Raw genomic sequence first — 57,671 nt, forward strand, 5'->3', positions numbered from 1 at the left:
GGGAGCGTTGCGCTCATATGTCGGATGCCTTCACTCTCGGATCGATCGCGGCATAGAGCAGATCGACCACGAAGTTCACGATCACCACCATCGCCGCGAGCAGCATCACGCAGTTGCGCACGACGATGAGGTCGCGGTTCGAGATCGACTGGAAGATGAGCCGACCGAGCCCCGGCAGGTAGAACACGCTCTCGACCACGATCGTGCCGGCGAGCAGTTCCGCGAACTGCAGGCCCATGATCGTGACGACGGGGATCATCGCGTTGCGCAGAACGTGGCCCCAGAGCGCGCCGCGCTGCGACACGCCCTTGGCGCGGGCGGTTCGCACGAAATCCTCGCGCAGCACCTCGAGCACGGCCGAGCGGGTGATGCGCGCGAGGATCGCGGACTGCACGACGGCAAGCGACAGGGCCGGCAGCATGAGCGACTTGATTCCGTCCCAGATGCCTTCGCTCCAGCCGTTGAAGCCGCCCGCGGAGAACCACCCCAGGTGGACGGAAAACAGCAGGATCAGCAGGATCGCGAACCAGAAGTTGGGGATGGCGATGCCGATCTGGCTGGCGGCCATGATGCTCACGTCGCCGGCCTTGTTGTGCTTGGCCGCGGCGTAGATACCCGCCACCAGCGCGATCGCGGTGGTGATCGTCATCGCCATGAGCGCGAGCGGTACGGTGAGCGCGAGGCGTTCGGCCACGAGCTCGCCCACGGGCGTGCTGTAGGCATAGCTGAGGCCGAGGTCGCCGGTGAGCAGGCCGGAGATCCAGTCCCAGTAGCGCTCCATGGCGGGCCGGTCGATGCCGAGCTTCTTCGTGAGCGCCTCCACGGCCTCCGGCGACGCGTCCGGGCCCATCAGGATCTGCGCGGCGTTGCCGGGGAGGATCTCGAGGACCAGGAAGACGACGACGGACGTGCCGATCAGCGTGGCGATCAGCGTGACGAGGCGCTTGAACAGGAAGAGGCTCATGCGAAGAGCCCCGAGCTTATCCGCAAACCGGGACGTCGCCTGCGCGCGCGGGGTGCCTCAGTTGCAGTTGCCTTGCTGCGGCCCGGAGCCGTCGTCCACGCAACGCTCGACGCGGCGGGGCGTCTGCCGCTCGCGCGTGATGAAGGTGCGCAGTTGCTCCAGCGAGATGGGCCCGGTCAGCGTCAAGGGGCCGATGCGCACGAGATTGTCCTGCAGCGGTTGCCGGTTCGCCTGCGTCGCGGCGGCGCCGACGGCGGTGACGGCGGCGATGACCGTGGCGCCTGTCGGCGGGGAAGGGGCAGGGGTCGCGACGGCGGGCGGCTCTGGGAGCGGGGCGGGCGCGACGGGCACATCCGGGCTCGGGATGATGGATCCGCTGCCGGGCGCGGGTGCGGGTGCGGGTGCAGGTGCAGGTGCAGGTGCGGGTGCGGGTGCGGGTGCGGGTGCGGGTGCGGGTGCGGGTGCGGGTGCGGGTGCGGGTGCGGGTGCGGGTGCGGGTGCAGGCGCGGGTGCGGGTGCGGGTGGCGGTGGCGGTGGCGGTGGCGGTGGCGCCGGGGGAGTTGGCGCCGGGAGGATCGTCCCGGTCGAGCTGCTCGTCGTCACCCCGAGCTGGTAGTTGACCGCGTCCGTGCCGCCGATGCCGATGCCCGAGATTGCGACCGGCTTGTTGGTTCCCGCCGAGGCATCGTTGAACTGCCCGGTGGCCGTCGACACCCGCACATCATCTCCGGCGATCGCCCCCGCCAGTGTGGCCCGCGACGTGTCGAGCGTGGCGGCGGTCGTGCCATCGGAGACTTTGTCCAGGGTGACGATGCCGCTCACGGCAGTCACGATCGCGCGGCCGATGTCCGCCTGGGTCGCGGCGGTCGTGCCCGGCAGCGCATAGTTGGGCGAATCGAGACCCGCGATGGCGATGCCGCCGACGGCCACCGGCTTCGCCACGCCAGCCTGTCGATCGTCGAAAGCCGCGTTCGAGTAGGTCAGGACGATGGAATCGCCGGCGATGCGGTTGTCGGTCAACGTGGCCGTCGCCTGCGTCGTTCCGTCGTACGTCTTGTTCTGCCCCGTTGCCGTGACAACGAGCGTGCGCTGTGTGATGTCCGCCGCCGTGACCGCAGTGGAGTTCGCGATGTAATTGGACGAATCGCTGCCTGCGATCGCGATACCGGACACCGTCACGGGCTTCGAAGTGCCGACGTTCTTGTCGCCGAATGACGCAGAGGCGTACGAACTGGAAAGCGAGTCGCTCGAGACGCGGTTGTCCGTCAGCGTGACGGTGGCCGCCGTGGTGCCGTCGTAGACGCGGCCCTGGCCCGATGCAGCAACGACAAGCGACCGCGCCGTGATGTCCGCCGTCGTCGTCGCGGTGGTCGCGGCGAGGCTGTAGTTGCCCGCGTCGGTCCCGGTCACGCCGATGCCCGTCACGTTGACGGTCTTGCCGGTGCCCACGTGCTTGTCGGCGAATGCAGCCGTGCCGCTCAAGGTCAGCACATCCCCGACGACGCGGTTGTCGCCCAGCGTGAAGGTGGCAGCCGTGGTGCCGTCATAGACGCGGCCTTGCCCCGTCGCCGTGGCGACGAGCGAACGCGCGGTGATATCCGCCGTCGTGCTCGCCGTGGTGTTGAACGTGTAGTTGCTCGCGTCGCTGCCGGCGAGCCAGATGCCCGTGACGGAAACGGCCTTGCCAACGCCAACATTCTTGTCGCCGAAGGAAGCGGCGGTGTACGAAGTGGAAAGCGAATCGCCCGAGACGCGGTCGTCGGTCAGCGTGACGGTGGCCGACGTGGTGCCGTCGTAGACGCGACCCTGACCTGTCGCAGCGATCACCAAGGAACGTGCAGTGATATCGGCCGTCGTCGTCGCGGTGGTCGCCGCCAGGCTGTAGTTGCCCGCGTCGGTCCCCGTCACGCCAATGCCCGTCACGTTGACGGTCTTGCCGGTGCCCACGTGCTTGTCGGCGAATGCAGCCGTGCCGCTCAAGGTCAGCACATCCCCGACGACGCGGTTGTCGCCCAGCGTGAAGGTGGCAGCCGTGGTGCCGTCATAGACGCGGCCTTGCCCCGTCGCCGTGGCGACGAGCGAACGCGCGGTGATATCCGCCGTCGTGCTCGCCGTGGTGTTGAACGTGTAGTTGCTCGCGTCGCTGCCGGCGAGCCAGATGCCCGTGACGGAAACGGCCTTGCCAACGCCAACATTCTTGTCGCCGAAGGAAGCGGCGATGTACGAAGTGGAGAGCGAGTCGCCTGAGACACGATTGTCGGAGAGCGTGACGGTGGCCGCCGTGGTGCCGTCGTAGATGCGGCCCTGACCCGTTGCAGCAACGACAAGCGACCGCGCCGTGATGTCCGCCGTCGTCGTCGCGGTGGTCGCCGCCAGGCTGTAGTTGCCCGCGTCGGTCCCCGTCACGCCAATCCCCGTCACGTTGACGGTCTTGCCGGTGCCCACGTGCTTGTCGGCGAACGCAGCCGTGCCGCTCAAGGTCAGGACGTCCCCGACGACGCGGTTGTCGCCCAGGGTGACGGTGGCACTGGTCGTGCCGTCATACACGCGGCCTTGCCCCGTCGCCGTAGCAGCGAGCGAACGCGCGGTGATATCCGCCGTCGTGCTCGCCGTCGTGTTGAACGTGTAGTTGCCCGCGTCGTTGCCGGCGAGCCCGATGCCCGTGACGGAAACAGCCTTGCCGACGCCGACGTTCTTGTCGCCGAAGGAAGCGGCGATGTACGAAGTGGAAAGCGAATCGCCCGAGACGCGGTCGTCGGTCAGCGTGACGGTGGCCGACGTGGTGCCGTCGTAGACGCGACCTTGACCTGTCGCTGCGATAGACAAGGAACGAGCCGTGATATCGGCCGTCGTCGTCGCGGTGGTCGCCCCCAGGCTGTAGTTGCCTGCGTCGGCCCCGGTCACCCCGATGCCCGTCACGTTGACGGTCTTGCCGGTGCCCACGTGCTTGTCGACGAACGCAGCCGTGCCGCTCATGGTCAGGACGTCCCCGGAGATGCGGTTGTCGCCCAGCGTGACGGTGGCAGCCGTGGTGCCGTCATAGACGCGGCCTTGCCCCGTCGCCGTGCCGACGAGCGAACGTGCCGTGATGTCGGCTGTCGTGCTCGCGGTCGTGTTGAACGTGTAGTTGCCCGCGTCGCTGCCGGCGAGCCCGATGCCCGTGACGGAAACAGCCTTGCCGACGCCGACGTTCTTGTCGCCGAACGAAGCGGCGGTGTACGAGGTGGACAGCGAATCGCCGGAGACGCGGTCGTCGGTCAGCGTGACGGTGGCCGACGTGGTGCCGTCGTAGACGCGACCTTGACCTGTCGCAGCGATCACCAAGGAGCGTGCATTGATATCGGCCGTCGTCGTCGCCGTGGTTGCGGCGAGGCTGTAGTTCCCCGCGTCGGTCCCCGTCACGCCAATGCCCGTCACGTTGACGGTCTTGCCGGTGCCCACGTGCTTGTCGACAAACGCAGCCGTCCCGCTCAAGCTCAGCACATCCCCGGCGACGCGGTTGTCGCCCAGCGTGACGGTGGCACTGGTCGTGCCGTCATACACGCGGCCTTGCCCCGTCGCCGTGGCGACGAGCGAACGCGCGGTGATATCCGCCGTCGTGCTCGCCGTCGTGTTGAACGTGTAGTTGCCCGCGTCGCTGCCGGCGAGTCCGATTCCGGTGACGGAGACGGCCTTACCAATGCCTACATTCTTGTCGCCGAAGGAAGCGGCGGTGTACGAAGTGGAAAGCGAATCGCCCGAGACGCGGTCGTCGGTCAGCGTGACGGTGGCCGACGTGGTGCCGTCGTAGACGCGGCCCTGACCTGTCGCAGCGATCACCAAGGAACGTGCACTGATATCGGCCGTCGTCGTCGCGGTGGTCGCCGCCAGGCTGTAGTTGCCCGCGTCGGTCCCGGTCACGCCGATGCCCGTCACGTTGACGGTCTTGCCGGTGCCCACGTGCTTGTCGACGAACGCAGCCGTGCCGCTCAAGGTCAGGACGTCCCCGGAGATGCGGTTGTCGCCCAGCGTGACGGTGGCACTGGTCGTGCCGTCATACACGCGGCCTTGCCCCGTCGCCGTAGCAACGAGCGGACGCGCGGTGATATCCGCCGTCGTGCTCGCCGTCGTGTTGAACGTATAGTTGCCCGCGTCGCTGCCGGCGAGTCCGATGCCCGTGACGGAGACCGCCTTGCCAACGCCAACATTTTTGTCGCCGAAGGACGCGGCGGTATACGAAGTGGAGAGCGAGTCGCCTGAGACACGATTGTCGGAAAGGGTGACGGTGGCCGAGGTGGTGCCATCGTAGACGCGACCTTGACCTGTCGCCGCGATCGACAAGGAACGAGCCGTGATATCGGCCGTCGTCGTCGCCGTGGTCGCCGCCAGGCTGTAATTCCCCGCGTCGGTCCCCGTCACGCCGATCCCCGTCACGTTGACGGTCTTGCTCGTACCCACGTGCTTGTCGACAAACGCTGCCGTCCCGCTCAAGCTCAGCACATCCCCGGCGACGCGGTTGTCGCCCAGCGTGACGGTGGCACTGGTCGTGCCGTCATACACGCGGCCTTGCCCCGTCGCCGTAGCAACGAGCGGACGCGCGGTGATATCCGCCGTCGTGCTCGCCGTCGGGTTGACCGTGTAGTTCCCCGCATCCGTCCCGCTGATCGCGATGCCGGTCACGGACACCGCCTTGCCGGTGCCCACGATCTTGTCCGCGAACGTGGCGGATCCCGTGACCGTCACAACGTCCCCCGCGACGCGGTTGTCGCCGAAGGTCACCGTGGCGGACGTCGTCCCGTCGTAGACCCGGCCCTGCCCCGTGGCGGTGGCGAGCAGGCCGCGCGCCGTGATGTTCGCCGCCGTCGACGCCGTCGCATTGAACGTGTAGTTGCCGGCGTCGGCGCCGGACAGGCCGATGCCCGTCACGGAGATGGGCTTCGCCGTTCCCACGCTCTTGTCCGCGAACGAGGCGGCGGTGTAGGAAGCCGTGAGGACGTCGCCCGAGACGCGGTTGTCGCCCAAGGTCACCGTGGCCGCGACCGTGCCGTCGTAGACGCGGTCGTCCCCCGTCGCCGACACCGTGAGCGGCCGGGTGGAAATCGCTGCGCTGGTCGTGGCGGTCGTGTTGAAGGTGTAATTGGCGGCGGCCGCGCCGGTGACGCCGATGCCGGTGACGCCGACCGACTTGCCCGTTCCCACATGCTTGTCGCCGAAACTGGCCGACGTGTAGCTGGTGGCGAGCGCGTCGCCCGAGACGCGGTTGTCCGACAGGGTGACCGTGGCGCCGGTCGTGCCGTCGTACATCCGGTCCTGGCCCGTCGCCGATACCGTGAGCGGACGCTGCGTGATCGCGAGCGCGCCGTTGGTGAGCACGAGCGTGTAGTTCTCGTTGTTGGTCGCCGTGGGGGTGATCGCGACCGGGCCGGCGGCAACCGCCGTGGTCGAGGTCGCGGTGCTCGAATAGGCCACGCCCAGGCCCGAGGCCGTGTCGCCATCGATCAGCCCCGAGACGCTGCCGTCGAAGACCGGGTTCGCATCGCCGTACACGCGCGACTTGTCGTTGGCGACGACCGTGAGCGTCGGCGCCACGCGGTACAGGAACATGCTGCCGCTGCCGCCCGGCACATGGCTCGCGTCGGAGTTGTAGCGCTTGGCGTAGCCGCTCGTTCCCTCCGTGGTGGACGCGGGGTCCCCGCTGTAGGCGAGATAGCGGCCGCTCGACGCGACGATGCCGCCCGCGCCGACGCTGTTGACGATCTGCCCGCCGCTTGCCGTGCCGGCTGCGTTGGATGAACCGGCCTTGAGCACGATGGCGTCGCCGGCCGCGCCCGAACTCACCGCGTTCGACAGCGTGAGATTCGACGCGGCGCCGGTGGTCTCGAGCGCCACCGTCCCGGTGGCCGTGACGCCGCTCACCGCCCCCACGGTGCCGACGATCAGCGCGCCCGCCTGCCGGAAGTCGATCGCGCCCGTGTTCGCCGCGAGCGTCGTGACCGCGTTGGCCGCGTCGCGCAAGGTGTAGTTGCCGCCCGACAAGGCCAGGCCGCCGACGGTGACCGCGCCGGATTGCGTGACCCCGCCCCCGGCGGTGAGCGTCGCATTGCCCGTCGTCGCGAGCGATGCGATGTCGAATCCGCCGGTGGCGGTGTACTGGATCGCTCCGGCCGCCGCGGCCGTGTCGCCCGCGTTGCGCGCCTGCAGGTCGATGGCGGCCGCATCGTTGCCGACGTTCGTGAGGGTGATGCCGGCGACGCCCGCGGACAGGGTCTTGACCTTGAGCGTGCCCGCCGTGATCGCGGCCCCCTGCGTGACCGCGCCGGTGGCCGTGAGGTCGAGCGTGCCCGTTCCGACCGTCGAGGCCGTCGGCCCGAGGCTCACCGCGCCCGATCGCAGGTACGCGTTCGCATTGCCGGTGGTGGACACCGCGAGGTTCGTCGCGGCGACGTCGAGGCCCTCCGCGCCGCTCGTGCCGATGGCCCCGTTCGCGTTCAGCACCAGGGTGTTCGCGGTGATCGTGTTCACGCCGCTGTCCGTCATCGAACCCGCGTTCAGCGTCAGCGTCTTGCCCGCGAAGTTCGCGGCGCCGCCCACGGTGAGCACGCCGCTCGAGCCGCTGTCGCCGATGACGACGGGGCCGGTGGCGCCCGTGGCGATGGCGGCGATCGCGGTCGCGGAAACATCGAATCCCGACGCGCCCGCGAGCGACATCGCGCGCGAGGCCGACTTCGGCTTCAGCGTGAGCGTGGAACTCGTGGCGAGCGCGTTGTTCCCGGCATTCGCGGCGATGGCGATGCTGTCCGCCACGATGGAGATCGCGCCGCTGCCGGCGCTCACGTCGATGTTCGCGTTCTGCGTGTAGGCGCCGGTGCCGGTGTCGATGCTCACGGCGCTGTTGGTGGCGCTCAGGTTGCCCGCCACCGTCACGCCGTTGTTGCCGTTCGCGAGCGCGAAGCCGCCGGGCGCCGTGATCGCATCGAGCTGCGCGACATTGTTGGTTTGGGTGCCGAGATTCAGTGCCCCGGCGCTCAGGGTCGCCGCGAGGCTGCCGGCCGTGACGGCGCCCGTCTGCGTGATGCCGCTGCCGGCCGCGAGGGTCAGGGTTCCGGCGGCTCCCGTACCCGTGTTCACGCCCTGGAGGTCGAACCCGTTCGCATCGCGGTACGAGATCGCGGCCGTCGTGTTTCCGGCGCCGACCGATGCGGCCGTGCCATCGCGCGCCTGAAGTTCGACGCCGGTTGCGTCGTTCGATGCGTGCGTGAGCGTGATCGTGGCGCCCGCGGCGTTGGCGGTCGTGACGCTCAGGCTCGCCGCCTTGATGGCCGCGGACTGCGTCACGGCGCCGCCCGCCACGAGCGTGACATTGCCTCCCGCGCCGGTGCCGGTGTTGATGCCCGAGGTCGCGAGCGCGCCGGACGAGGTGTAGGCGATGGACGATGCGGCCTGGTTGGCCGCGCCCGGCGCGGCGGCGGTGCCGGCGCGCGCCTGCAGATTCACGGTCACCACTTCGTTGCCTGCGTGGTCGAGCGCGAGCGTGGTGCCGGACGCGTTGGCCGTCGTCGCGGTGAGCGTATTCGCCTTCAGCGCGCCGGTCTGCGTGACCGCGCCGCCGGACAGCAGCGTCACGTTGCCGGCGGCCCCGGCCCCGTTGTTGATGCCCGCCACAGCGAAGCCGTTGACGTCGGTGAAGCTGATCGCGGCGTTGGCATTGTTCGCGCCCACCGCCGCCGCGCTGCCGTCGCGCACCTGCAGCGCGACGCTGGCCACGTCGTTCGTCGACGTGCCCAGCGTGATCGCGGCGCCGCCGCCCACGGCGGTGGTGATCGACAGGGCATCGGCCTTGATCGTGGCGGACTGCGTGACGGCGCCGCCCGCGACGAGCGTGACGTTGCCGCCGGCGCCCGTGCCGCTGTTGATGCCGGAGATCGCGATGCCGGTCGCATCGGTGTACGAGATCGCGCCCACGGAATTCGGCGCGGGCGCGCCGGTGGCGGTGCGCGCCTGCAGGTTCACGGTGGCCGCCTCGTTGCCCGTATGGGTCAGCACGATGTCCGCGCCCGAGGCGTTGGCCGTGGTCGCCGTGAGGGTCGCGGCCTTGATCGCGCCGCTTTGCGTGAGGTTGCCGCCCGCCACGAGCGTGACGTTGCCGCCGTTGCCGATGCCGGAGTTGATGCTCGCGACTTCCACCGCGTTCGCGTCGGTGAAGCTGGTCGCGGCGTTCGCGTTGGCCGCGCCGACCGCCGCCACCGTTCCCGTGCGCACCTGAAGATCGACCGTGTCCGCATCGTTGGACGAGCCCATCGTGATCGCCGAGCCCGCGACGCTGGCGGTGGTCACGGACAAGGCCGTCGCCTTCACCGCCGCCGTCTGCGTGATCGCCCCGCCCGCGAGCAGGGTCACGGTGCCACCCGCGCCCGTGCCGGTGTTGATGCCCGCGACGGCGACACCGTTGGAATCGGTGTACGCGATCGCCGCGCCGGAATTCGCCGTTCCAACCGCGGCGGCGCTGCCCGTGCGCGCCTGCAGCACGATGCTCGTGGCGGCATTGGCGGCGTCGGTGAGCGTGATGGCCGCGCCGGCGGGGTTCGCGGTGGTCGCGGACAGCGTTGCGGCGGCAATGAAGCCGCTTTGCGTGATCGCGTCGCCGGCCACGAAGGTGGCATTGCCCGTGCTCTGGGCCGATGCGATCTCCAGCGCGCCCGTGGTCGTGAAGCTGAGCGCGCCCGCGGCATTGGCCGTGTCCCCGGCGTTGCGGGCCTGGAGATGCACGACGGGCGCGCTGTTGCCGGTGTTCGCGAGCGTGATGGCGGCGGTGCCGGCCGAGAGCGTCTTGACCTTCACGGTCCCCGCCGTGAGCGCGCCGCTTTGCGTCACGGCGCCGGTTGCGAGCAGGTCGAACGTGCCGCTGCCGACGCTCGACGTGCCCGCGCCGATGTTGACCGCGCCGCTGCGCAGGAAGGCGTCGGCATTGCCGCCGGTATTCACGCGCACGTTCGTGGCCGCGATGTCGATGCCGTCGCTCGCATCCGTGCCGATGCCTGCCGCCGAATTCAGGATGAGGCTCGTCGCCGTGATCGTGTTCACGCCGGTGTCCGCGATGGACCCCGCATTGAGCGTGACCGTCCGGCCGGTGAAAGTCGCCGCGCCGCCGATGGTGAGCGCACCCGTGCTGCCCGTGTCGCCGATGACGATGGGGCCGGTCGCGCCGGTAAGGATCGCCGCGATTTCCGCCTGCGACAGGTCGAAGGCCGAAGCGCCCGCGAGCGACATCGCGCGGCCGGCCGTCTTCGGCTTGAGCGTCGTCGTGCCGCTGGTGGTGAGCGCGTTGGCGCCTGTGTTCGTGCCGATGGCCAGCGTGTCCGCGACGATCGCGATGCCGCCCGAGCCGGCCGAAATGTCGACGTCGTTGTTCTGCGTGTAGCTGGCCGTGCCGACGTCGATGGAGACCGCCGAGTTCGTGGTGCCGATGTTGCCGGCGACCACGAGGGGATTGTTGTCGTTCGCGATGGTCACGCCGCCGGCCGCCGTGATGGCGTTGAGCTGCGCGACGTTGTTCGCCTGCGTGCCGAGGTTGAGTGCGCCCGCGGTCAGCGTCGCGTTCAGCGTGGAAGCGTTCACGACGCCCGTCTGCGTGACCGCGCCGCCGGCCACGAGCGTCACCGGACCGGCCGCGCCGGCGCCGTTGTGAATGCCGGAGACGATCACCGCATTCGCGTCGGTGTAGGCGATGGCGGCGGCGGAGTTGTTCGCGCCGACCGCGCCCGCCGTGCCGTCGCGGGCCTGCAGGTTGACGGTCGCGGCGTCGTTCGCCTGCGTGAGCGCGATGGCGGCGCCGAGCGCGTTGGCCGTGGTGGCCGTGAGCGTGGTGGCGCGCGCGGCACCGGTTTGCGTCAGCGCGCCGCCCGCGAGCAGCGTCACGGTGCCGGCGGTCCCCGTGGTCGATGCGTTGATGCCGGCGACCGCCACCGCATCGCTGTCGGTGTACTGGATCGCCGCGCCGGAGGCCACGGTGCCGGGCGTTGTGACCGAGCCCGACACCGTGCGCAGGTTGACTGCCGTGGCGTTGTTGCCGGCGTCGGCAAGCGTGATCGGCGCGCCCCCCGGGAGCGCGGTGGTGGCGGCGAGAGTCGCCGCGACGATCGGGCCGCTCTGCGTGATCGCCCCGCCCGCAACAAGCGTGACGTTGCCCGCCGCGCCCGCACCGTTGTTGACGCCCGAGACATCGAGGGCGCCGACATTGTTGAATGCCAATGCGGCGGTCGTGTTGTTCGTGCCGACGGCGGCCGGCGTGCCGTCTCGCGCCTGGAGATTCAGGGTCGCGACCGAGTTGGTGACCGTCGTGAGCGTGATGGCCGCGCCGGCCGCGTTCGCCGTCGTCGCGGTCAGCGTGCCGGCCTTGATCGCCCCGCTTTGCGTGATGGCGCCGCCGCCCACGAGCGTGACGTCGCCGCCCGCGCCCGTGCCCGAGTTGATGCCGGTGATCGCGAAGCCGCTCGCGTCCGCGAAGGAGATGGAGGCCGGCGCGTTCGCCGCGCCGACCGCCGCGACCGTTCCGGTGCGGGCCTGCAGGTTCACGGACGTCACGGCATTGGCCGTGTTCGCGAGGGTGATGGCCGCCCCTGCGTCGTTCGCCGTCGTGGCGGTCAGCGTGGCCGCCTCGATGGACCCGGTCTGGGTGATCGCATCGCCCGCGACGAGCGTCACGTTGCCAACGCTGCGGGCGGCGGCGACCGAGACCGCAGCGCTGCTCGTGTACGACACGACACCGGGCGCGTTGGCCGTGTCGCCCGCGTTGCGCGCGCGCAGGTCGATGCTGTCCACGGCATTGGCGGCGTTCGTGAGCGTGATGTTCGCCGTGCCCGCCGAAAGCGTCTTCACGGCGAGCGTTCCGGCCGTGATGCCCGCGGACTGCGCCACCGTGCCGGTCGCCGCGAGGCTCAGCGTGCCGCTGCCGACGCTGGAGGCGCCGCCGCCGAGCGTGACCGCGCCGGTGCGCAGGAAAGCATTCGCATTGCCGGCGGTCGTCACGCGCAGGTTCGTCACCGCGGCATCGATGCCATTGGCGGCATCGGTCCCGATGCCGCCCACCGTGGTGTTCAGCGCAAGGGTTCCGGCCGTGATCGTGTTCACGCCCGCATCCGCGATGGACGCGGCATTCAGCGTGATGTTCTTCGCCGTGAACGCCGCCGCGCCGCCGACGGTCAACACACCCGAGGCCGTGTCGCCGATCACGATGGGTCCCGTCGCGCCGGTCACGATGGCGGCGATCTCCGCGGCCGACAGGTCGAAGGGCGCCGCGCCGGCCAGCGACATCGCGAGCGCGGCTGTCTTCGGCTTCAGCGTGAGCGTGCCGCTGGTCGCCAGCGCATTCGCACCCGAGTTGGCCGCGATGGCGATGCCGTCCGCGACGATGGTGATCGGCGCCGTGCCCGCGTTCACGTCGATGTTCGCGTTCTGCGTGTACGTGCCCGTGCCGACGTCGATGGAGACCGCGCTATTGGTCGTGCCGATCGCGCCGGCCACGGTGACGCTGTTGTTGCCGTTGGCGAGCGTGAGGCCGCCGGGGGCGGTGGTCGCACCGATCTGCGCGACCTTGTTGGTCTGCGTGCCGAGGTCGAGCGCGCCGCCCGTGCCCAGCGTGGCCGAGAGCGTCGAGGCATTGACCGGCCCGCTCTGCGTGATCGACGCGTTGCCCGACCGCAGCGTCACCGCGCCGGCCGCGTCGGCGCCGTTGTTGATTCCGGTGATCTCGAAGCCGTTCGCGTCCCGGTAGTTGACGGCTGCATTGGCGTTGTTCGCGCCGACGGCGGCGACGCTGCCGTCGCGCACCTGGAAATTGACGAGCGTTGCGTCATTGGTGGTCACGTTGTTGAGCGTGATCGCGGAGCCCGCGGCGCTGGCGGTCGTCACCGACAGCGTATCGGCCTTGATAAGACCGGACTGCGTGATCGCGCCGCCCGCGAGCAGGGTGACGTTGCCGCCCGCGCCCGCGCCGGAGTTGATGGCGGCGACGGCGACGCCATTGGCGTCGGTGAAGGCGATGGCGGCGGACGAAACGTTGTTCGTACCCACGGCCGCCGAGGTCCCGTCCCGCGCCTGCAGGTTCAGGGTCGTCACCGCATTGCCGACGTCGGTGAGCGTGATGGACGCTCCCGCGTCGTTTGCCGTCGTCGTCGCGAGCGTGGCCGCCGCGATGGGGCCGCTCTGCGTGATCGCGCCTCCGGCGATGAAGGTGACGTTGCCGGTGCTGTTCGCCTGCGCGACGTCGAGCGCGCCCGTGTTCGTGAATTGCAGCGCGCCCGCCGCGTTGGCCGCGTCGGTTGCGTTGCGCGACTGGATCCTGAGCGTGCCGACGTCGTTGGAGGCGTTCGTGAGCGTGACGGCGAGATTGGTGCCGACCGTTTTCACGTTGAGCGTGCCCGCGGTGATCGGCGCGGTCTGCGTGACGGCCCCCGTGGCGCGCAGGTCGAGCGTGCCGCTGCCGACGCTCGACGTTCCGTTGATGGCGGTCGCGCCGGAGCGCACGAAGGCATTGGCGTTGCCGCTGGTGTTCACGCGCAGGCCGGCGGCGGCGACGTCGATCCCGTTGCTCGCATCGGTGCCGATCGCGCCGTTCGCATTGAGCGACACGCTCGAGGCCGTGATGGTGGCGACTGCCGCATCGGTGATGGAGCCCGCGTTGAGCGTGAGGTTGCGGCTCGTGAAGGTCGCGGCGCCGCCGATGGTGAGGGTGCCGCTGCTGCCGGCGTCGCCGACGACGATGGGGCCCGTGGCGCCCGCGAGGATGGCCGCGATCTCCGCGGCCGAGAGGTCGAAACCCGCCGCGCCCGCGAGCGACATCGCCTGCGACGCGGTCTTCGGCCGCAGGGTGAGCGTCCCGGTCGTGCCGAGAGCGTTGTTGCCCGAGTTCGCGGCGATGGCGATGGCATCGGCGGCGACGGTGATCGCGCCCGCGCCGGCCGTCACGTCGATATTCGCGTTCTGCACGTAACCCGCGCCGCCGAGCGTGATGGCGCCGCCGCCCGACGTGATTCCGGCCGCGACGGTGAGGGTGCCCGCGCCGCTGTTGTCGGCGTCCGCCGTCAGCGTCACCGTGCCTGCGCCGGACACGGCCAGGGCGCTGTTGATCGCGATGTTGTTGTTCGCCTCGAAGCGCACGCTGTTGCCCGCGGCCATCGTCAACGGGGCGGAGAGGGTGATGTTGTTCGTGGCCTGAAGGAAAAGTTCGCTGAAGCCGGTCACGTCGGCCACTTCGACCGTGTACGTCCCCGCGCCCGGCGGATCGGCGAAGGCGACGTCGGGCGTGTTCGCCGCGTTGTCCGTCGGCGCCGCCTGGGGCGCCGCCGAGATGACGATGTCCTGCGGATCGAGCAGCACCTTGCCGCCCGTGCCGTGCGGCGACGTCACGTCCACCTTGCCCTTGAAGTCGAGTGCCTGTTTGCCTGAGACCTCGACGACGCCGCCGTCGCCGCCGTCGGGGCCGCCGCGCGCACCGATGACGCCGGCAAAGCGCGTGTCGCCATCGGCCCACACGACCACCTTGCCGCCGTCGCCGCGCTCGGTGGCGTCGGCCTTCAGCGTGGCGCCCGCGGCGACGAAGGTGCGGTTCGCGTTGGGCGACGAGGCCGCCGCGCCCTGGTAGTCCCCGCCGACCAGGACCGTGCCGCCGCCGGCCGCGCCGGAGGCATCGAGTGTCGCGCCCCCGAGGACCGCGACCTTGTCGCCGAGGACTTCGATGCGGCCGCCCGCGCGGCCCGCCTGCACGCCGCGTGCGTCGATGGTTCCGCCGGCCTGCACCACGCCGCTCGTTCCGCCCGACAACACGATCAACCCGTCGCGCTCGACCGCCGTCTGCGCGCGGATCGTTCCGGTCTGGTTGACGACCGTGGCGAGCGCGTCGCCGAGCGCGCGCGCATGCAGCGCGATCCGTCCGCCGTCGGCCTCAAGCGTGCCGCTGTTGGCCACGTGCGCGCCGACCACCGCGGCATCGACCGAGAAGCGCACGAGGCCCGCGCCCGAGCTGTCGATGGAAACGCGCGAGCCGGCGGCGAGGCCGATCGCGCCGCCGTCCGCTTCGATGCGGCCCGAGTTCGCGACCTGCGGCGCGGCCAGCAGCACGTAGCCGCCCCTGGCCGCGCGGATCGAGCCTTCGTTCGTCACCACGCCGCTGCCGCCCTGGAGCACGAGCCGCCCCGAGAGGAAATCGGCGTTGCCGATGGCGAGCGTGCTCGCGGCAAGCGAGCCCACGTCCACCTGCGCGCCGCGGCCGAACAGCACGCCGGCCGGATTGACGAGGAACACCTGTCCGTTCGCGGACAGCGAGCCGTGGATGGCCGACGGATCGTTGCCGATCACGCGGTTGAGTACGGCGGAGCGCGCATCCGGCTGCACGAAGCGCACCGATTCGCCCGCGCCGATGGAGAAGCTGCGCCAGTCGAGGATCGCGCGCGGCGTGGTCTGCTGCAGTACGAGCGTGCCCGGCGCGGACGGGCTCGCGCCGACGCTGCCGGCCGCCACGTTCATGCCCTGGGGCAGCGCGTGCGCGCCGTGGCCCGCGAATGCCATCAGCATCGCGAGCAGGCGCGAGGCGCGCGCGCTGGCCGATGCGATAGACCACGCTCAGCTTGCGCGACAGCCGCACGACCTCCGTCCGCACGCGGCGCCACGCGCGGGGCGAGGCGTGAGGCGACGCGGCGGGTGTGGACGGCATGGTCGAAGTCACTTTTTCCTGGCGGCGGTCAGTACCGCGTCTGCGCGGTGAGCCAGAAAGCGCGCGAGCGATCGCCGGCTGCCGTGCGACCGGCGCTCGTCTGCCACGCGACGGAAGCGGCCGCGACGAAGCGCCCCGCGCCGCCGAGCAGCAGCGAGAAGCCCGCGCCCGCGAGCGTGCGCTGGTTGCCGCTCGCCTGCACGGGATCGCGGCTCGCGCGCACGCGGCCCGCGTCGTAGAACACGCCGACGCCCACGGGCAGCGGCGATGCGGCCGCGAGCTGATAGCGAAGCTCTGCCGAGCCGAGCACGCCGTGGTCGCCGACGCCTTCGCCGGAGGCGAACGCGCGCACGCCGACGGGGCCGCCGAGCGTCATCTTCTCGGCGGACGCGAGGTTGTCGAACGCGTACTGGGCCTGAAGCGAAGACACGATGCTCCAGCGCGGCGAAAGGAATTGCGTGCGCTGCAGTTCGCCATTGAATTTCGAGAAGCGGCCCTGCGTGCGCAAGCCGCCCGCGCCGGCGTCGATCAGCGACGAGGCACCGTCGAGGCCGAGGCGGCCCCAGGCCACGCTCGCCGCGTAGCTGGTGAGCGCGCCGCTGCCCGGCTGGCTCGCCGCGCCTTCGCGCAGTGCATTGCCCGCGATGCCCACGCGCACGAGGCCGATACGCCGGCTCGCGTCGGGACCGGCGGCGAGCCTGTCTTCGAGCTGCTTGTGCTCGAACGAGGCGAGCGCCCAGTGGCTGGCGGTGCGGCCGCGCACGAGGGGATGCAGCAAGGATGCGGCGGCGACGTTCGCCGTGCCGTGCGCGCCCAGCGCCTCGAAGGCGCCGCCGAGCGCGTATTCGCTGCGGGCCAGCGCCAGCGTCGCGCGCGTGCCGGCATCCGCGACGGGGACGGTGTACGCGAGCCGGTACAGCCGCGACTCGGTGATCTGCGCCACCTGCACGCGCGCACTCAGCGAGTCGCCCCGGCCGCTCACGTTGCTCGCATCGACGCCCGCGGTCGCACGCCAGCGTCCGGCCGAACGTACGCCGTGGTTGTCGATCGCCAGCGATGCCTCGTAGTCGCGCGGCTGCGCGCGTACCGTGACGACCAGATCGACTTCGCCGGTTCGGGCCCCGGGCTGAATCACGGCCGTGGCGTCGTGGCCGGAGAGGTCGCGCACGAGCAGCACGGGAAGGTCGAGCGCGTGGTCGGTGGCGTGCGAACCCGGCGGCAGGGCGCGACGCACGGCGGAGAAGACGCGGGGCGCGGGCGCCGTGCTTCCTTCCGACTTCACCTCGACCCGGCCGACACGGGCCTCGACGATCTCGATCGTGACCGTGCCGCCTTCGCGCGCGAGCGCCTGTTCGGGGATGAAAGCGTCGGTGAGGAGGTAGCCGCGGTCCTGGTAGTACTCCCGCACGTCGCGGGCCGCCTCCTGCAAACCCGAGAGGTCGGTGGCGTGACCGACGCGCCGGGCCACGACGGCTTGCAGCGCTTCAGCCGTGAAGACGGTGTTGCCCGTGAATCGGAAGGCGGCGGGGACGAGTTGCACCGAAGGTGGCGCCGCGACCGGGGCGGACGGCGGCGGCGCCAGACGGGGTCCGCCGGGTGCCGGCAGGGTCGGTGCGATTCGCGGGCGCTCCTGCAGGGTTCCTGCATCGGGCCGCGCAGGCCCGGTGACCTGTGCACTTGCCTGGGTCGCGCTGAAAGCAAGCGCCAACCACACGCCGCATGCACACCTCTCCATGATGTCCCCGATGTCGATGTTGTTACATTCTCACACAATTATGATGGCAGAGGATAATGCATTCATGGCCCTGCTGATCACCGACGAGTGCATCAACTGCGACGTCTGCGAGCCGGAATGCCCGAATGCGGCAATATTCCTCGGACCGGAGATCTACCAGATCGATCCGCACAAATGCACCGAATGCGTCGGCCACTTCGACGAGCCGCAGTGCGTGCAGGTTTGCCCGGTCGCGTGCATCCCGGTCAATCCGGCGTTCGTCGAGGACCGCGAGACCCTGTTCCAGAAGTACCTGCGCCTGAAGTCGCAGGCCTCAGGCTGAGCCTTTTTTATTTTTCTTCGTTTTCGGCTTGACCGTGCCGGGGACGGTGGCGGTGAAGTGTTCGGGCTTCTTCGCCTTCTTCTTTGCCGTGGGCTTGATCCTGACGCCGTCGTCCCCGCGAAGGCGGGGACCCAGGGCTTCCTTCCGGCCTTGTGGGAGCCCTGGATTCCCGCCTTCGCGCGAATGACGGGAATCCTCCTTCGCCCGGTCCGCCGCCATCGTGTCGGCCACCTTCGCATCCCGCTTCGCGGCGTCGCTCGCTTGTTGCGCCTGCTCGCGCGTGCGCGCGTCGGCGGCCTCGAGCGGCGTGCCGTCGGCGCACGGCTGCTGGCTGTAGGCGTTGCCGCAGCGCCAGACCGTCTGGGCGCCCGCGGTGCCGGCACCGAAGGTCATGACAAGGGCAAGACAGGCGAAGGTCGTTCTTCTCATGGGGGGCTCTGTCCTTCCGGTGCGGGCGGCTTCTCCGGCCGCGGCGGCTTGGGCCGCGGCGCCTTGTGGGTGTGGATGACGAGCGTCGCCTTTTCCATCTCGCCCGCCAGCAGGGCAGGGAACGCCTTGAGGGTGCGCGCCACGCAGTCCTCCATGTCCGCCCGCTGCTCCGGCGCGGGTTTCTTCAGGACCCAGTGGATCACCTCGGACTTCACGCCGGGGTGACCGATTCCCAGGCGCAGCCGCCAGTAGTCGCCCGTACCCAGCTGGGCATGGATGTCCCGCAGGCCGTTGTGGCCGGCGTGGCTGCCGCCGAACTTGAGCTTGGCCTGGCCGGGGACGACGTCGAGTTCGTCGTGGACCACCAGGATCTCTTCGGGCTTGATCTTGAAGAAGCGCGCCAGGCCCGCGACCGAGCGGCCCGAGAGGTTCATGAAGGTCTGCGGCTGCAGCAGCCAGAACACCTGGCCGTGCAGGTTGCAGCGCGCCACGAGTGCCTGATAGCCCTTGTCGTACGACAGCGTGGCCTTCAGCTCGCGCGCGAGCGCGTCGATCCACCAGAACCCCGCGTTGTGGCGCGTGGCTTCGTATTCGGGGCCGGGGTTGCCCAATCCGACGAAGAGTTTGATCATAAGAAAGGATTCATAACGAAAACGGCCCGCATGAGCGGGCCGTTGACCTGACACCGGACAACGCGTCGTCCGGGCGCAGCTTACTTCTTCTTGGCGTCCTTGGCGGGCGCGGCCTTCGCGTCCTTGGCCGGGGCCTTGCCGCCCTTGGCCGGTGCGGCCTTGGCGTCGGTGGCGGCCGCGGCGTCGGCCGGCTCCGCCACTTCCTCGGCCACCGGCGTCACCACCGACACGACCACCGGGTTCGGCTTGCCGTGCGTGACCACCTTCACGCCCTTGGGCAGCGCAATGTCGTTCAGGTGCAGCGTCGCGCCCTTCTTCAGGCCCGAGAGGTCGACGTCGATGAACTCGGGCAGGTCGGCCGGCAGGCACGAGATGTCGAGATCGTTCATCACCGGGTTGACCAGGCAGTTGTCGACCTTCACGGCCGGCGATTCCTCGGCGCCCTTGAAGTGCAGCGGCACCTTCATGTGCAGGCGCGTGTTGGCGTCGACGCGCTGGAAGTCGATGTGGACGACCTGCTGCTTGTACGGGTGGTACTGCACGTCGCGCAGCAGCACCTTGCCGGTGTTGCCGCCGACTTCCATCTCGAGGATGGAGGAGTGGAAGGCTTCCTTCTTCAGGGCGTGCCACAGCGCGTTGTGATCGAGCTCGATCAGCTGCGGCTGGCCGGCGCCCCCATAGACGATGCCCGGCGTCTTGCCGGAAACGCGGAGACGGCGGCTCGCACCCGTACCCTGCTTGGCGCGCTCGAAAGCGACGAATTTCATGACGTTCTCCAATTCGGGGGCCACCGCGACCAGTGCGCTCCCGGTTTCACAAATGCCCCGCGATGCGGGACGGCTAAAAAATCTAGAACAGGTTGGTCTGGTCGGAGAACAGACTCATCACCGATTCGCCCCGGGCGATGCGCTGGATCGTCTCGGCGATCAGCGGCGCCACGGTGACCTGGCGGATCTTGCCGCACCCGTGGGCGGCGTCCGACAGGGGAATGGTGTTGGTGACCACCACTTCGTCGAGCGCCGTGCCCTTGGACAGGCGCTCGATGGCGGGGCCGGAAAAGACCGGGTGCGTGCAATACGCGTAGACGTTCTTCGCGCCGCGCTCCTTGAGCACCTCGGCGGCCTTCACGAGCGTGCCGGCGGTGTCGATCATGTCGTCCATGATCACGCAGTTGCGGCCCTCGATCTCGCCGATGACGTGCATCACTTCGCTCACGTTCGCGCGCGGGCGGCGCTTGTCGATGATGGCGAGGTCGCAGTTGAGCTGCTTGGCGAGCGCGCGGGCGCGCACCACGCCGCCGACGTCGGGCGACACCACGATCAGGTCTTCGTAGTTCTTCAGGCGCAGGTCGCCCAGCAGCACGGGAGACGCGTAGATGTTGTCGACCGGAATGTCGAAGAAGCCCTGGATCTGGTCGGCGTGCAGGTCCATCGTCAGCACGCGCGCCACGCCCACGGTCTCGAGCAGGTTGGCCACGACCCGCGCCGAGATCGGCACGCGGCTGGAGCGCGGGCGGCGGTCCTGGCGGGCGTAGCCGTAGTAGGGGATGACGGCGCTGATCCGCTCGGCCGAGGCGCGCTTGAGCGCATCGACCATGATCAGCAGTTCCATCAGGTTCTCGTTCGTCGGGGCGCAGGTGGACTGCACGACGAAGACGTCGCGGGCGCGGACGTTGGTGTTGATCTCGACGGTGACTTCGCCGTCCGAGAAGCGCCCGACCGACGCGGCGCCCAGCGTGATGCCGAGGTGGCTCGCGATCTCCTGCGCCAATGCCGGGTTGGCATTGCCGGTGAAGACCATGAAGTCGGGAGGGGGCGCGGCAACCTGCATGACGTTGAACAGAATATTTGGCAGGGGAGGAAGGACTCGAACCCTCGAATGCCGGAATCAAAATCCGGTGCCTTAACCAACTTGGCGACTCCCCTACACAGGTTGGAGGCCGAAGAAAACTTCAGCCGCCCGCCGATGAATTGTCGCTGGATGCCCACCCGAACAACGGATGAACCTCCATATTGCCGCATTCCCGCACTTTCCAGCCCGGCGGAACGACCTGCGGTCGCCAGCTTGCGGCCGGCTCCAGCTTCGCGAACACCGCACTACCCGAGCCCGTCATGCGCGCCGTCCCTTTCGAGACGTCTTTCGAGAACTCCTGCGAGGCCAGCCACCGAACCGCCTGCCCCACTTCCGGGCAGTGCTTTTCGGCCACCGGCTGCAAGTCGTTGCGCCCGAAACCAAACGGGTTTGCAGCAAAGCCCGCGATTGTAGCAGCATCGGTGTCGCGCTCGAGTTCCGGGTCGCCGAAGACCGTCTTCGTCTCCAGTCCGGCGGCGGGCTTGACCACCGCGAAGCGCGCCGCCGGCACCTCGATCGGCACGAGGGACTCGCCGATGCCTTCGACCCAGGCGTTGCGCCCGCCGAGGAAGAACGGCACGTCGGCGCCCAGCCGCAGGCCGATGGCGCTCAGCTCGGCCAGCGACAGGCGGAGATTCCACAGGCGATGAAGCGCAAGCAGGCACGAGGCCGCATCGGACGAGCCGCCGCCCATGCCGGCCTGCGCGGGTATGCTTTTGTCGATGGCGATGTGGGCGCCCTCGGCCACGCCCGCCGCGCTTTGCAGGGCCCGCGCCGCGCGCAGCACGAGATCGTCCGCCGGCAGCGGGTCGCCCAGGTCCTCGCGGCTGATGGCTCCGCCGGGGCGCCGCTCGAAATGCAGCGTGTCGCACCAGTCGATGAGCATGAAGGCCGACTGCAGCAGGTGGTAGCCATCGGCGCGCCGCCCCGTGACGTGCAGGAACAGGTTGAGCTTGGCCGGGGCGGGTACGTCGAAGATCGCCTTCATGGCGGTCATGCAGCGCGCTTCAGCGCTCGAAAGCGATGCGCAGGTCGGCGGCCGGCGGCGGATCGACGCGGCGCGCCCGCAGTCGCCCTTGCGCGACCTCGGAGAGGTCGGCTTCCCAGCCGGGGACCCGCGTGTCGACGCCACGCAGCCAGTCGAAGAGCGCGGCAATGGGCAGCGGCGTGCCGGTCGCCTCGGCGGCCAGCGCCTCGAGGGACGGAAATTCGCGCGACGTCCGCTCGCCCGACTTCATCGTGGCGGCGCCCGGCCGCCAGTTCAGCACGGCCACCGTGCCGCCGAGCGGCCCGGTCAGCGTGAGTTCGCCCTGCTGCGCCGAGCCCTGCAGGTCGAAGCCGGCGGAGAACGAGGCGAGCCGCCGGTCCTCGACCTGAAGCGAAAGCCGGCCGCTCCAGCTCGTGGCGGCCTCGTCCGTCGAGGGCGCACGCGGCGGCGCCGCGCAACCTGCCGCCGCCGCGACCGTCAACGCCAGTGCGGCGCGCGCGAGCCACCCCGTCATGGGCGGACCCGCAGCCGCTTGAGCGTCTCGACCAGCGTCTCGTTTTCGCTGTTCATCAGCAGCCCCTCGCGCCAGATGCTCTGCGCGCGATCGCGCTGGCCGAGGCTCCACAGCACCTCGCCGTAGTGGGCGGCGATTTCGGGGTCGGGCCGCTGCTTGTACGCTCCCTCGAGCAGGCGCAGCGCCTCGGCCTTGTTGCCCATGCGGAACTCGACCCACGCGAGGCTGTCGGTGATGAACGGGTCGCCCGGCGCGAGCTCCAGCGCCTTCTGGATCAGCTGCTTGGCCTCGGGCAGCCGCACGTTGCGGTCCGCGAGCGAATAGCCGAGCGCGTTGTACGCATGCTGGTAGTCGGGCTTGCTCGCGATCACGAGGCGCAGCAGCCTCTCCATCTCGCCCAGGTTGTCGAGCTTCTCGGCCATCATGGCCTGGTCGTACATCAGGTCCACGTCCTTCGGGTCCTTGCGGATCGCCTCGGCGAGAAGCTCGTACGCGGCCCGGTACTGCTTCTGCTCGCGCAGCAGGCCGACCTCGGCCATGAGCTTGCCGCGCGCGTCGCCCGGGTTGCGTTCGGGCAGGTCGCGGATCAGCTTGCGGGCCTCGTCGAGGCGGCCCTGGCGGGCGAGCAGCGAAGCGCGGCGGTTCTGCGTCGCGACCAGCGACTGCGGGTTGTCGATGCGGTCGAGCCAGGCGCCGGCCGCGGCGTAGTCCTTTCGCCTCTCGGCGATTTGCGCAAGCGAGAGATAGGCCTGCGCGAGGCCGCGGCTGCGCTCCTCCGACGACATGCCCTGCGAGAGCTCGACGAACCGCATCAGCGATTTCTCGGCGGCCGGGAGCTGGTTCTCCTGGACCATCAAAGTGCCCTGCACCAGCCAGGCCTCCGCGAAATCGGGCTTCTCCGCCGTGATGAAGCGCAACTGCTCCAGCGCGTCGGGGTAGCGCTGCGCGTCGAGCAGGTTGCGCGCGTAGCCCATGCGCAGCTCGGGCAGCGGCTTGTCCTCGAGATACTTCCTCACCAGCGCCTCGGCCTGCGGCTGCTTCGGGTTCATCAGTTCGAGCGCGAGCAGGGCCGGTCCTTCGGCGCGGGCATTCAGGGCCTGCCCCCGGCGCGCGGCGTCGAGCGCGCCCGTCGCATCGCCGGCGGCGAGCCGCGCGCGGCCGACGGCCGTCCAGGCGGCGGGGCCGAGCGCGGGGCTGGCGAAGTGCTCGGCGAGCACCTGTTCGATGAGCGCCGCGGCCGCCTTCTTGTCGGACACGCGGGCATAGAGGCGGGGGAGGGCGGCGATCGCCGCCGCGCGATCCTTCGGCTCGGCCAGCGCGATCTCCGTGCGCAGGGGCTCCGCGGTGTCGGCGAGGCGATTGAGCGCGAGCAGGATCTGCAGCACGTAGCGGTTGGCGTCGCGCGACTTCGGCAGGGCCTGCTTCCAGGCGCGCGCGGCCTGCAGCGCCGACTCGCCGGAGCGGTTCTGGAACGCGATGTCGACCGCGCGCTGGTACAGCGCCGGGTCGTTCGTCTTGCGCGCCGCGTCGAGGATCAGCGCGAAGCCGGTGCCCGGCTCGTCGCCGCGTGCGTTGAGCTCGCCGAGCAGCAACTGGTAGAACAGTTCGCCGGTGAGGGCGCTGGGGGTCGGCTTGGGGGTGGGCGTCGCCTGCACGGCGGTGGGCTGCGCGTGCGCGAGAGCGGCGGCCAGCGCGAGGCCGACGCCGGCGGCGACCCGGGGGAATCTCTTCATCGAACCATAATAATCCAGCCCGCCATGCCGGAACTCCCCGAAGTCGAAGTCACCCGCCGAAGTTTCGCGACGCGCATCGAGGGCGCGCGCATCGTGGACGTGCGCGTGGGCAAGGCGCTGCGCTGGCCGCTCGGCGTCGAGCCGTCCACGCTGGTCGGCCGCATGGTGCAGGGCGTGCGCCGCCGCGGCAAGTACCTGCTGATGGACCTCGACCGCGGGCTGCTCCTGCTGCATCTCGGGATGTCGGGCAGCCTCCTTTTCGCACCGGACGTGCCCGAGGCCGGCGCGCACGACCACTTCGACCTCGTCACCGACCGCGGCGTCCTGCGCCTGAACGATCCCCGCCGTTTCGGCGCCGTGGTGTTCGCCGACGACGAGGCGAGCGCGCCCGCGGCCAAGCTGCTCGGCGGCCTGGGGGTCGAGCCGCTGGAGGCGCACTTCGACCCCGTCGCCTTCCATGCGGCGCTGAAGCGGCGCAAGGCCCCGGTCAAGCAGGTCCTGCTCGCGGGCGACGTCGTGGTCGGCGTGGGCAACATCTATGCGTCCGAGGCCCTGTTCCTCGCCGGCATCCGGCCCACGACGCCCGCCTCGCGCATCAGCCGCCCGCGCGCCGCGCGCCTGCATGCGTCGGTTCGCGCGGTGCTCGCCAAGGCGGTGGACAAGGGCGGCAGCACCCTGCGCGACTTCTCCAGCGCCGAGGGCAAGACGGGATACTTCCAGCTCGAGGCGATGGTCTACGACCGGGCGGGCGAGCCGTGCCGCGTCTGCGGCACGCCGATCCGGACGATCCGCCAGGGCCAGCGCGCCACGTATTTCTGTCCCGCGTGCCAGAAACCGTGAGGGTGGCGCGGTCGCCGAATGCTATAGTCAAAACGCATTCGTCAAAACGCATTCGCCTCGGGTGACGGGACAGTCTTTGGCCACTTCGTTCAACGATCAATTCGACCAGCATGGCGCATGGCGGCGCGAGTTCGCGCTGCGCCTGAAGCTGCTGGCCGAGTGGCTGAAGGACCACGAGCTGCTCGACAGCGCGGTCGAGGAGCGGCTGCGCCGCCTCGAGACGCAGATGCGTTCCGACAAGGTGATGGTCGCCTTCGTCGCCGAGTTTTCGCGCGGCAAGTCCGAGCTGATCAACGCGATCTTCTTCGCCGGCTACAAGCGCCGCATCATGCCGGCTTCGGCCGGACGCACGACGATGTGCCCGACCGAGCTGGGCTACGACGCCGAAGTGCCCCCTTGCCTGCGCCTCCTGCCGATCGAGACGCGCATGCAGCCGCAGCCGCTGATGGAGTGGCGCGCGGTGCCCGAGAAGTGGCTGCGCGTCGACCTGGACGTCAACGATCCCGGCCAGCTCGCGCAGGCGCTCGAGAAGGTCTCCGAGGTGGTGCGCGTGCCGCCCGAGGAGGCCAAGGCGCTCGGTTTCTGGCACGAGGACGTGCCCGAGGACAACCCGATGGTCGGCAACGACGGCCTGATCGAAGTTCCGCGCTGGCGCCATGCCCTCATCAACATCGCGCATCCCCTGCTGAAGCAGGGGCTCGTCATCCTCGACACGCCGGGCCTCAACGCGATCGGCGCCGAGCCCGAGCTGACGGTCAACCTGATTCCCCAGGCGCACGCGGTGGTGTTCATCCTCGCGGCCGACACCGGCGTCACCAAGTCCGACCTCACGATCTGGCGCGAGCACCTGGTTGCCGAGAACGGCGGCAGCACCGAAGCGCGGCTGGTGGTCCTGAACAAGATCGACACGATGTGGGACGCGCTGTCCACCCCCGCGCAGGTGCAGTCGCAGATCGACCGGCAGCGCGCGACCACGGCCGAGATCCTGGGCCTGCCGCAGGAGCGCGTGATTCCGGTGTCGGCGCAGAAGGGCCTGGTCGCCAAGGTCAACAACGACGCCGAGCTGCTGAAGAAAAGCGAGCTGCCCGTGCTCGAGCAGGCGCTCGCGTTCGGCGTCATGGGCCAGCGCCAGGCGATCCTGCGCGCGGCGGTGTCGGGCAGCATCGCGGAACTGCGGCACGAGGCCACGCGCGTCATCAACATCCGCCGCCGCGACCTGGCCGAACAGATGGTGGAGCTCAAGGGCCTGCGCGGCAAGAACACCTCCGTGATCCGGCACATGCGCGCCCGCATCGAGCAGGAGCAGGGCGACTTCGACGCGAGCGGCGCGAAGATCCACGCCGTGCGCTCGGTCCACCTGAAGCTGCTGCGCGAAGTGTTCGCGCTGCTGGGCACGAGCACGCTCAAGGCCGAGATGGCGGAACTCACGAAGGCGCTGCGCCAGCCCGGGATCAAGCTCGGGGTGAAGAAGGCCTACGGCGAGACCTTCAACCGGCTGCGCGCGGGCTTGCGCAAGGCGCAATCGACCAGCGCGGAAATCCAGTCCATGCTCACCGGCACCTTCCGCCAGCTGAACGCCGAATACGGCTTCTCGCTGCAGGCGCCGCGCGAGCCCGAACTCGCGCGCTACGAGCGCGACCTCGACCTCGTGGAGCGCAGCCACAACCAGTACCTCGGCGTGGGCAATGCGCTGAGGCTCGCGCAGCCCGAGTTCGCCGATCGCCTGGTGCGCGCGCTCGCCACCCGGCTGCGCGTGGTGTACGAGTCCGCGCTGGGCGAAGTGGAGCTCTGGAACAAGTCCGCCGCCGCGCAGCTCGATGCGCAGTTGCGCGAGCGCCGCCGCAACTTCGGACGCCGGATCGAGGCGATCGAGCGGATCCAGGAGGCCGCCTCGGGCCTCGACGACCGCATCGGCGAGATCGATGCGCAAGAGGCCGCGCTCGACCAGCTCGACGCGAAGCTCGCCGAACTCACCTCGCATCTCACGAACCCGCCGGCGGCCGACACGGCGGCCTCGAACGAGCCCGTGCTGAAGACCGCATGAGGGCGCCGCCCGCGCGGCGCGCGGGGACTCCGGACGCCGGCGAGTTCGCGGACTTTTCCGCGCGCGTCGTGCGCTGGCAAGCCTCTCACGGCCGCAACCATCTGCCCTGGCAGAACACGCGCGACGCGTACCGCGTTTGGCTGTCCGAGGTCATGCTTCAGCAGACGCAGGTGGCGACGGTGCTCGGCTACTACGCCCGTTTCCTGGAGCGTTTTCCCGACGTCCGCGCCCTCGCCGCCGCGAGCGAGGACGACGTGTTCGCGCTCTGGAGCGGCCTCGGCTACTACAGCCGCGCGCGCAACCTGCACAAGTGCGCGCAGGAGGTCGTCGAACGTTTCGGCGGCGAGTTACCGTGCACGGCGGCCGAGCTCGAAACCCTGCCCGGCATCGGCCGCTCCACGGCGGCCGCCGTCGCGTCGCTGTGCTTCGGCGAACGCATCGCCATCCTCGACGGCAACGTCAAGCGCGTGCTCGCGCGTGCGCTCGGCTTCGGCAAGGACCTCGCGTCGTCGGCGAACGAGCGCGAACTGTGGGACCACGCGACGGCGCTTCTGCCCACGCGCGACCTGCATCGCGCCATGCCGCGCTACACGCAGGGCTTGATGGACATCGGCGCGACCGTGTGCCTGCCGCGCAACCCGAGTTGCCTGATCTGCCCCGTGCATTCGCTGTGCATCGGCGCCCGCGAAGGCGCGCCGCAGAACTATCCGGTGAAGACGCGCAAGCTGAAGCGCACCGCGCAGTCGCTGTGGCTGCTGCGCGCGCGCAGGAAGGACGGCGCGGTGTGGCTGCAGAAGCGGCCTGCCACGGGTGTGTGGGCCGGCCTCTACTGCCTGCCCGTGTACGAGAGTCGCGACGAACTCGACGCCTGCCTGCCGCCCCGTGCGCGCGTGCGCGATGCCGAGCCCTTCGTCCACGTGCTCACGCACAAGGACCTGCATCTGCACCCGGTCGAAGTGGACGTACCCGCCTCGTGGCGCGCGACGGAAGGCGCATGGTTCGCCGCCGATGCCTGGCCCGCGCTGGGCCTGCCCGCGCCGGTCAGGCGGCTTTTGGCTTCATGACGTCGGCTTCGCGGTGGCGCTTCAGCGTCGTCCAGCGGTGCCCGAAGGCGGCGGCGAGCCGCTCCACCAGGTACACCGAGCGGTGCTGCCCGCCGGTGCAGCCGATGGCGACCGTCACGTAGCTGCGGTGGTTGCGCGCGAGCGGCTCCAGCCAGTGCTGCAGGAACTGCTCGATGTGGCGGTACATCTGCTCCACCTCGGGATACTGCTTCAGGAATTCGACGACCGGCCCGTCGAGCCCCGTCAGGTCGCGCAGCTCCGCCTCGTAGTGCGGGTTCGGCAGCATGCGCACGTCGAACACGTAGTCGGCGTCGACCGGAATGCCGCGCTTGAACGCGAAGGACTCGAACACGAGCGTGAGCTGGTTGGCGGGCGCCGAGAGCAGCGCCTTCACGTACGCCTGCAACTGCGCCGGCCGCAGCACGCTCGTGTCGATCACGTGCGCCTGCTCGCGCAGGTCGGCGAGCACCTCGCGCTCGAGCTCGATGGCGTCCACCAGCGCATGATGCTGGTCGAGCACGCCGCCTTCAAGCGTGGTCGGCCGGTTCACCGACAGCGGATGGCGGCGCCGCGTCTCGGAGAAGCGGCGCACCAGCGTATCCGTCGTGGAGTCGAGAAACAGGGTCAGCACCGCCACGCCCTGCCGCTGCAGCTCGCGCAGTTGCGCGGGCACGAGCGGCAGCGAGGTCGCGCTTCGCACGTCGATGGCGATGGCGACGCGACGCGCGCTGTGCTGCTGCTCGAGCGCGACGAAGGACAGCAGCAGCTCGGGCGGCAGGTTGTCGACGCAGTAGTAGCCGGCGTCCTCGAGCGCGCGCAGCCCGACCGACTTGCCGGAGCCCGACATGCCCGTGATGAGGATCAGCTCCAGCCCGGTGGTGGGGATCGGATCGGTCAATGGAAAACCTCCGTGCTTTTCACTGCGGTGCGAGCGCCTTCGGGCGGCCGGGCGGCGCTCATGGGAGTCCCAGCATTTCCTTGGCATGCGCGAGGGTCGTGCCCGACAGGCGCTCCCCGCCGAGCATGCGCGCCACCTCGGCCACGCGCTTCTCGCCCTCGACGGGCGTCACGGTGCTCGCCACGCCCTGCGCCCCGCCGCGCTTGGCGACGACGAGGTGATGATCGGCGCAGGCCGCGACCTGCGGCAGGTGCGTCACGGCGAGCACCTGCCTGTCTTTGCCGAGCTGCTTCATGAGCCGGCCCACGGTCTCGGCGACCGCGCCGCCCACGCCCGAGTCGACCTCGTCGAAAATCAGCGTCTGCGCGGCGCCGAGCCGGCTCGTCGTCACAGCGATGGCCAGCGCGATGCGCGAGAGCTCGCCGCCCGAGGCCACCTTGCCGATGGGCCGCGGGGTCGCGCCTGCATGTCCCGCGACGAGGAATGCGACGTCCTCCATGCCGCTGGACGCCGGTTCGGCGGATTTCTCCAGCGCCACCTCGAACTTGCCGCCCTGCATGCCGAGCCCCTGCATCGCGGCCGTCACGGCCTTCGACAGTTGCGGGGCCGCCTTCGTGCGCGCCTTGGTCACGGCCCTGGCTTCGGCGGCGAACGCCGCATGGGCCGCGCGCTCCGCCGCTTCCAGCGCGGCCAGATCGGCCGCCGCATCGAGTCGCGCGAGCTCCTGCTTCCAGCCCTCGAGCAGCGCGGGCAGCTCGTCGGGCGTGCGCTTGTAGCGCCGCGCGAGCGACAGCCACAGGCCCATGCGCTCGTCGAGCTCGGCCAGGCGCGCGGGGTCGAGATCGGCGCGGCGCAGATACGACTGCAGGGAATGCGATGCGTCCTCGGCCTGCGCGAGCGCGGAGGCGAGCACCTCGGCCACTTCGCGGAAGCGCGGCTCCAGGTGCTCCAGCCCGCGCACGGCATCGAGCGACTTCGACAGGCTGTCCGTTGCGCCGGCTTCGTCGCCCTGCAGCCGTTCGATGGCGCCCTGCGCCGCATCGATCAGGGCCTGGGCGTGCGACAGGCGCGTGTGGCTCGCGTTCAGTTCGTCCCACTCGTCCGCGGCCGGCGCCAGCTTGTCGACTTCGCCGATCTGCCAGGCGAGTCGTTCGCGCTCGCGCTGCAGCGAGTCCTGTGCCGTGCGCGCCTCGGCCAGCACCTTCTGCGCGGTGCGCCAGCCTTGCCAGTGCTGCTGCAGGGGGCGCGTGTCGAGTCCCGCATAGGCGTCGAGCAGCTCGCGCACCGACGCCGGCCGGGTGAGGCTTTGCCAGGCGTGCTGTCCGTGGATGTCGACGAGCTGTTCGCCCAGTTCGCGCAGCTGCGTTGCCGTCGCCGGGGCGCCGTTGACCCAGGCGCGGCTCTTGCCCTGCGTGTCGATGGTGCGGCGCACGAGCAGCGAGTCGCCGCCTTCGAACCCGGCTTCCTTCAGCCACGGGGCGAGGTCCGGCGGCAGGTCGAACTCGGCCGTGATGTCGGCGCGCGCGGCGCCCTCGCGCACCACGGTCGCGTCGGCGCGCGAGCCCAGCGCGAGCTGCAGCGCGTCGATCAGGATCGACTTGCCCGCGCCCGTCTCGCCCGTCAGCACCGAGAATCCGGCCGCGAGTTCGAGCTCCAGCTCGCGAACGATCACGAAATCGCGCAGGGCGATTCTTTTCATCATGTGCCGCCGCCCTCGTTCCAGTGCAGCTTCTTGCGAAGGGTGTCGAAATAGGTCCAGCCGCGCGGATGCAGGAAGCGTACCTTGTGCTCCGAGCGCCGCACCACGATGCGGTCGCCGTGCAGCAGCTCGGCGAGCGACTGCATGTCGAAGTTCGCGCTGGCGTCGCGGCCGGACACGAGCTCGATGGCCACCTCAGCCGCGTCGGGCAGCACGATCGGCCGGTTCGACAGGGTGTGCGGCGCGATCGGCACCAGCACCCAGCCGGGGTTGGACGGATGCAGCAGCGGGCCGCCCGCGGACAGCGCGTACGCGCTCGAGCCCGTGGGTGTGGCCACGATCAGCCCGTCGGCGCGCTGGCTCGCGACGAAGTGGCCGTCGACCTCGACGCGGATCTCGACCATGCCCGAGGTCGTGCCGCGATGCACCACCACGTCGTTCATGGCGAGCGCCTCGAAGACGCATCGCCCGTCGCGCAGCACGTGCGCGTGCATGAGCGTGCGGAAGTCCTCTTCGTACTCGCCGGCCAGCATGGGCGGCAGCAGGTGCGCATATTGGTCGAGCGCGATGTCGGTGATGCAGCCGAGCCGTCCCTGGATGATGCCGCTGAGGGGCACGCCGTGCGAGGCGAGCTGCCGACCGATACCCAGCATGGTGCCGTCGCCGCCCACCACCCGGCCGAGGTCGCACCGCGCGCCGATGCCGGCGACGTCGAGCGTGGCGTAGCCCTCGAGGCCGGCGATGGCCGCGGTCTCGTCGTGGACCGCGACCTCGCAGCCCTGCGACTCGACGAAGCGGGCGATCTGCTCCAGCGCCGCGCGCGTGGAGTCGGCCTGGGCGGCCGGACCCGCGGCATGGTACTTGCCGATCAGCGCCACCTGCCGGAAGATCGATTTCATCGGCCGATTACATCATTGATTTCGCCGCGGCGACCGGTCGATTCCCCGCGTCTCACCGCTTAGAATCGACGCAGCCTCATAGCAGGCAGGCCAAGATGCTCGACGAACGTGCCAAGCTGTTGTTGAAAGCCCTGATCGAGCGCTACATCGCGGAGGGGCAGCCCGTGGGATCGCGCACGCTGTCGCGCGCCTCCGGGCTCGAGTTGTCGCCCGCGACCATCCGCAACGTGATGTCCGACCTCGAGGAACTGGGCCTCGTCGCGAGTCCGCACACCTCGGCGGGCCGCATCCCGACCGCGCGCGGCTACCGGCTCTTCGTGGACACCATGCTCACCGCCCGGCGGGACGACCTGTCCGCGCCCGCGCCGAGCCTGCCGCACGATCAACCTCAGCGGGTGATCGCGCACGCAGCTCAGCTGTTGTCGAACATGTCGCAGTTCGTGGGCGTCGTCGTCGCGCCGAGGCGCAGCTCGGTGTTCCGGCACATCGAATTCCTGAGGCTGTCCGAGCGCCGCTTTCTCGTCATCATCGTCTCGCCCGAAGGCGACGTGCAGAACCGCGTGGTCCACACCGCGGCCGACTACACCCAGTCTCAGCTCGCCGAGGCCGCGAACTATCTCAACGCGCACTACGCCGGCCTCACGATCGAGGAGGTGCGCTCGCGCCTGAAGAGCGAGGTGGAAACGCTGCAGGCCGAGATCGCCACCCTGATGCGCACGGCGGTCGACGCCGGCACCGAGGCGATGGCGCAGGACCAGGACGAGGTGGTGATCTCCGGCGAGCGCAACCTGCTCTCGGTCACCGATTTCGCGAGCGACATGAAGAACCTGCGGCACGCCTTCGAACTGTTCGAGCAGAAAACGCAGCTGATGCGCCTGCTCGAAGTGTCGAGCCAGGCGGAGGGCGTGCGCATCTTCATCGGCGGCGAAAGCCAGATCGTGCCCTTCGAGGAGCTGTCCGTGGTCAGTTCGCCGTACGTGGTGGACGGGCAGGTGGTCGGCACGCTCGGCGTGATCGGGCCCACGCGCATGCCCTACGACCGGATGATCCAGATCGTGGACATCACGGCGAAGCTGGTGGGTAATGCGTTGAGTCACAACCGGTAGCGCCACAGCCGGTCTCGAGCTCGCGACAGCCCCGCAGGCTGCGCCCAACGTCCGCAGATCGGACGAGTAACTCTCATGCATCACCTTCAAAGCTCAGCGTAAGTGCTTGCTTTGCAAGGATTTTTGCCCCAGCTCATCTGAGAAATATGCCGTAAGTCCTTGATTTCATTGCACAAACGAGCCACGCGTTTACTTGCTTCCGCGGCCAGTCCTGATACAGTGCAAAAAAGTGCAATGAAGTGGGGGAAAGTGGTGGTCGCTTTCCCTTTCTGCATTTCCGAACGAGCAAGGGCTAACTCAAGTGTTCCAGGGCGCGTCGTCGCTGAGTCTCGATGCCAAGGGGCGGCTGTCCATGCCCACCCGGCATCGCGAAGTGCTGGGCGCGACCGCGGCCGGCCAGCTCACGATCACGCGCCACCCGCACGGCTGCCTCATGATTTTTCCGCGCCCCGAGTGGGAAAAGTTTCGAGAGCGTATCGCCGCGTTACCCATGGGCGCCCAGTGGTGGAAGAGAATTCTCCTGGGCAACGCGATGGACGTGGAGCTCGATTCGACCGGCCGCGTCCTCGTCTCGCCCGAGTTGCGCGCGGCCACGGGGATCGGCAAGGAAACCATGCTGCTGGGCATGGGCAATCACTTCGAACTCTGGGACAAGGCGACCTACGAGGCCAAGGAGGCGGAAGCCATGGCCGGAGAGATGCCCGACGTCTTCAGGGAATTCTCTTTTTGAAAGCGGGCGGTGGACGGCACATGGCAACACACCACCGTCTTGTTGAACGAAGCAGTAGCAGCTCTTCGCATCAAGCCGGACGCAACCTATGTCGACGCGACGTTCGGCCGGGGCGGGCATTCGCGCCTGCTGCTCGAGAAGCTCGGACCGCTTGGCCGGCTGATCGCGTTCGACAAGGACCCCGATGCGATCGCCGAGGCGGGCCGCATCGACGACCCGCGTTTTTCGATCCGGCACGAGGGCTTCAGCGCGATCGGCGAGTTGCCGCCCGCCTCCGTGGCCGGCGTGCTGATGGACCTGGGCGTGAGTTCGCCGCAGATCGACAACCCGGCGCGCGGTTTCTCGTTTCGCAACGACGGCCCGCTCGACATGCGCATGGATCCCACGCGCGGCGAGAGCGCGGCGCAATGGCTGGCCACCGCCCCGGTGGCGCAGATGGCGGAGGTGATCCGTGACTATGGCGAAGAACGGTTTGCTCTTCCGATTGCAAAGGCGATTGATGCTCGCCGACAGGAACGGGGCGCTCTTGCAACCACCCGCGAACTGGCCGAGCTCGTGGCTCGTGCGGTCAAAACCCGCGAGCCGGGCCAGGACCCTGCAACGCGCACATTTCAGGCTCTTCGGATTTTCGTCAACGCCGAGCTTGAAGAGCTGCAACAGGCGCTAGAGGCCAGCGTGCGCATTCTCGAACCCGCTGGCCGCCTCGTGACGATCAGCTTCCATTCGCTGGAAGACCGCATCGTGAAGCAGTTCGTCGTGAAGCATTCGCGCGAGGTGTTCGACCGCCGCGCGCCCTTCGCGCCGCCGAAGCCCATGAAGCTGAAGGCGCTCGACCGCGTGCGGCCGACGCCGGCCGAGGTCGCGGGCAATCCGCGCTCGCGCAGCGCGATCATGCGCGTGGCCGAAAGGACCGAGGCATGACGCGCCTGAACCTCGTGCTGCTCGTCGCCGTCGTCGCCAGCGCGCTCTATCTCGTGCGCGTGCAGTACGAGTCGCGCCGGCTCTATACCGAGATCGAGAAGGCGCAGGCCGAGTCGCGGCGCATCGACGTCGACCGCGAACGGCTGCAGGTCGAGCGCCGCGCGCAGGCCACGCCGGGCCGCGTGGAGAAGGTCGCGCGCGAACAGCTGCAGATGCGCGCGGCCACCCCGGGCATTACGCAGTACGTGACGCCGAAGGGCGCATCGTGAAGAACAGCCGCTCCGTCGTCTACACCTCCAGCCCGCTGCTCGCGAGCCGCACGCCCGTGTGGCGCAGCAAGTTCATCGTGGCGGCCATCGCCATCGGCTTCGTCGGGCTCGCCGCCCGCTCGACCTGGATCCAGGTCGTCGGCAACGACTTCTTCCGCAAGCAGGGCGAAGTGCGCTTCGCGCGCACGCTCGAACTGCCGGCCAATCGCGGCCGCATTCTGGACCGCAACGGCCTTCTGCTCGCCACCACCGTGCCCGCGCCCAGCATCTGGGCGATCCCGGAGGACGTCGACGCGGACGACGGGCAGCTCGCGCAACTCGCGAAGCTGCTCGAGCTGCCCCTGCCCGAGCTGCGCAAAAAACTCGCCGACGAAGACAAAACCTTTGTCTGGCTGAAGCGCCAGGTGGACGAACCCGTGGCCCGGCAGATCGCGGCGCTCGGCGTCAAGGGCATCTACGAGCGCAAGGAATACAAGCGCCAGTACCCCGAAGGCGAGGCGGCCGCGCACGTGGTCGGCTTCACCAACGTCGAGGACCGCGGCCAGGAAGGCGTGGAGCTCGCGTTCGACAAGGACCTCGCCGGCCGCGCGGGATCGCGCCGCGTCATCAAGGACCGGCTCGGGCGCATCGTCGAGGGCGTGGGCGAGACGCAGCCGCCCGTCGATGGGCACGACCTGCAGCTGTCCATCGACTCGAAGGTGCAGTTCTTCGCCTACCAGAAGCTGCGCGACGCGGTCATGGAGCACCGGGCGAAGGCCGGCAGCGTCGTCGTGCTCGACGTCGAGACCGGCGAGGTGCTCGCGCTCGCCAACTACCCGAGCTACGTGCCGAACCGTCGGCAGAACCTGACCGGCGCGCAGCTGCGCAATCGCGCGCTCACCGACACGTTCGAGCCGGGCTCGACCATGAAGCCCTTCATCGCCGCGCTGGCGCTGGACAAGGGCATGGTCCGGCCCGACACCCAGATCCAGACCGCGCCGGGGCGCCTCACCATCGGCGGCTCGACCATCGGCGACGCGCATGCCTACGGACTGCTCACCGTCGAACAGATCATCCAGAAGTCGAGCAACGTCGGCACGGTGAAGATGGCCATGCAGATGCAGCCGCGCGAGATGTGGGACCTGTACACGCAGGTCGGCTTCGGCCAGCGGCCGCAGCTGCCCTTCCCCGGCATCGTGAGCGGCAAGCTGCGTCCGCCCAAGACGTGGCGTCCCATCGAGCAGGCCACGATGAGCTACGGCTACGGCCTGTCCGCGAGCATGTTCCAGCTCGCGCGCGCCTACAGCGTGTTCGCGCGCGACGGCGAGCTGGTGCCCGTCACGCTGCTGAAGACGCAGGGCACGGCCGCGGGCGTGCGCGTGCTGCAGCCGCAGACCGCGAAGTCGGTGCGCCACATGCTGCACCTCGCCACGCAGGCGGGCGGCACCGCGCCGAAGGCGCAGGCCATGGGCTATTCGGTCGGCGGCAAGACCGGCACGGCGCACAAGCAGGAAGGCAAGGGGTATGCGGACAAGAAGTACCGCGGCTTCTTCGTCGGACTCGCGCCGGTCGAGAAGCCGCGCATCGTCGTCGCCGTGATGATCGACGAGCCCAGCGCCGGCCGCTACTTCGGCGGCGACGTCGCCGCGCCCGTGTTCAGCGCCACGGTGCAGCAGACGCTGCGCATCCTGGGCGTGCAGCCCGACATGAACGTGAAGCCGCAGATCATGGTGCAGGCCGTGGAGGAGTCGTTCTGATGCGCGAGTTCTCCAACCCCCGGGACGCGGCCGAGTGGCTGCAGGCGCGGATCGCGGGCACGCTCTGGTGCGACAGCCGCAAGGTGGGCGCGGGCGACGGCTTCATCGCGTGGCCCGGCGCCGCGGTCGACGGCCGCAAGTTCGTGCCCGATGCGCTGCGCCAGGGCGCACGGGCCGTGCTCGTGGAAGCCGAGGGCGCCGAGGCCTACGGGTTCGCGGACGACGCCGTCGCTTCGTACCGCGGACTGAAGGCCGCGACCGGCCCCATCGCCGCGGAATTCTTCGGCCGGCCGAGCGAGCGCATCGACGTCTTCGCCGTCACCGGCACGAACGGCAAGACCACCACCGCATGGTGGCTCGCGCAGGCGCTGCGCGGCGGCGTCATCGGCACGCTGGGCACGGGGACGCCGCCCGACATCGAGTTCACGGGCCTCACCACGCCGGACCCGGTGCTGCTGCAGGGCCAGTTCGACCGGTTCGCGAAGGACGGGCTGAAGGCGTGCGCGATCGAAGCCTCGTCCATCGGCATCGTCGAGCGCCGGCTCGACGGCACGCGCATTCCGGTGGCGATCTTCACCAATTTCACGCAGGACCATCTCGACTACCACGGCAGCATGGAGGCGTACTGGCAGGCGAAGCTCGCGCTCTTCCGCTGGCCCGGGCTGCGAGCGGCCGTCGTGAACGTCGACGACGAGAAGGGCGTCGAGCTCGCTTCCGCGCTCGAGGCGACGAAGCTCGACGTGTGGACGCTCTCGTGCATGCGCGACGCGCGGCTGCGCGCGCTGGACATCGGCTACGGCAACGAAGGGCTCGCGTTCACCATCGCCGAAGGCGCGGAGCGGCATGCGCTGCAGACGCGCCTGATCGGCCAGTACAACGTGTCGAACCTGCTGGGCGTGATCGGCGCGCTGCGCGCGCACGGCGTGCCGCTGCGCGAAGCCGTCGATGCATGCCGCGAACTGCTGCCGGTGCCGGGCCGCATGGACCGCCTCGGCGCGGAGGGCGGCCCCGTCGTCGCCATCGACTACGCGCACACGCCCGATGCGCTCGACAAGGCGCTGCAGGCGCTGCGTCCGCTCGCGCAGCAGCGCGGCGGGCAGCTCTGGTGCGTGTTCGGCTGCGGCGGCGACCGCGACGCGACGAAACGTCCGCTCATGGCGGCGGTGGCGGAGAAGAATGCCGACCGTGTCGTGGTCACCAGCGACAACCCGCGCAGCGAGAAGCCCGAGGCCATCATCAGCCAGATCCTGCTGGGACTTTCGCATCACCGCTGCGTGCAGGTGGAGGCTGACCGCGGCCGTGCCATCGCAGAGACGCTGTCCGCCGCTGGCGCGCAGGACGTCGTCCTGGTCGCCGGCAAGGGCCACGAGGATTACCAGGAAATCGCGGGCGTGAAGCATCCGTTTTCGGACAAGGAACGCGCGCAGGCGGCGCTGGAGGCGCGCCAATGAGCTTCACGCTCCTTCAGGCGCAGGCGTGGTTGCCCGGCGCTACGCTGCATGGCGACCCCTCGACCGTCATCGCCCGCGTTCACAGCGACACCCGCACGCTGCAGGCCGGCGACCTGTTCGTCGCGATCCGGGGCGAACGCTTCGACGCCAACGACTTCCTCGCCGATGCGAAGGCGTTGGGCGCCGCGGCAGCCCTCGCGCATCGCGGCCGCATTCCCGAAGGCTTCGCCGGGCTCGAGGTCGACGACAGCAAGCTTGCGCTCGGCCAGCTCGCCGCCGCGTGGCGCGCGCAGTTCTCGCTGCCGCTGATCGCCGTCACCGGCAGCAACGGCAAGACCACGGTCACGCAGATGATCGCCTCGATCCTGCGCGCGTGGGCGCCTGGCGAGCACCTTGCGACCCAGGGCAACTTCAACAACGACATCGGGCTGCCGCTCACGCTGATGCGGCTGAAGCCCGCCGACCGCGTCGGCGTGCTGGAGCTCGGCATGAACCATCCGGGCGAGATCGGCTACCTGGCCGGCATCGCCAGGCCCACGGTCGCGCTCGTCAACAACGCGCAGCGCGAACACCAGGAGTTCATGGCGACGGTCGAGGCCGTCGCGCGGGAGAACGGATGCGTGCTGCAGGCGCTCGACGCGCAGGGCACGGCGGTGTTCCCCGCGAACGAGGAATTCACGGCGCTCTGGCGCGCGCTGGCCGCGGGGCGCAAGTGCCTCACGTTCGGCGACGCCGGTGCCGACATCGTTCTGGCCGGGACTGAATGGCAAGAGGGGCACTGGAACGTGCGGGCGGAAACGCCTGCCGGACCGCTGGCTTACCGACTCCATATCGCCGGCCGCCACAACGTGCGCAACTCGCTCGCGGCCGCCGCCTGCACGCTCGCGGCGGGCGTGCCGCCCGAGGCCATCACACGGGGGCTGGAGAGTTTCGAGCCGGTCAAGGGCCGCTCGCGCGCGCTGGCCGTGGACCTCGGAGGCGGCCGCGTGCTGACGCTCGTCGACGACACCTACAACGCGAATCCCGACTCGGTGCGCGCCGCCATCGACGTGCTCGCCGAACTGCCGGGCCCGCGCGTGATCGTGCTCGGGGACATGGGCGAGGTCGGCACGCAGGGCCCCGAATTCCACGCCGAAGTCGGCGACTATGCGCGCGAGCGCGGCATCGAGCATCTGTTCACGCTCGGCGACCAGGCGCGCGGCATGGGCGGACGCCACTTCGACGACATCGACGGACTCGTCGCCGCCGTGCTCGCGCAACTGGCCACCGCGGCCAGCGTGCTCGTGAAGGGCTCGCGCTTCATGAAGATGGAACGGGTGGTCGACGCCATCGCGGCCGTCGCGGCCGCCGCCCCCCAGGGCAACACCCGAGGAACCTCATGATCATCTGGCTCGCCACCTGGCTGCAGGCCAACGTCCCCGGCATGGGTTTCCTGCGCGTCTTCCAGTACCTCACCTTCCGTGCGGTGATGGCGGCGATGACCGCCTTGCTCATCGGCCTGATCTTCGGCCCGTGGGTCATCCGCCGCCTCACTTCGCTCAAGATCGGCCAGCCGGTGCGCGGCTACGGCATGGAGTCGCACCTGAGCAAGAGCGGCACGCCCACCATGGGCGGGGTGCTCATCCTGCTGTCGATCGCCATCGCCACGCTGCTGTGGTTCGACTGGAGCAACCGCTTCGTGTGGATCGTGCTGATCGTTACGCTCGGTTTCGGCGCGATCGGCTGGGTGGACGACTGGCGCAAGGTCGTCAACAAGGACCCGGAGGGCATGCGTTCGCGCGAGAAGTATTTCTGGCAGTCGCTGATCGGCCTGCTCGCCGCGGTGTACCTCGTGTTCAGCATCTCCGAGAGCTCGAACCTGCGCGTGATCGACCTCTTCTTCAAGTGGGTCGTGTCGGGCTTCGACGTCAACCTGCCGCCGAAGGCGGGCCTGCTCGTGCCCTTCTTCAAGGAGATCAGCTACCCGCTCGGCGTGTTCGGCTTCGTCATCCTGAGCTACCTGGTCATCGTCGGGTCGAGCAACGCGGTGAATCTCACCGACGGCCTCGACGGCCTCGCGATCATGCCCGTCGTGATGGTCGGCTCCGCGCTGGGCGTCTTCGCCTACGTCACCGGCAGTTCCGTGTTCTCCCGCTACCTGCTGCTGCCCTATATCCCCGGCGCCGGCGAGCTGCTCGTCTTCTGCGCGGCGATGGCCGGCGCGGGCCTCGCGTTCCTGTGGTTCAACACGCATCCCGCCCAGGTCTTCATGGGCGACGTCGGCGCGCTGGCGCTCGGCGGCGCGCTGGGCACCATCGCGGTGATCGTGCGGCAGGAGATCGTGCTCGCCATCATGGGCGGCATCTTCGTCGTCGAGGCGATCTCGGTGATGGCGCAGGTCGTCTACTTCAAGTACACGAAGAGGAAATACGGCGAGGGCCGGCGCATCCTGAAGATGGCGCCGCTGCACCACCACTTCGAGAAGACCGGGTGGAAGGAAACGCAGGTCGTGGTCCGGTTCTGGATCATCACCATGCTGCTGTGCCTGGTCGGCCTCTCCACGTTGAAACTTCGATGACCGGCCATCACGTCCTCGTCCTCGGTTGCGGCCTCTCGGGGCTCGCCATGGCGCGCTGGTGCGCGAACCAGGGCGCGCGCGTGACCGTGGCCGACTCGCGCGAGGCACCGCCGCAGCTCGGCGACCTGCGGGCGCAGGTGCCGTCGGCGGCGTTCGTGAGCGGCGCGCTGGCCGCGTCGCTGATCGAAGGGCAGGACGTCAACCTCGTGCTGCGCAGCCCCGGTCTTTCGCCGGCGCAGGTCGCGCCGGTCGTGAATGCGGCGCAGGCCGCCGGCATCCGCGTGCGCGGCGAGCTCGGTGTCTTCGCGCAGACGCTCGCGATGCTGCGCGAGGAGCGGGGCTACGCGCCCGCGGTGATCGCGATCACGGGCACGAACGGCAAGACGACGGTGACCTCGCTCACCGGGCAACTGGTCGAGCGCGCGGGACGCAGCGTGGCCATCGCCGGCAACATCGGCCCCACGCTGCTCGAGACGCTGGAGCGCAGGCTCGCCGACGGAGAGGAGCTGCCCCAGGTGTGGGTGCTCGAGCTCTCCAGCTTTCAGCTCGACGGCGCGGACAACTTCGAGCCGACGGCGGCAACCGTCCTGAACATCTCCCAGGACCATCTGGACTGGCATGGCGACATGGACGCCTATGCCGCCGCGAAGGCGCGCGTCTTCGGCGAGACCGGGCACATGGTGCTCAATCGCGAAGACCCGGTCGTGATGGGGATGCTGCCTGCGGCCGTGCGGCTGAAGGGCGGAAAAATGGAACAGCGGCCGTACGTCACCTTTGGCGGCGACATGCCGCAGCGGCCCGGCGACTTCGGCATCGAAGTCGTGCATGGCATGGCATGGCTCGTGCGCGCGCACGAGGCGGACGAAACGCAGAGGAAGAAATCACGGCCCGGCGCCGGCTGGGACGAGGACGAAGAAATCCACATCCAGCGCCTGATGCCGGCCGATGCGCTGCGCATTCGCGGCCGGCACAACGCCGTCAACGCCCTGGCGGCGCTCGCGCTCGCCACCGCCGCCGGGTGCGCGCTCGCGCCCATGCTGTACGGCCTGCGCGAATACCGCGGCGAGCCGCATCGCGTCGAGCCCGTGGGCATCGTCCACGACATCGAGTACTTCGACGACAGCAAGGGCACGAACGTCGGCGCGACTGTCGCGGCGCTGCAGGGCCTCGGCGCGGACCGCAGGCTGGTCGTCATCCTCGGCGGCGACGGCAAGGGGCAGGACTTCGCGCCGCTCGCGTCGCCGGTCTCGCGTTTCGCGCGCGCGGCCGTGCTGATCGGCCGCGACGCGCCGCTGATCCGCGCTGCGCTGGAGTCCGCCGGCGTCACGCTGCTCGATGCCGCGACGATGGACGAAGCCGTGCGCCTGGCCACGCAGCGCGCGCATGCGGGCGACGCGGTGCTGATGTCGCCGGCCTGCGCGAGCTTCGACATGTTCCGCAACTACGAGGAGCGCGCGAAGGTGTTCCGCGCCGCCGTCGAAGGCATCGCGGACGAGGCGGGCGCGATGCTCGGGGGGGACACGGCATGAGCCTCGTTGCCGCCATCGCCGGCTGGGCCCGGAATCCTTTCCATCGCGACGGCGCGCCGCCATGGAAGACCGATCGCGTGCGCGGCGACAAATCCATCGTCGACCAGGCGCTCGTCTGGGTCACCGTCGCCTTGCTCGCCTGGGGCCTCGTGATGGTCTATTCGGCGTCCGTCGCGCTGCCCGACAACCCCAAGTTCTCCCGCTACTCCAACGACTACTTCCTCACGCGGCACGCGCTCTTCCTCGTGCTCGCCTTCGTCGCGGGCATGCTCGCGTTCCAGGTGCCGGTCGCCACGTGGGAGCGCTACGCGCCGTGGCTCTTCGTGATCTCGCTCGTCCTTCTCATGGTGGTCCTGGTGCCGCACGTGGGCAAGGGCGTGAACGGCGCGCGGCGCTGGATCGGCCTGGGCGTCATCAGCTTCCAGCCGTCGGAGCTCGCGAAGTTCGCGGTGCTGCTCTACGCGGCGGACTACATGGTCCGCAAGATGGATGTGAAGGAGCGCTTCTTCCGCGCCGTGCTGCCGATGGCGGCGGCCGTCGCCGTCGTGGGCGTGCTGCTGCTCGCCGAGCCCGACATGGGCGCCTTCATGGTCATCGCGGTCATCGCGATGGGCATCCTGTTCCTGGGCGGTGTCAACGCGCGCATGTTCTTCCTCATCGCCGCGGTGATGGTGATCGCGTTCACGCTCATGATCGCGCTGTCCGAGTGGCGGCGCGAGCGCATCTTCGCCTACCTCGATCCGTGGAGCGAGAAGCACGCGCTCGGCAAGGGCTACCAGCTGTCGCACTCGCTCATCGCCATCGGCCGCGGCGAGGTCTTCGGCGTCGGCCTCGGCGGCAGCGTCGAGAAGCTGCACTGGCTGCCCGAGGCGCACACCGACTTCCTGCTGGCGGTGATCGGCGAGGAATTCGGCCTCGTCGGCGTCGTCACGCTCATCGCGCTGTTCCTCTGGATGACGCGGCGGATCATGCACATCGGCCGCCAGGCGATCGCGCTCGACCGCGTGTTCGCGGGTCTCGTCGCGCAGGGCGTCGGCATCTGGATCGGCTTCCAGGCCTTCATCAACATGGGCGTGAACCTGGGCGCGCTGCCGACCAAGGGGCTCACGCTGCCGCTCATGAGCTATGGCGGCTCCGCCGTGCTGATGAACGTGGTCGCGATTGCGGTGGTGCTGCGGATCGATTACGAGAACCGCGTGCTGATGCGGGGAGGGCGGGCATGACCGAACGAGTTGCACTGGTCATGGCAGGCGGTACCGGAGGGCACATCTTCCCCGGGCTCGCGGTCGCAGAAGCGCTGCGCGAGCGCGGCTGGCGCGTGCATTGGCTCGGCGGCGGGCCGCAAACGATGGAGGCCCAGCTCGTGCCGCCGCGTGGCTTCGCCTACGAGGCGCTCGACTTCTCGGGCGTGCGCGGCAAGGGACTCGTCACGCTCGCCTTGCTTCCGCTGCGCCTGTTGCGCGCGTTCTGGCAAAGCGTGCAGGTCATCCGGCGCGTGCAGCCGCAGGTGGTCATCGGCCTGGGCGGCTACATCACCTTTCCCGCCGGGATGATGAGCGTGCTGCTGGGCAAGCCCCTCGTGCTGCACGAGCAGAACTCCGTCGCCGGCATGGCCAACCGGATTCTCGCGGGCGTGGCCGACCGCGTGTTCACCGCTTTCCCCGGCGTCTTCAAGAAGGGCCGCTGGGTCGGCAATCCGCTGCGTGCGGAGTTCCTGCGCCAGAGCGCGCCCGAGCAGCGGTACGACGGACGCACCGGGCGGCTGAAGATGCTCGTGGTCGGCGGCTCCCTCGGCGCGAAGGCGCTCAACGAGATCGTGCCACAGGCGCTCGCACTGATGCCGCTGTCGCTGCGCCCCTTCGTGCTGCATCAAAGCGGCGCCAAGCAGATCGACGAGCTGCGCGCGAACTACGCGAAGGCGGGCGTGCAGGCCGAACTCACGCCCTTCATCAACGACACGGCCGATGCGTTTTGCGAAGCCGATCTGGTGATCTGCCGCGCGGGCGCGAGCACGGTGACCGAGCTCGCCGCCGTCGGCGCGCCCGCGATCTACGTTCCGTTCCCGTTCGCCGTGGACGACCACCAGACGGCCAACGCGAAATTCATCGTCGATGCCGGCGGCGGGTGGCTCGCGCCGCAGCGCGATCTGACGCCGCAGAAGCTCGCCGACCTCCTGAGCGACATGGACCGCACCGTGCTGCTGCAGCGCGCCGCGGCCGCGAAGAAGATGCAGAAGACGGACGCCACGGAACAGATCGTCGCCTCGTGCGAAGAATTGGTCAAAGCATGAAACACGCGATCAAGCACATTCATTTCGTCGGCATCGGCGGCGCCGGCATGTCGGGCATCGCCGAAGTGTTGCGCAACCTCGGCTACCTGATCTCCGGCTCCGACCAGGCCGACAGCGCCACGCTCGCGCGCCTGCGCGGGCTCGGCATCCAGACCTATGTCGGCCATGCGGCGAGCCAGGTGATCGGCGCCGATGCGGTCGTCACGTCGACCGCCGTGCAGCAGGACAACCCGGAAGTGATCGCCGCGCGCAAGCGCAAGATCCCCATCGTGCCGCGCGCCACCATGCTCGCGGAGCTGATGCGCCTGAAGCGGGGCATCGCCATCGCCGGCACGCACGGCAAGACGACGACGACGAGCCTCGTTGCGAGCGTGCTGGCCGAAGGCGGGCTCGACCCGACCTTCGTCATCGGCGGAAAGCTCAACAGCGCGGGCGCGAACGCGCGGCTGGGCGCCGGCGACTACATCGTGGTCGAGGCGGACGAGAGCGATGCGTCCTTCCTCAATCTCCTGCCGGTCATGGCGACGGTGACGAACATCGACGCCGACCACATGGAGACCTACGGCCACGACTTCAACAATCTGAAGAAGGCATTCGTCGACTTCCTGCACCGCATGCCGTTCTACGGCACCGCGATCCTGTGCATCGACGACGAGGCCGTGCGCTCGATCCTCCCCGAGGTGCAGTGCCCGGTCACGAGCTACGGCCTGAGCGACGATGCGCAGGTGCGCGCCGTCGACGTCCGCGCGGTGGGTCCGCAGATGCATTTCACCGTGCAGCGGCGCAACGGCGTCACGCTGCCCGACCTGGCGGTGCGGCTCAACCTCGTCGGCATGCACAACGTGCTGAACTCGCTCGCGGCGATTGCCATCGCGGTGGAGCTGAACGTGCCCGACGATGCGGTGGTCAAGGCGCTCGCCGAGTTCAAGGGCGTCGGCCGCCGGTTCCAGAGCTACGGCGAGCTGCCCGTGCGCGGCGCGAACGGCGGCGGCAAGTTCACGGTGATCGAGGACTACGGCCACCATCCGAAGGAAGTCGACGCGACGCTCAAGGCGGCGCGCGGCGCCTTCCCCGGCCAGCGCATCGTGCTCGCGTTCCAGCCGCACCGCTACACGCGCACGCGCGATTGCTTCGAGGACTTCGTGCAGGTGCTCGGCCAGGCCGACGCGGTGCTGCTGTCCGAAGTCTATGCGGCGGGCGAGGAACCGATCGTGGCGGCGGACGGCCGCTCGCTCGCGCGCGCGCTGCGCGTGGGCGGCCGGGTCGAGCCCGTGTTCGTCGGCGACATCGCGGGCATGCCGCAGGCCGTGATCGAAACGGCGAAGGACGGCGACGTCGTGATGTGCATGGGCGCGGGCTCCATCGGCGCGGTGCCGGGCAAGCTCCTCGAGCAATTGGGAGGGGCGAAGTGAACGCCGGCAGGAACGATGCGAGCGCCGCCGTGCCGTCCCAGGGCGCGGGGACTCACGATTTCGGCAAGGTCGCGGTGCTCATGGGCGGCAAATCCGCCGAGCGCGAGGTCTCGCTCATGTCCGGCAGCGGCGTCCTGAAGGCGCTGCAGGCCAAGGGTGTCGACGCGCATGCGTACGACCCCGCCGAACGCGACCTCGTCGAGCTGAAGCGCAAGGGCTTCAAGCGCTGCTTCATCGCGCTGCATGGCCGCTTCGGCGAAGACGGCACGGTGCAGGGCGCGCTGGAGCTGCTGGGGATTCCGTACACGGGATCGGGCGTCATGGCGTCCGCGATCTCCATCGACAAGGTGATGACCAAGCGCGTGTGGATGGCCGAGGGCATCCCGACGCCGAAGTACACCTTGCTGCAGCGCGGCGCGTACACGCGCGAGGACGTCGCCCGGGTCGTCGACGACCTCGGCCTGCCGGTGATCGTGAAGCCCGCCCGCGAAGGCTCCTCCATCGGCGTGGCGAAGGTCCAGAACGCAGCGGACATGCAGGCCGCGGTGGACGCCGCCGCCGCGCTCGATGCCGATGTGCTGTGCGAGCAGTTCGTCGCGGGCGACGAAGTGACGTGCCCCGTGCTCGGCACCGGCGCCGATGCGCGTGCCTTGCCGGTCATCCGCATCGTCGCGCCCGAAGGCAACTACGACTACCAGAACAAGTACTTCACCGACGACACCAAGTACCTCGTGCCCTGCGGCCTGCCCGAAGGCGAGGAGGCCGCGATCCAGGAACTCGTGGTGAAGGCATATCGCGTGCTCGGCTGCCGCGGCTGGGGCCGCATCGACGTGATGATCGACGCGAAGACGCGCCAGCCCTCGCTGCTCGAGATCAACACCTCGCCCGGCATGACCGGCCACTCGCTCGTGCCGATGTCCGCGCGCGCCGCCGGCATCGGCTACGAGGACCTGTGCCTGCGGCTGCTCGCGGCGGCCGCCCTCGACCAGGAGATCGTGCAGGCATGAACTCCGCCGCGCTGCCCGCCACGCCCGTCGACGTCAGGCTGATGAACTTCACCGCCACGGTGCTGTTCCTCGCCTTCGGCGTGGCGCTGCTCGCGGCGCTCGGCGGGTGGATGCTGCGGCACCCGGTCTTCGCGATCCACGCGATCCGCATCGAGGGCGACACGGTTCACAACAGCCCCGCGACGCTGCGTGCGAACGTGGCGCCGCGCCTCGCGGGTAACTTCTTCACGCTCGACCTCAAGCGCGCGCGCGAGGCGTTCGAGTCGGTTCCGTGGGTTCGCCACGCCGTGGTGCGGCGGCAGTTTCCGAATCGCCTGCGTGTGCAGTTGCAGGAGCACCAGGCCGTGGCGCTATGGGGCGCGGAGAGCGAGTCGCGACTCGTCAACAGCTTCGGCGAGGTGTTCGAGGCGAACGTCGGCGATGCGCAGCAGGAGAGCCTGCCGCGCCTGTCGGGTCCGGAAGGCCAGTCGGCGCAGGTGCTCGCGATGTACCGCGCGGTCGCGCCGCTGTTCGAGCCGCACGACCTGAGCGTGGAGGAGTTCGCGCTGTCGAATCGGGGGAGCTGGTCCGCGAAGCTGGACACCGGCGCGGTGATCGAGCTCGGACGGGGGACGAACGAGGAGGTGCTGGCGCGCAGCCAGCGCTTCGCGCAGACGCTCACGCAGGTGACGGCGAAGTACGGGCGGCGCCCCGAGGCGCTGGTGGCGGCGGACCTGCGGCATGCGGACGGCTATGCGGTGCGGCTGCGTGGCGTGACCACGGCGGCCGAGCAGCCGGCGAAGAAATAGAAGGACGGAGAAGAGACGGCATGGCAAAAGACTACAAGGACCTCGTGGTCGGCCTCGACATAGGGACCGCCAAGGTGATGGCGGTCGTGGCCGAAGTGATGCCCGGCGGCGAGCTGAAGCTCGCCGGGTTGGGCGTGTCGCCGTCCAACGGGCTGAAGCGCGGCGTGGTGGTGAACATCGACGCCACGGTGCAGAGCATCCAGCAGGCGCTCAAGGAGGCCGAGCTGATGGCCGACTGCAAGATCTCGCGCGTGTACACCGGCATCACCGGCAGCCACATCCGCGGCATCAACTCCAGCGGCATGGTCGCGGTGAAGGACCGCGAGGTGACGCCCGCCGACGTCGCGCGCGTGGTGGAGACGGCGCGCGCCATCAACATCTCGACCGACCAGCGCCTGCTGCTCGTCGAGCCGCAGGAATTCGTGATCGACGGGCAGGACGTGAAGGAGCCCATCGGCATGAGCGGCATCCGGCTCGAGGCGAAGGTGCATATCGTCACCGGCGCGCAGAGCGCGGCGGAGAACATCGTCAAGTGCGTGCGGCGCTGCGGGCTGGAAGTGGAGCAGCTGATGCTGAACCCGCTCGCCTCCAGCGGCGCGGTGCTGACCGACGACGAGAAGGAACTCGGCGTGGCGCTCGTCGACGTCGGCGCGGGCACGACCGACGTCGCGATCTTCACCGGCGGCGCGATCCGGCACACGGCGGTGATTCCCATCGCGGGCGACCTGATCACGAGCGACATCGCGATGGCGCTTCGCACGCCCACGAAGGACGCCGAGGACATCAAGGTGGAGTCGGGCTTCGCGAAGCAGTTGCTCGCCGACGCCGACCAGCAGGTGGAAGTGCCGGGACTCGGCGACCGCGGCCCGCGCATGCTGTCGAAGCAGGCGCTCGCCGGCGTGATCGAGCCGCGCGTCGAGGAGATTTTCTCGCTCGTGCAGCAGGTCATCCGCGAGTCGGGCTACGAAGAGGTCCTGTCCTCGGGCATCGTCCTCACGGGCGGCAGCGCGGTGATGCCGGGAATGATCGAGCTGGGCGAGGACATCTTCCTGAAGCCCGTGCGGCGCGGCATCCCCAAATACACGGGCGCCCTTTCGGACATGGTGGCGCAGCCTCGCGCGGCCACGGTCATGGGACTGCTCGAGGAAGCGCGCCTGGCCCGCATCCGCGGCCACAAGGTCGCGCAGAAGCACGGCAGCGTGAAAAACGCCTTCGGCCGCTTCAAGGACTTCATCGTGGGGAACTTCTGAAGATGCCCACCTTGTCCCAGCCGCCTCCCCATTGCAGAAAGGAGCGATGTCGGTGCACCGATCCACCGTTCTAGCGTTATCGCATCAACAACGACAGGCATGGCAACTGCAACCGAATTCAGGAGAGCGAAATGAGCATCGAGATGATTGAAGTGGAAGAGTTTCACCAGGGCACGCAGATCAAGGTGATCGGCGTCGGCGGCGGCGGCGGCAACGCCGTGCAGCACATGATCGAGCGGGGCGTGCAGGGCGTGGAGTTCGTCTGCGCGAACACGGACGCGCAGGCGCTCGCGCGCAGCGCGGCGCACCGGCAGATCCAGCTGGGCGGCTCCGGCCTCGGCGCGGGCAGCAAGCCCGACAAAGGCCGCGAAGCCGCATGCGCCGCGGAAGACAACATCCGCAGCGCCATCGACGGCGCGCACATGCTGTTCATCACCGCCGGCATGGGCGGCGGCACGGGCACGGGCGCCGCGCCGGTGATCGCGCGCATCGCGAAGGAAATGGGCATCCTCACCGTCGGCGTGGTCACCAAGCCGTTCGACTGGGAAGGCGGCCGCCGCATGACCAATGCGGACCAGGGCCTCGCGGAGCTCGAGGCGAACGTCGATTCGCTGATCGTGGTGCTCAACGAGAAGCTGCTCGAGGTGCTGGGCGACGACATCTCGCAGGACGAAGCGTTCGCGCACGCGAACGACGTGCTGAAGAACGCCGTGGGCGGCATCGCCGAGATCATCAACGTGCCGGGCCATGTGAACGTCGACTTCGAAGACGTCCGCACCGTGATGGGCGAGCCGGGCAAGGCCATGATGGGCACGGCGCTGTCGTCGGGACCGGACCGTGCGCGCATCGCCGCGGAGCAGGCGGTGGCCTGCCCGCTGCTCGAAGGCATCGACCTGTCGGGCGCCAAGGGCGTGCTGGTGCTGATCACCGCCGCCAAGGGCTCGCTCAAGCTGAGCGAATCCAAGCTCGCGATGAACACGATCCGCGCGTATGCGTCGCCCGATGCGCACGTGATCTACGGCACGGCCTACGACGACGCGCTGGGCGACCAGGTCCGCGTGACGGTTGTCGCCACGGGTCTTTCGCGCCAGCAGCACGGCCAGGCCACCGGCCGCCGCGCGCCCCCGCTGCAGGTGCTGCGCACCGGCACCGACAACGTGCCGTTCGACGTGCCGACGGTCCACAACGCGGTGGGCGGACCCGGCGCGATCGTCACGCGCGAGATGCAGTCGGGGCTTCAGCCGCAGCCGGCTTACAGCACGATGGCGGTGCCCAGCGTCTGGCGCACCAATCGCACGCAGGCGGCGGCGAAGGTCGACGCGCTGTCCTCGGGCGGCATGGACGACTTCGAGATCCCGGCGTTCCTGCGCAAGCAGGCGGACTGACGGGCTGGCGCCCATCGAAAAGCGGCGTCCTTCGGGGCGCCGCTTTTTTTGTGGCCTCGGGGGATTTACCCCCGGGAAATCAATGCCCTTGCCCAGTCCGTAAAATCCTCCCATGCTGCGCCAACGGACCCTCAAGACCCTCACCAAGGCGGTGGGCGTGGGGCTGCACAGCGGCCAGCGCGTCGAGCTCACGCTGCGGCCGGCCCAGCCCGACACGGGCATCGTGTTCCGCCGCGTCGATCTGTCCATTCCCGTCGAAATCCCCGTGTCCGTGCAAGCGGTGACCGACACGCGCCTCGCCTCGACCATTTCCAACGGCGGCGCGAAGGTTCTCACCGTCGAACATCTCATGTCCGCCTGCGCGGGCCTGGCTATCGACAATCTCTACGTCGACATCACGGCCGAAGAGGTGCCCATCCTCGACGGTTCGTCCTCGTCGTTCGTGTTTTTGCTGCAGAGCGCGGGCGTGGTGATGCAGAACGCGCCGCGCCGTTTCGTGCGCGTGACGAAGCCGGTCGAGATCCGCGAAGGCGAGGGCGACAACGTGAAGTGGGCGCGGCTGGAGCCGTATCACGGCTACAAGCTCAGCTTCGAGATCCAGTTCGCGCACCGCGTGGTGGATGCCACGGGCCAGCGCTTCGAGTTCGACCTGGGCCTCGGCAACTATTCGCGCGACATCGCCCGCGCGCGCACCTTCGGCTTCACGAAAGACGTCGAGATGATGCGCGCCAACGGCCTGAGCCTGGGCGGCGGCCTCGACAATGCGGTCGTGATGGACGACTACCGCGTGCTCAATGCCGACGGCTTGCGCTACGACGACGAACTGGTCAAGCACAAGATCCTCGACGCGATGGGCGACCTGTACCTGCTGGGCAAGCCGCTGCTGGCGAGCTACAGCGCCTTCCGCTCCGGCCATGCGCTGAACAACAAGCTGCTGCGCGCGCTGCTCGCGCAGCCGGACGCGTTCGAAACCGTCACCTTCGAAGACGAGAAGAAGGCGCCGGCGGGATTCGCGCAGGTCGCGCGGGCCTGGTAGCCGGCATGCTCCTCTTTCGCTGGCTCATCTTCTTCCTGCTGCTCGCATCGGGCGTGTGCTTCGCGTTCTATGCGACGACGGGGCAGGGGCGCTACAAGAAGTGGGGGCTCGTGGTTCTGAAGTGGACGGTGCTCGCGGCGCTGGGGTTCTTTGCGGTGTTGATTCTCGAGCGCCTGGCGTAGGCAGCGCTGCGGCAGCGCTACCTTGCGCCGGGGTGCAGTTGCGGATCGGCTCGCTAGCTGATGGCGCAGCAAGGGTTTCGCTCCGAAACCGGGTACCGGTCTGCGGCGGCCTCGTCAGCGGCCGCTTGCTGTGGCAAAGGATGGTCGGCGCTTCCGGGGATGACGATCTGCGCGTTGTTCCTCAGCAGGTCGCTCATCGTCAGCGCCAGACCTGCGATGGCATGGGCATTCGACAACACCGAGGGCCACCCATTCGGTTTGGCCTCAATGACACGGAGGTACGCTTCCTGAACGTTGTTGACTGATTTCGCGAGAGCCGCTCTCGTCGGTGATTCGCGGTCATGGCCCCCCGGAGGCATTTGCCACAGCGTTTCGATCAATTCCGTGATGGCGCTGCGCAACGAAGACACATCACCGGCCAGGTCTCTGTACAAGCTGAGAATGCGCAGCGCGCACTCGAGGATCGGCGCGTCATACTGCATGGTATCGCCGGTCCGGCGGCTGGGTGGGACGCCCGGGACGAATTGGCATTTGCTGCTAGAGTACGCGTCGGCTCCCAATGAATGAAGTGTTGCTGCTATTCGATTCACAAGTGCCGAACTCGCCGGCCGATGCGCTCCGTTCTCGAACAAATCTGCGATGAGTCGGCATGCATGCTTGAACGAGCGAGCTGTGGCACAGTGAACATCGGTCCATCCCGAAACCGCGCCGTCGGCGATACGCCGCATGTCGGAGAGAGCCGATTGCAGTTCGCTCCTTTCTGACTCGACAGAGGCCCTCATGTCCTCCGGGGTGCGATCCAGGCGTTTTGCGAATTGGAGGAACAATGGCTCGGCGGCCGTTTCCACCTCGCTGGCGGCCAACCGGAAATCGATGTTGCGGTGAACGGCTGAATCGAGAAGCGATCTCTGCGCGGCACTTCGCACGCTTTCAAGCATGTCGGTCGCCATCGACATGGCGACCTGGGCAGCCTGCGACTCCTCGACATCATTCGGACCGGCAGCGAGGGCGCCGCAGAGCTCCTTCAAGGCCAAGTCGATAGAGGTCGCATGCTTGATGGGGGCCTCCTGACTCGACAGTCCGTAGTACATCGCAAACTCCAGGGCGTCCGCGGCTTCTGCAAGGCTCCGGTCGATCGGGGCCGCAGCGCGCGCATCGGGTGCCAATCGGCGAAGGTGCTGGTACAGGTACTTTTCGATGGCAAGAATCAGTCTGGATTGCTTCGGATCGTGCAGGTTCAGCCTCAAAAACATGGAATCGCAGTTTCGTTTGATTGCGCGTGTGAGCGCCGAATGGCCCGCGGCGCCCGACGGCAGCTGGTCGGCGAGCCTTTCCATGTACTGAAGCCGCGCGGAGAACGCATGGAGCAAGGGGCGCATGCCCGCTTCATGGGTCAGCTGGGCGAGGTCATCGCGGATGTACTCGATACCCCTCTGCAGCCAGGTCCGGACATCGAGTGGGGAGTCGTCACCGCGTGCTGCTGTGGTCGCGAGCATGGTCAGTGCAGATTGAACAATCATGAGTCATCCTTCCGTTGTGCGGTCGAAGAACTCTATGGCGAAGCGAACAAGATGTGCGCCAGATGTTCGTCTCGGTCACCCGTCCGGTGTCAGGCGCCTCGCGGGGAGGACGGACGGGCCAACGGTTGTTTTCTCTGTTGCGCAACCAGCCCGCCAATGAACTTCGCCAACGGCACGATGTTGCGATGCGTGCTCGCCTGCTCCAGCGCGCTCATGTAGGCTTTGCGCTGTTCCACGGGAATGACGGTCCACGGATAACCCGAGGTCACCAGGAGCGCGTTCATCACGAACCGCCCGAGCCGGCCGTTGCCGTCCATGTAGGGATGGATGTAGACGAAGAGGAAGTGGCCGAGCACGGCCCGTGCCGCGGGATGCGCCTCGTTCGAAATGAGTTCGAACAAGACCGGCATCGTTTCGCGGACGGCCTCCTTCGAGAGCGGGACGTGCAATGCTTCGCGAATGAAGACCTGGTCGTTGCGGTACCCCGCCAGGTCTTGCGGCCGCAGCACGCCAGCCTGTACGCTGGGCGCGAAGAGCGCGCGATACCACGCGCCGTGCGACTTCCTCAGCTCTTCGCCGGGCTCCATTCCTTCAAGGATGCGGCTCACCGAGTCTTTCACCGCGTTGTGCGCCTCGAAGTACCCGCGGGCCGCCATCGCGTCGCGCGCACCCTGGTCGTCGCCGTCCGGGTTCCATTGGCCCTGGCGGACCTGCTCGACGAGTTGCGGCGTCACGCGGTAGCCCTCGATCGACAGGGAGTGATACGCGTCGGTGACGTAGCGGGCCTCGACGTCGGCCAGCGTTCTCGAGGCGCTTCGCCGCCCTCTGGTCGGCGCAGGGAGCGTGTCGATGACGGCCTGGCGCATGTCGGCCCACAGCAGCCGGATGCGCTGCACGTACGGGCTTTCGGGCCGCCCGCCGGGGATCGAATTCACCGGCTGCTCGAACGGGTTGGTCTCGTTCACGGTGTAGGTGGCGGACCGCATCGTCTGCACGACCTCGTCCGCGACCTCGGGCCGGCCCAGCGCGCGAAGCGCGCCCGCAGGCCGCCCCGCGACGACCGAATGCGATCCCTCCAGCAGGGTCCGGACGAGGTGGCTGCCTTCACCCAGGCTCCGCAGGGCGATGGTTGCCGCAAGCGGCTGCTGCGTGAAGAATGCCGGCCCCGCGGCGACGAGCGCGCTCTCCAGTTCGACGAGCCGCAGCCCATCCGCATCTTCACTCGGACGCGATGGCAGCAGCCGCGGCGACTTGTACAGGAAAAGCGAGGTTCCGTGCGGCAGGCCCAGCGACTGGTTGCCCGCGGCCGGCGCCCACACCTGCAACTGCAGGGGCAGCGAACGCTCGCCCGAATGCATCGCGAGCGATTGCTCCGGCCCGACGTGCCACTGGTCGCCGAATCGCTCGTTGCAATAGCCGGCGATGAATGCCGAAATGTCCCGGACCATTTCAAGACTATTCTGCTTTGTCAACGCAAGACTATTGCGCTTGCTGGAGCCTCCGCGCAGGCTCAGTAAGTCCGCCCCGCCTTGTACATCCCGCTCGTGCGCCTCGTCGTCTGCGTTGCCGCCGCGATCCGCGCCATGGCCTGGCCGGCGTGCGCGTGCGTGATCGCGAGGCCCAGCGCGTCGGCCGCATCCTTGCCGGGCAGTCCCGGCAGCTTGAGCAACCGCTTCACCATCTCCTGCACCTCGGCCTTGCCGGCCTTGCCGTAGCCGGCCACGGCCTGCTTCATCTGCAGCGGCGTGTATTCGGCCACCGACAGGCCGCCTGTCACGAGCGCCGTCACGCACGCGCCGCGCGCCTGACCGAGCAGCAGCGTGGCCTGCGGGTTCACGTTCACGAAGACGATCTCGACGGAGGCGACGTCCGGCGCATACCGCGCCCGCACTTCGCCGATTCCTTCGAACAGGACCTTCAAACGCGCGGGCAGGTCGCCGCGCGGCAGGTGCGTCGTCGTGATCGTGCCGCTCGCCACGTAGTCGAGCGAGGACGCGTCGCAGTCCACCACGCCGAAGCCGGTGGTCTGCAGGCCGGGATCGATGCCGAGGATGCGCACACGGGGAGTCTACCGGGCCTCGGCGGCGCGAACTTGCATGCCCAGCGGGCCGCTGGCGATGCCGAAGCGTTTGCTCGGGGGCAGCGCCTCGACAATGCCGTGCAACTCGGCATCGGCGTCGCGCCCACTGTAGCCGCGTCCGCCGATCAGGTGGACATGCACGTCGCGCTTCGCCCCGGTCACTACCCGGATGTCGAACACGGTGCGTGTCTGGAAGGCCTTCAGCGCGCCTTCGATCAGCCGGGCGCGATCCAGCGTCGAAAACCGTGAGAGCGTTTCGTGCAGGTCCCTGCTGTCGCCGGCGGCAAGCCCCAGGAGGGACGCGGCCGTGCGGTCCAGGCAGACCGTCCCGCGACGGATGTCGACCGACCAGTAACCGAGATTCCGGTGAAGTGCCGAATCGGCACAGCGCACGTTGTTCATTTGGCGGAGTCCTCGAAAGAATTCGTGGCGATGTATCCGAATGTTCGTGACGGCAGGGCTCGAATTCAAACGAAATTAATGCATCGGGGGTATTCCGCTTTCGAATCCGGGGGTATGCTCGCGTTCACATGCAGGCTCACCCATGAGCGACCTCGACCTTCGGCGGCTGCGTTTCTTCGTCGAAGTGGTCAAGCACGGCGGCTTTTCCGCCGCCGCCAAGGCGCTGTGTTCGACCCAGTCGACGGTGAGCAAGGCGGTCAAGCAACTCGAGGACGAACTGGGCGTGACCCTGCTGAAGCGCAGCAGCACGCGTTCGGACCTGACCGACGAAGGCCGCGTGGTCTACGAGGAGGGTGTGCGCCTGTTGGGCGCCGCCGACCAGCTGCGCTCCGATCTCGACGCGTTGAAGGGCCTGCGCCGTGGCCGTCTCGCCCTGGGGCTGCCGGGCATGGGCACACACATCCTGCTCGCGGAACCGCTGGCCCGGTACAAACTGAAGTACCCCCTCGTCGACCTCGTCCTGGAAGTCGCGTCGATCTCGCAGCTCGAGCGGCAGCTGCACGTTTCGGGACTCGATATCGCCGCCGTCTGCGATCCTCCGCCCGACGGCCTCGACTTCCATGCGGCGCTGGACGACGAGCTGGTGGTCCTTTTGCCGTCGACGCACCCTCTGGCCTCGCGCGACAGCGTCGAGCTCCGCGAACTGCGGGACGTGCCGCTCTTCCTTTGCGAACAGGATTTTCCCGCGGCCGGGGAACTGCTCGAGGCTTTCGAGGCGGCCAGCATCGAGCCGCGCATTTCCGCGCGCAGCGACCACCTCGAACTGCTCTGCGAACTCGTGAGATCGGGCGCCGGCGTGGCGTTCGCGCCCAGCCGCGTCGTCGCCGCGCGCGTCGGACGTTCGATCGTCGCGCTTCCCCTGCGAGGGGCCCACATTCCCTGGCGGCTGGGTTTCGGCTGGGTGCGGGGCCGCCATCTCTCGCACGCGGCCCGCGCCTGGGTCGACCACGTGGGCCAGCAAGAGAGCCAGGCGGCCACGCCGGTGAGCGTCCCATGAACGCGGTGAGCCGTCTCGCGGAAGACGGGGGCCAGCGGACGCCCGAGCTGCTCCACGCGTGCGCATTCTTCGACGATTCGCAGGACCAGTACCGGGCGCTGGTGCCTTTTTCCCGGTCGTGCCTGCATTCCGGCAACCGGTGCCTGCAGTTCCTCGACCCGCTGCGCAAGGGCCAGCGCGCGCGCCGGCTGGAACGTGCGGGCATGAGCGTCTCCTTGGCTTCCGGCGGGATCGAACTGCGCGGCTGGGACGAGACCTACCTGCGCGGCGGTCGGTTCGTCGCCGACGACATGCTGGCGCTGATGCGGGAGCTCGTCACGGGCTCGCTGCGCGCGAGCGTGTGGGCGAACATGGACTGGGCTTATCGCGATCCGTCGACCGCCGATGCCCTCGCCAGCTACGAACAGCGCCTCAACCCTCTGCTGGAGAAGAGCGGCGCGGTCGTGGTGTGCGTGTATGCCGCCGGACGCCACGACGCCGAACATGCGCTGGCCGTGCTGCAGGCCCATCCGTGGATCATGGTGGACGGCCAGCTCGAGCGCAACCCGGCGTATCTGCCCGACCCAGCGCCTGCGGCCCAGCTGCGGCGCGATTGAACTAAACTGGCGCTTCCTCGCCCCACCGGCGAGGAAAATTCCGGGAAGATGGCGGTCACCCGCCGCCGCTCTTTGCCCGTCCTTGCACGAACCCAACGCGACACGATCGCGCGGAGTGAAGAATCCATGAGCCAGCCAGAGGCCTTGCGCCTGCACGTCCCCGAGCCATCCGGTCGACCCGGTTGCACCACGGACTTCTCCTATCTCCATGTCTCCGAGGCCGGCGCCGTTCGGCGCCCGCCGGTCGACACGAGCCACTTCGACACGAACGACCTTGCCTACTCGCTGATCCGCGTGCTCGATCGCGACGGAAGGGCCGTCGGCCCCTGGGCGCCCGAGCTCTCGACCGCCCCGTTGCGCAAGGGCCTGCGCTCGATGATGAAAACGCGCATCTTCGATGCGCGCATGCTCATCGCGCAGCGCCAGCGCAAGATCTCGTTCTACATGCAGTGCCTCGGCGAAGAGGCCATCGCCGTTGCGCAGGCCATGGCGCTCGATCCCGGCGACATGTGCTTCCCGACCTACCGCCAGCAGGGCCTGCTGCTCAGCCGCGACGACATCTCGATGGTCGAGCTCATGTGCCAGCTCATGAGCAACGAGGGCGACATCATGAAGGGCCGGCAACTGCCGGTGATGTACTCGTACAAGCGCGCCGGCTTCTTCTCGATCTCGGGCAACCTCGCCACGCAGTTCATCCAGGCGGTGGGCTGGGCGATGGCCTCGGCGATCAAGGGCGACACGCGCATCGCGTCGGCCTGGATCGGCGACGGCGCGACGGCCGAGGCGGACTTCCACACCGCGCTCACTTTCGCGCACGTCTACCGCGCGCCGGTGATCCTCAACGTCGTCAACAACCAGTGGGCGATCTCGACCTTCCAGGCGATCGCGGGCGGCGAGTCGACGACCTTCGCGGCGCGCGGCGTGGGCCTGGGCATCGCCTCGCTGCGGGTTGACGGCAACGATTTCCTCGCGGTGTACGCCGCGTCGCGCTGGGCCGCGGAGCGCGCCCGCTCTAACCTCGGGCCGACGCTGATCGAATGGGTGACCTACCGCGCGGGTCCGCACTCGA

42 protein-coding genes and 1 tRNA gene (1 of these 43 running past the window's edge) are annotated in these 57,671 nt (G+C 69.1%); 25 read left to right on the top strand and 18 right to left on the bottom strand.

Features of this window, described 5'->3' with window-relative positions; genetic code table 11:
* Positions 1-13 precede the first annotated feature (13 nt).
* The 3 genes from AB7E83_RS10670 to AB7E83_RS10680 form a co-directional block, all read right to left on the bottom strand.
* Positions 14-964, bottom strand: coding sequence for an ABC transporter permease (locus tag AB7E83_RS10670; RefSeq protein ID WP_428568890.1), 951 nt, complete (start codon positions 962-964; stop codon positions 14-16).
* 57 nt (positions 965-1,021) lie between these two features.
* A complete protein-coding gene (locus AB7E83_RS10675) occupies positions 1,022-15,511 on the bottom strand; it encodes a YDG domain-containing protein (protein ID WP_428568893.1) in 14,490 nt (4,829 codons plus the stop codon).
* Positions 15,512-15,678: 167 nt separating this feature from the next.
* Positions 15,679-17,190, bottom strand: a complete 1,512-nt coding sequence (locus AB7E83_RS10680; RefSeq protein WP_428568895.1) for a ShlB/FhaC/HecB family hemolysin secretion/activation protein — start codon at positions 17,188-17,190, stop codon at positions 15,679-15,681.
* Positions 17,191-17,449: 259 nt separating this feature from the next.
* Between AB7E83_RS10680 and AB7E83_RS10685 the strand changes: the two genes are divergently transcribed.
* Positions 17,450-17,707 carry a YfhL family 4Fe-4S dicluster ferredoxin gene (locus tag AB7E83_RS10685; RefSeq protein WP_428568898.1) on the top strand — a complete coding sequence of 86 codons (258 nt, stop codon included), beginning with the start codon at positions 17,450-17,452 and terminating at the stop codon, positions 17,705-17,707.
* Here AB7E83_RS10685 and AB7E83_RS10690 read toward each other — a convergent pair.
* From AB7E83_RS10690 to AB7E83_RS10725, 8 genes are all read right to left on the bottom strand, one after another.
* A complete protein-coding gene (locus AB7E83_RS10690) occupies positions 17,699-18,136 on the bottom strand; it encodes a hypothetical protein (RefSeq protein WP_428568900.1) in 438 nt (145 codons plus the stop codon). The two genes, AB7E83_RS10685 and AB7E83_RS10690, sit on opposite strands and share 9 nt — an antisense overlap.
* A complete protein-coding gene (gene pth / locus AB7E83_RS10695) occupies positions 18,133-18,768 on the bottom strand; it encodes an aminoacyl-tRNA hydrolase (RefSeq protein ID WP_428568902.1) in 636 nt (211 codons plus the stop codon). Before pth ends, AB7E83_RS10690 begins: the two co-directional genes overlap by 4 nt.
* An 80-nt stretch (positions 18,769-18,848) precedes the next feature.
* Positions 18,849-19,535 carry a 50S ribosomal protein L25/general stress protein Ctc gene (locus AB7E83_RS10700; protein WP_428568904.1) on the bottom strand — a complete coding sequence of 229 codons (687 nt, stop codon included), beginning with the start codon at positions 19,533-19,535 and terminating at the stop codon, positions 18,849-18,851.
* A gap of 82 nt (positions 19,536-19,617) precedes the next feature.
* Positions 19,618-20,598 carry a ribose-phosphate pyrophosphokinase gene (locus AB7E83_RS10705; protein ID WP_428568907.1) on the bottom strand — a complete coding sequence of 327 codons (981 nt, stop codon included), beginning with the start codon at positions 20,596-20,598 and terminating at the stop codon, positions 19,618-19,620.
* A gap of 18 nt (positions 20,599-20,616) precedes the next feature.
* A tRNA-Gln gene (locus AB7E83_RS10710) sits at positions 20,617-20,693 on the bottom strand.
* Between the two features lie 26 nt (positions 20,694-20,719).
* Positions 20,720-21,607 (bottom strand): 4-(cytidine 5'-diphospho)-2-C-methyl-D-erythritol kinase, encoded by an 888-nt coding sequence (gene ispE / locus AB7E83_RS10715; protein WP_428569107.1) that lies wholly within the window; start codon positions 21,605-21,607, stop codon positions 20,720-20,722.
* A gap of 19 nt (positions 21,608-21,626) precedes the next feature.
* On the bottom strand, positions 21,627-22,121 hold the full coding sequence (locus AB7E83_RS10720) for an outer membrane lipoprotein LolB (RefSeq protein ID WP_428568909.1): 495 nt from the start codon (positions 22,119-22,121) through the stop codon (positions 21,627-21,629).
* Positions 22,118-23,854, bottom strand: a complete 1,737-nt coding sequence (locus AB7E83_RS10725; RefSeq protein WP_428568912.1) for a tetratricopeptide repeat protein — start codon at positions 23,852-23,854, stop codon at positions 22,118-22,120. Before AB7E83_RS10725 ends, AB7E83_RS10720 begins: the two co-directional genes overlap by 4 nt.
* 24 nt (positions 23,855-23,878) lie before the next feature.
* On the opposite strand from AB7E83_RS10725, the gene mutM reads away from it, so the two are divergent.
* From mutM to mutY, 3 genes are all read left to right on the top strand, one after another.
* Complete coding sequence (gene mutM, locus AB7E83_RS10730) at positions 23,879-24,694, top strand: bifunctional DNA-formamidopyrimidine glycosylase/DNA-(apurinic or apyrimidinic site) lyase (protein WP_428568914.1); 816 nt, start codon at positions 23,879-23,881, stop codon at positions 24,692-24,694.
* Positions 24,695-24,770: 76 nt separating this feature from the next.
* The gene (locus AB7E83_RS10735) at positions 24,771-26,738 is read left to right on the top strand and encodes a dynamin family protein (protein WP_428568917.1); all 1,968 of its coding nucleotides are present in this window, start codon (positions 24,771-24,773) and stop codon (positions 26,736-26,738) included.
* On the top strand, positions 26,735-27,802 hold the full coding sequence (gene mutY / locus AB7E83_RS10740; RefSeq protein WP_428568920.1) for an A/G-specific adenine glycosylase: 1,068 nt from the start codon (positions 26,735-26,737) through the stop codon (positions 27,800-27,802). The genes AB7E83_RS10735 and mutY overlap by 4 nt, the downstream gene beginning before the upstream one ends.
* Here the strand turns inward: mutY and rapZ are convergent.
* Genes rapZ through AB7E83_RS10755 form a run of 3 tightly spaced genes read right to left on the bottom strand, consistent with a single transcriptional unit; the run spans position 27,780 to position 31,298 of the window.
* Complete coding sequence (gene rapZ, locus AB7E83_RS10745) at positions 27,780-28,700, bottom strand: RNase adapter RapZ (RefSeq protein ID WP_428568921.1); 921 nt, start codon at positions 28,698-28,700, stop codon at positions 27,780-27,782. The genes mutY and rapZ overlap by 23 nt on opposite strands.
* Positions 28,701-28,758: 58 nt before the next feature.
* A complete protein-coding gene (gene recN / locus AB7E83_RS10750; RefSeq protein WP_428568923.1) occupies positions 28,759-30,399 on the bottom strand; it encodes a DNA repair protein RecN in 1,641 nt (546 codons plus the stop codon).
* Positions 30,399-31,298 carry an NAD kinase gene (locus AB7E83_RS10755; protein WP_428568926.1) on the bottom strand — a complete coding sequence of 300 codons (900 nt, stop codon included), beginning with the start codon at positions 31,296-31,298 and terminating at the stop codon, positions 30,399-30,401. The genes recN and AB7E83_RS10755 overlap by 1 nt, the downstream gene beginning before the upstream one ends.
* A 95-nt stretch (positions 31,299-31,393) precedes the next feature.
* Here AB7E83_RS10755 and hrcA point away from each other — a divergent pair, with 95 nt between their 5' ends.
* The 18 genes from hrcA to AB7E83_RS10845 all read left to right on the top strand — a co-directional run bounded on the left by hrcA (position 31,394) and on the right by AB7E83_RS10845 (position 50,947).
* Positions 31,394-32,404: a heat-inducible transcriptional repressor HrcA gene (hrcA, locus tag AB7E83_RS10760; protein ID WP_428568929.1), complete on the top strand. Its 1,011-nt coding sequence runs from the start codon at positions 31,394-31,396 to the stop codon at positions 32,402-32,404.
* A 301-nt stretch (positions 32,405-32,705) separates the two neighbouring features.
* Positions 32,706-33,134: a division/cell wall cluster transcriptional repressor MraZ gene (mraZ, locus tag AB7E83_RS10765; protein WP_428568931.1), complete on the top strand. Its 429-nt coding sequence runs from the start codon at positions 32,706-32,708 to the stop codon at positions 33,132-33,134.
* Positions 33,135-33,143: 9 nt separating this feature from the next.
* Entirely contained in the window at positions 33,144-34,055 is a 912-nt protein-coding gene (rsmH, locus tag AB7E83_RS10770) for a 16S rRNA (cytosine(1402)-N(4))-methyltransferase RsmH (RefSeq protein ID WP_428568934.1), read from the top strand.
* Complete coding sequence (ftsL, locus tag AB7E83_RS10775; RefSeq protein WP_428568936.1) at positions 34,052-34,324, top strand: cell division protein FtsL; 273 nt, start codon at positions 34,052-34,054, stop codon at positions 34,322-34,324. The genes rsmH and ftsL overlap by 4 nt, the downstream gene beginning before the upstream one ends.
* Complete coding sequence (locus tag AB7E83_RS10780; protein WP_428568938.1) at positions 34,321-36,060, top strand: peptidoglycan D,D-transpeptidase FtsI family protein; 1,740 nt, start codon at positions 34,321-34,323, stop codon at positions 36,058-36,060. Before ftsL ends, AB7E83_RS10780 begins: the two co-directional genes overlap by 4 nt.
* Positions 36,060-37,511, top strand: coding sequence for a UDP-N-acetylmuramoyl-L-alanyl-D-glutamate--2,6-diaminopimelate ligase (locus AB7E83_RS10785; protein ID WP_428568941.1), 1,452 nt, complete (start codon positions 36,060-36,062; stop codon positions 37,509-37,511). Before AB7E83_RS10780 ends, AB7E83_RS10785 begins: the two co-directional genes overlap by 1 nt.
* On the top strand, positions 37,508-38,893 hold the full coding sequence (locus tag AB7E83_RS10790) for a UDP-N-acetylmuramoyl-tripeptide--D-alanyl-D-alanine ligase (protein ID WP_428568944.1): 1,386 nt from the start codon (positions 37,508-37,510) through the stop codon (positions 38,891-38,893). The genes AB7E83_RS10785 and AB7E83_RS10790 overlap by 4 nt, the downstream gene beginning before the upstream one ends.
* Positions 38,890-40,068, top strand: coding sequence for a phospho-N-acetylmuramoyl-pentapeptide-transferase (gene mraY / locus AB7E83_RS10795; RefSeq protein WP_428568947.1), 1,179 nt, complete (start codon positions 38,890-38,892; stop codon positions 40,066-40,068). Before AB7E83_RS10790 ends, mraY begins: the two co-directional genes overlap by 4 nt.
* Positions 40,065-41,597 (top strand): UDP-N-acetylmuramoyl-L-alanine--D-glutamate ligase, encoded by a 1,533-nt coding sequence (gene murD, locus AB7E83_RS10800; RefSeq protein WP_428568950.1) that lies wholly within the window; start codon positions 40,065-40,067, stop codon positions 41,595-41,597. Before mraY ends, murD begins: the two co-directional genes overlap by 4 nt.
* Positions 41,594-42,820: a putative lipid II flippase FtsW gene (gene ftsW, locus AB7E83_RS10805; RefSeq protein WP_428568953.1), complete on the top strand. Its 1,227-nt coding sequence runs from the start codon at positions 41,594-41,596 to the stop codon at positions 42,818-42,820. Before murD ends, ftsW begins: the two co-directional genes overlap by 4 nt.
* Positions 42,817-43,887 (top strand): undecaprenyldiphospho-muramoylpentapeptide beta-N-acetylglucosaminyltransferase, encoded by a 1,071-nt coding sequence (gene murG, locus AB7E83_RS10810; RefSeq protein WP_428568956.1) that lies wholly within the window; start codon positions 42,817-42,819, stop codon positions 43,885-43,887. Before ftsW ends, murG begins: the two co-directional genes overlap by 4 nt.
* Positions 43,884-45,299, top strand: a complete 1,416-nt coding sequence (murC, locus tag AB7E83_RS10815; protein WP_428568959.1) for a UDP-N-acetylmuramate--L-alanine ligase — start codon at positions 43,884-43,886, stop codon at positions 45,297-45,299. The genes murG and murC overlap by 4 nt, the downstream gene beginning before the upstream one ends.
* A gap of 29 nt (positions 45,300-45,328) precedes the next feature.
* A complete protein-coding gene (locus tag AB7E83_RS10820) occupies positions 45,329-46,306 on the top strand; it encodes a D-alanine--D-alanine ligase (protein WP_428569110.1) in 978 nt (325 codons plus the stop codon).
* Positions 46,303-47,094 carry a cell division protein FtsQ/DivIB gene (locus AB7E83_RS10825; protein WP_428568962.1) on the top strand — a complete coding sequence of 264 codons (792 nt, stop codon included), beginning with the start codon at positions 46,303-46,305 and terminating at the stop codon, positions 47,092-47,094. The genes AB7E83_RS10820 and AB7E83_RS10825 overlap by 4 nt, the downstream gene beginning before the upstream one ends.
* Positions 47,095-47,114: 20 nt before the next feature.
* The gene (gene ftsA, locus AB7E83_RS10830; protein ID WP_428568965.1) at positions 47,115-48,344 is read left to right on the top strand and encodes a cell division protein FtsA; all 1,230 of its coding nucleotides are present in this window, start codon (positions 47,115-47,117) and stop codon (positions 48,342-48,344) included.
* Between the two features lie 131 nt (positions 48,345-48,475).
* A complete protein-coding gene (ftsZ, locus tag AB7E83_RS10835; protein ID WP_428568968.1) occupies positions 48,476-49,729 on the top strand; it encodes a cell division protein FtsZ in 1,254 nt (417 codons plus the stop codon).
* Positions 49,730-49,841: 112 nt separating this feature from the next.
* A complete protein-coding gene (lpxC, locus tag AB7E83_RS10840; RefSeq protein ID WP_428568972.1) occupies positions 49,842-50,765 on the top strand; it encodes a UDP-3-O-acyl-N-acetylglucosamine deacetylase in 924 nt (307 codons plus the stop codon).
* 5 nt (positions 50,766-50,770) lie between these two features.
* Positions 50,771-50,947, top strand: a complete 177-nt coding sequence (locus AB7E83_RS10845) for a hypothetical protein (protein WP_428568975.1) — start codon at positions 50,771-50,773, stop codon at positions 50,945-50,947.
* Between the two features lie 53 nt (positions 50,948-51,000).
* On the opposite strand, the gene AB7E83_RS10850 is transcribed toward AB7E83_RS10845, so the two are convergent.
* The 4 genes from AB7E83_RS10850 to AB7E83_RS10865 all read right to left on the bottom strand — a co-directional run bounded on the left by AB7E83_RS10850 (position 51,001) and on the right by AB7E83_RS10865 (position 54,949).
* A complete protein-coding gene (locus tag AB7E83_RS10850) occupies positions 51,001-52,467 on the bottom strand; it encodes a hypothetical protein (RefSeq protein ID WP_428568977.1) in 1,467 nt (488 codons plus the stop codon).
* Between the two features lie 89 nt (positions 52,468-52,556).
* On the bottom strand, positions 52,557-53,915 hold the full coding sequence (locus tag AB7E83_RS10855) for a Fic family protein (protein WP_428568981.1): 1,359 nt from the start codon (positions 53,913-53,915) through the stop codon (positions 52,557-52,559).
* A gap of 62 nt (positions 53,916-53,977) precedes the next feature.
* The gene (gene ruvC / locus AB7E83_RS10860; protein ID WP_428568984.1) at positions 53,978-54,526 is read right to left on the bottom strand and encodes a crossover junction endodeoxyribonuclease RuvC; all 549 of its coding nucleotides are present in this window, start codon (positions 54,524-54,526) and stop codon (positions 53,978-53,980) included.
* A gap of 9 nt (positions 54,527-54,535) precedes the next feature.
* Positions 54,536-54,949, bottom strand: coding sequence for a hypothetical protein (locus tag AB7E83_RS10865; RefSeq protein ID WP_428568987.1), 414 nt, complete (start codon positions 54,947-54,949; stop codon positions 54,536-54,538).
* A gap of 142 nt (positions 54,950-55,091) precedes the next feature.
* Here AB7E83_RS10865 and AB7E83_RS10870 point away from each other — a divergent pair, with 142 nt between their 5' ends.
* The 3 genes from AB7E83_RS10870 to AB7E83_RS10880 form a co-directional block, all read left to right on the top strand.
* On the top strand, positions 55,092-56,006 hold the full coding sequence (locus tag AB7E83_RS10870; protein ID WP_428568990.1) for a LysR family transcriptional regulator: 915 nt from the start codon (positions 55,092-55,094) through the stop codon (positions 56,004-56,006).
* On the top strand, positions 56,003-56,602 hold the full coding sequence (locus AB7E83_RS10875) for an MEDS domain-containing protein (protein WP_428568993.1): 600 nt from the start codon (positions 56,003-56,005) through the stop codon (positions 56,600-56,602). The genes AB7E83_RS10870 and AB7E83_RS10875 overlap by 4 nt, the downstream gene beginning before the upstream one ends.
* A 126-nt stretch (positions 56,603-56,728) precedes the next feature.
* A protein-coding gene (locus AB7E83_RS10880; RefSeq protein ID WP_428568996.1) for a 3-methyl-2-oxobutanoate dehydrogenase (2-methylpropanoyl-transferring) subunit alpha crosses the window boundary here: on the top strand, positions 56,729-57,671 show its 5' portion. 293 nt of this gene lie beyond the right edge of the window; 943 of the gene's 1,236 nt are visible here — the first part of the coding sequence; its start codon is at positions 56,729-56,731; the stop codon falls past the right edge of the window.

This window comes from Ramlibacter sp., from assembly GCF_050250995.1.
In the GTDB taxonomy this organism is placed as follows: Bacteria; Pseudomonadota; Gammaproteobacteria; order Burkholderiales; family Burkholderiaceae_C; genus Ramlibacter.

Excerpts from the sequence above, each read along its gene's own strand:
- AB7E83_RS10670 (WP_428568890.1), bottom strand. The coding sequence starts at position 964 with ATGAGCCTCTTCCTGTTCAAGCGCCTCGTCACGCTGATCGCCACGCTG.
- AB7E83_RS10675 (WP_428568893.1), bottom strand. The coding sequence starts at position 15,511 with ATGCTGATGGCATTCGCGGGCCACGGCGCGCACGCGCTGCCCCAGGGC.
- AB7E83_RS10685 (WP_428568898.1), top strand. The coding sequence starts at position 17,450 with ATGGCCCTGCTGATCACCGACGAGTGCATCAACTGCGACGTCTGCGAG.
- AB7E83_RS10690 (WP_428568900.1), bottom strand. The coding sequence starts at position 18,136 with ATGAGAAGAACGACCTTCGCCTGTCTTGCCCTTGTCATGACCTTCGGT.
- pth (WP_428568902.1), bottom strand. The coding sequence starts at position 18,768 with ATGATCAAACTCTTCGTCGGATTGGGCAACCCCGGCCCCGAATACGAA.
- AB7E83_RS10700 (WP_428568904.1), bottom strand. The coding sequence starts at position 19,535 with ATGAAATTCGTCGCTTTCGAGCGCGCCAAGCAGGGTACGGGTGCGAGC.
- AB7E83_RS10705 (WP_428568907.1), bottom strand. The coding sequence starts at position 20,598 with ATGCAGGTTGCCGCGCCCCCTCCCGACTTCATGGTCTTCACCGGCAAT.
- ispE (WP_428569107.1), bottom strand. The coding sequence starts at position 21,607 with ATGAAGGCGATCTTCGACGTACCCGCCCCGGCCAAGCTCAACCTGTTC.
- AB7E83_RS10720 (WP_428568909.1), bottom strand. The coding sequence starts at position 22,121 with ATGACGGGGTGGCTCGCGCGCGCCGCACTGGCGTTGACGGTCGCGGCG.
- AB7E83_RS10725 (WP_428568912.1), bottom strand. The coding sequence starts at position 23,854 with ATGAAGAGATTCCCCCGGGTCGCCGCCGGCGTCGGCCTCGCGCTGGCC.
- mutM (WP_428568914.1), top strand. The coding sequence starts at position 23,879 with ATGCCGGAACTCCCCGAAGTCGAAGTCACCCGCCGAAGTTTCGCGACG.
- mutY (WP_428568920.1), top strand. The coding sequence starts at position 26,735 with ATGAGGGCGCCGCCCGCGCGGCGCGCGGGGACTCCGGACGCCGGCGAG.
- recN (WP_428568923.1), bottom strand. The coding sequence starts at position 30,399 with ATGAAAAGAATCGCCCTGCGCGATTTCGTGATCGTTCGCGAGCTGGAG.
- AB7E83_RS10755 (WP_428568926.1), bottom strand. The coding sequence starts at position 31,298 with ATGAAATCGATCTTCCGGCAGGTGGCGCTGATCGGCAAGTACCATGCC.
- hrcA (WP_428568929.1), top strand. The coding sequence starts at position 31,394 with ATGCTCGACGAACGTGCCAAGCTGTTGTTGAAAGCCCTGATCGAGCGC.
- ftsL (WP_428568936.1), top strand. The coding sequence starts at position 34,052 with ATGACGCGCCTGAACCTCGTGCTGCTCGTCGCCGTCGTCGCCAGCGCG.
- AB7E83_RS10785 (WP_428568941.1), top strand. The coding sequence starts at position 36,060 with ATGCGCGAGTTCTCCAACCCCCGGGACGCGGCCGAGTGGCTGCAGGCG.
- AB7E83_RS10790 (WP_428568944.1), top strand. The coding sequence starts at position 37,508 with ATGAGCTTCACGCTCCTTCAGGCGCAGGCGTGGTTGCCCGGCGCTACG.
- mraY (WP_428568947.1), top strand. The coding sequence starts at position 38,890 with ATGATCATCTGGCTCGCCACCTGGCTGCAGGCCAACGTCCCCGGCATG.
- murD (WP_428568950.1), top strand. The coding sequence starts at position 40,065 with ATGACCGGCCATCACGTCCTCGTCCTCGGTTGCGGCCTCTCGGGGCTC.
- ftsW (WP_428568953.1), top strand. The coding sequence starts at position 41,594 with ATGAGCCTCGTTGCCGCCATCGCCGGCTGGGCCCGGAATCCTTTCCAT.
- murG (WP_428568956.1), top strand. The coding sequence starts at position 42,817 with ATGACCGAACGAGTTGCACTGGTCATGGCAGGCGGTACCGGAGGGCAC.
- murC (WP_428568959.1), top strand. The coding sequence starts at position 43,884 with ATGAAACACGCGATCAAGCACATTCATTTCGTCGGCATCGGCGGCGCC.
- AB7E83_RS10825 (WP_428568962.1), top strand. The coding sequence starts at position 46,303 with ATGAACTCCGCCGCGCTGCCCGCCACGCCCGTCGACGTCAGGCTGATG.
- ftsA (WP_428568965.1), top strand. The coding sequence starts at position 47,115 with ATGGCAAAAGACTACAAGGACCTCGTGGTCGGCCTCGACATAGGGACC.
- ftsZ (WP_428568968.1), top strand. The coding sequence starts at position 48,476 with ATGAGCATCGAGATGATTGAAGTGGAAGAGTTTCACCAGGGCACGCAG.
- lpxC (WP_428568972.1), top strand. The coding sequence starts at position 49,842 with ATGCTGCGCCAACGGACCCTCAAGACCCTCACCAAGGCGGTGGGCGTG.
- AB7E83_RS10845 (WP_428568975.1), top strand. The coding sequence starts at position 50,771 with ATGCTCCTCTTTCGCTGGCTCATCTTCTTCCTGCTGCTCGCATCGGGC.
- AB7E83_RS10850 (WP_428568977.1), bottom strand. The coding sequence starts at position 52,467 with ATGATTGTTCAATCTGCACTGACCATGCTCGCGACCACAGCAGCACGC.
- AB7E83_RS10855 (WP_428568981.1), bottom strand. The coding sequence starts at position 53,915 with ATGGTCCGGGACATTTCGGCATTCATCGCCGGCTATTGCAACGAGCGA.
- AB7E83_RS10865 (WP_428568987.1), bottom strand. The coding sequence starts at position 54,949 with ATGAACAACGTGCGCTGTGCCGATTCGGCACTTCACCGGAATCTCGGT.
- AB7E83_RS10870 (WP_428568990.1), top strand. The coding sequence starts at position 55,092 with ATGAGCGACCTCGACCTTCGGCGGCTGCGTTTCTTCGTCGAAGTGGTC.
- AB7E83_RS10875 (WP_428568993.1), top strand. The coding sequence starts at position 56,003 with ATGAACGCGGTGAGCCGTCTCGCGGAAGACGGGGGCCAGCGGACGCCC.